The following is a 57671-nucleotide window of genomic DNA, read 5'->3' as shown; positions in this document are numbered from 1 at the left end:
GGACCCCCATGGGTGCCCGGTGTCTGCGCTCCTGGCTGGAGCGGCCGCTGCTGAGCGTCACCGCCATCTGCAAGCGGAATTCCGCCGTGGCAGCACTGGTGGAGGACACCATTGCCAGAGAAGAACTGACTGCCGCCATGACGGGCCTGGGGGACATGGAGCGGCTTATCGGCCGCATCGTCTACGGCACCGCCGGTGGCCGGGACATGGCCTCTCTGCGGGCGGCCATCGAAAAGCTGCCTGCGGTCAGGGAACAGGTGTCCCGGCTCTCAGACCGCCGCCTGTCGGAGCTGACTGCGGAACTGGATACCCTGGACGATATCGGCGCCCGCATCGCCGCCACCATCTGCGACGAGCCACCGTTTTCCGTCCGGGAGGGCGGCTTCATCAGGGACGGCTTTAACGAGGAAGTGGACCGCCTGCGGCACATCCTGAAAGGCGGCAAGGGCATCATCGCCGAGATGGAAGCCAAGGAAAAGGAGCGCACCGGCATCCGCACCCTGAAGATCGGCTACAACAAGGTCTTCGGCTATTACATCGAGGTCAGCAACTCCTTCAAGGAGCTGGTCCCTGATACATACATCCGCAAGCAGACACTGGTCAACGGTGAGCGGTTCATCACCCAGGAGCTGAAGGACCTGGAGCACCAGATCCTGACGGCTTCCGAGCGGGTGGTGGCACTGGAGTACGAGCTGTTCACGGCCCTGCGGGAGGAGGTCTCCGCCGCCGCCCAGCGCATCCAGAAGACCGCTGCTGCCGTGGCAGAGATCGACGCTCTGACCTCCTTCGCCGCCGTGGCGGTGCGGAACAACTACTGCCGCCCCGACGTGGACGAGTCCGGCGTCATTGAGATCAGGGAGGGCCGTCATCCCGTGGTGGAGAAGGTCCTGAAGGATACGCTGTTCGTCCCCAACGACACCTTCATGGGCGAAAAGGAGGAGCGGGTGGCCATTATCACCGGCCCCAACATGGCGGGCAAGTCCACCTATATGCGCCAGGTGGCGCTGATCGTCCTCATGGCCCAGATGGGCAGCTTCGTCCCGGCAAAATTTGCCCACATCGGTGTGGTGGATCGCATCTTCACCCGCATCGGCGCCAGCGACGACCTGTCTGCCGGCCAGTCCACCTTCATGGTAGAGATGACGGAGGTCTCCGACATTTTGCATCACGCCACGAAGAACTCTCTGCTGATCCTGGACGAGATCGGCCGGGGTACCAGCACCTTTGACGGCATGTCCATCGCCCGGGCGGTGCTGGAATACTGCGCCGACAGGAAGACTCTGGGGGCCAAGACCCTGTTTGCCACCCACTACCATGAGCTGACGGAGCTGGAGAATACCCTGCCCGGCACCGTGAACTACTCCATTGCCGTGAAAGCCAGGGGGGAGGACATCATCTTCCTGCGGAAGATCGTTCCCGGCGGGGCGGACCGCAGCTACGGCATCGAGGTGGCCAAGCTGGCGGGGCTGCCGGACAAGGTGGTCCAGCGGGCCAAGGCCGTCCTGAAAGAACTGGAGGCGGAGAACGGCGTGCAGTACGTGGCTGCCCGGAAGGAGACGGACCAGGTGTCTCTGGACGCCATTGGGGAGGGCGAGGTGCTGGACGCCCTGCGGCGGTGTCAGCCGGATACGCTGACGCCCATCGAGGCGATGTCGCTTCTTTATGAGTTGAAGCAAAAGCTCAAGTGAGAATTGCGCCGTCTGCGGACGGCGGGGAGACATGCGGCTCCGCCGCGGGGCCAGCCCCCCATTTTCTCTTCTTGCGAAGAAGAGAAAACGGGCCGCTGGGCGGTCCAAAAGAGAAGAACCGGAGTCGCCGTGATCATTGCGGTGTACATTTGCGGGCCTGTACCGGGTGCGCTTGTGTCTTGGGGAACAGAGATGGTGCTTCCCCGCATTTGGCAATGTGAATCATCTTTCGAAATCATAACGAGAGCGGCAGCGGAAAGAGAAGCAGTTCCATGCGTTGACCACCCCGAAAGCAAGACGGAAGCCTCGACATGCGGCGGTATGCTACCCCGGTTTTACCCATGTCGGACGCACCCGGAAGAAGACTACCAATCTCAGTTGGCACCGACTACAACAACTCTCGCGTTTGCGGTCAAATCGACACGAATGTGCCGATTTGAGCCGCCCCAAGCGCCTTTCTTTTGGACCGTGAACGGCCCGTTTTCTTTGGGCGCAACCCAAAGAAAATGGGGGGTTCATCCCCTATGCCGGGGTCCCGGCATATCTGAGGAGGTTTCTATGGCAAAACGCAAATCCACATCCTATATGTCCCCCGGAGAGCAGATCGCCGGTGTGATCTTTTTCGTCATCTACCTGGTGGTCCTGCCCTTTGCCACGGACCCGCTGTTCCGGGTGCTGGAGAAGCTGCTGGCGGTGAACATTTCAGGCACTGTGCAGAACATGATCTATTACTACGTCCTGTTTGCCGTGACGGTCATTATTTTCCACAAGTTCCTGATGCGCACCTCCCGCCAGTTCGCGGATAACCTGGGCATCGCCTGCAAGTCGGTGCTGGTGGGCCTGGTGGGGCTGTACGGCCTCAATGAGCTGGTGTACCGCCTCAGCAACCTGGTCATCACCAACCGCACCAACCTGAACGACACCACCATCTCCGCCCAGATCCAGGACGCCCCCCGGGTGACACTGCTGATCGTCATTTTCCTGGCCCCCTTTGTGGAGGAGGTGCTCTTCCGGGGCCTGGTGTTCGGCAATCTGAAAAGCAAGAGCCGGGCGGTGGCGTACCTGCTGAGCTGCCTGCTGTTTGCCCTGCTGCATGTGTGGCAGTTCGCGGTGGTGAAGCAGGACATCACCTATTTCCTGCTGATGGTCCAGTATCTGGTGCCCGGACTGGTGCTGGCCTGGGCCTATGAGCACAGCGGGACCCTTTGGACATCCATTGCCATCCACGCGGCGGCCAACGCCCTCAGCGCGTGGGCTATGCTGTAAGAGGAGGAATCGTTATGTCCGGTGAACTGACTGTCAAACGCAGCGGCGGCTGGCGGAAGGCGGCGGCCCTGACCATTACAGCGGCGGTGATCCTGCTGATCATGCTGCCCATGGCGCGGATGCTGTCCACCCAGCTGCAGAGCGGCCTGATGACCCAGTTCGGCATCGCCATCCTGGTACCGGTGCTGATCTGGCTGCTGTATCCCCAGATGATGAAGCTGCTGCCCGGCGACAAGGGCAACAGCGAGACGCTGCGCTGGACCATCCGGGACGGCGTGCTGATCCTGGGAGAGACCGCCATTCCACAGAAGTCCATCAAGATGGTCTACTGCTGGGAAAAGGACGGCGACTGGACCGTCAACATTGAGACCACCGGCAAAAACCAGCTGCTGCGCTCCGTGGAAGGGGACGCCCGCTCTGTGCGGCAGCTGTATGCTCTGGTGGACGCCCTGGGCTTCCGGAGCCAGTGGCGGGAGATTTGATTTGAGAGAGAAAGAAGACCCGAGCCCATGAGCTTTCTGGATACGTTTTTTGAGATGCTGGTGATCCTTTTCGGTATCGGCGCGGGCTACCTGGCCCGCCGCCTGGGCTACCTGGGGGGAGAGACCGACCAGAAGATCTCCAAGATCCTTCTGAATATTACCGTTCCCTGCCTCATCATTGCCACGGTGTCCACAGGCGACAATCTGCCCGGCGTGGCGGAGATCCTGTCCGTGCTGAAAGTGGCTGTTGTATTTTATGGCATGGGGGCGCTGGCGGCTGCTGTGGTACCCCGGCTATTGGGCGGCACGGAGAAACAAAAGGGCGTGTGGCGCTATGTCCTGGTGTTTCCCAACGTGGCGTTTATCGGCTATCCGGTGATCGTGGCCATCTTTGGGCCGGAGGCGCTGTTTTATGCCGTCATTTTGGTGCTGCCCTTCAACCTGCTGTCCTATTCCCTTGGCCCCTTCATGCTGTCCGGCCGGGCCAAGTTCCGCTGGCAGCAACTGACCACCCCCTGCATCATTGCCTCTGTCGCCGCCCTGGTCATCGCCCTGGGCCACATTTCCCTTCCGGCCCTGGTGGGCGAGTGCACATCCTTTGTGGGCGATCTGACCACGCCCCTGTCCTTGCTGATCGTGGGGTCTTTGCTGGCGGGCCTGCCGGTGAAGCAGGTGTTCACCTCTCCCCGGATGTGGATGCTGACGGCGGTGCGGCTGCTGGTACTGCCCGCCCTGCTGCGGGTGGTCCTGGGCTGGATGCACGTGGAGCCGCCTGTTGTGGCGGGGATCGCCGTTATCCTCATGGCCATGCCCGCGGCGGTCAATGGGACACTGCTGAGCATGGAGTACAACGGCGATACGGAGTGCATGGCCCAGGCCACCTTTCTGACCACCCTGGTCTCCATCCTCACCATTCCGGTGGTGGCGGTGCTGTTCCTGTGAGTTTCGTTTTCTGGAGGGATATGAGATGCCCCATATTCAACAATTACCCGCTCATGTGGCGGATTTGATCGCTGCCGGTGAAGTTGTGGAACGGCCGGCCAGCGTGGTCAAGGAGCTGGTGGAGAACGCCATCGACGCCGGGGCCTCTGCCGTGGTGGTGGAGATCCGCCGGGGCGGCATGGGCCTGATCCGGGTCACGGACAACGGCTGCGGCATCGCCCCCGGTGAGCTGCCCACCGCCTTTCTGCGCCACGCCACCAGCAAGCTGCGCTCTGCCGGGGACCTGGGCAAGATCGGCACCCTGGGCTTCCGGGGCGAGGCCCTGGCGGCCATTTCCGCCGTCAGCCAGGTGGAGATTCTGACCCGGCAAAAGGGCAGCGGCAGCGGCGCCTCCCTGCGCCTGGAGGGCGGCGTGCCCGGCCAGGTGGAGGAGGCAGGCGCCCCGGAGGGCACCACTATCGCCGTCCGGGACCTGTTTTACAACACCCCGGCCCGGCTGAAATTCATGAAAAAGGACAGCGCCGAGACCGCCGCCGTGGCGGGCCTCATGCAGCATCTGGCCCTGTCCCATCCTGATATCTCCTTCAAATTCATCAAGGACGGCGCGGAAAGCCTCCACACCCCCGGCGACGGAAAGCCGGAGTCTGCCGTCTACGCGGCCCTGGGCCGGGATTTTGCAAAATCCCTGGTGCCGGTGGAGGGCCGGGGCGGTGAGGTGGCCGTCAGCGGCTTCGTGACCCAGCCCCTCATGGGCCGGGGCTCCCGGTCCATGCAGGTGTTCTTCGTCAACGGCCGCTTTATCAAGTCCCAGCTGCTGACGGCGGCCCTGGAGGAGGGCTACCGCAACCAGATCATGAAGGGGAAGTTCCCCGGCTGCGTCCTGTCCGTGACGCTTCCGGTGACGGAGGTGGATGTCAACGTCCACCCCGCCAAGACCCAGGTGAAGTTTGCCCGGGAGCGGGAGGTTTTTGACGCGGTGTACCACACCGTGCTGGACTGCCTGGACGCCCGGACCGTCCCGGCGGTGTCCAAGAGCGTCCAGCAGGCGGTGAATCCCCGGCAGGATTTCTTCCAGACTATGGACGCCAGGACTTACCGGGAGCAAGGGGCGAAAAGCACGGAAAAGCCTGTCCCCGCGGCAGCGTCCAAGCCTGCGGTGTCCATTCGGCCTGCGGTCCAGACACCTGCCCGTCCGGTGGCGGAGAAGTCTTACACCACCTCCTGGGACGGAGAGTGGAGCTCCACCGTTCAGGTGGCGGACAGCGTCCCGCCCCCGGTGCGGCCCGCGGCTTTCCGGCCCCTGGAAAAACCGGCGGGAGCTTTCGGAAAGCCTCCTGCCTCCGTGATGGAGGGACTTGCGGAAAAGACCGCCCCGGCGCCGGAGAAGAAGCCGGAACCCTTGGCGGAAGCACCTGTGAGACCGGAGCCGCCCAAACCGGAGCGGCCCTTTGTACCCGCCATCCCGGCGGAGCGGCAGACCGCCCTGGACCTGCCGGAGCAGCAGACCATGGAGGAGCCGAAGGAGGTCCCCTGGCGCATCGCTGGGGAGGTGCTGCACACCTATATCATCTGCGAGAGCGAGGACGGCTGCGTCTGGCTCATCGACAAGCACGCCGCCCACGAGCGCGTCAACTTTGACCGGCTGAAGGCCGGGCTGGAGCCACCCATGCGGCAGACCCTGCTGCGGCCCATCGCGGCGGAGCTGACGAAAGAGGACGGCGCCCTGCTGCTGGAAAATCTGCCTTTGCTGGAGCAGTTCGGCTTTGCCTGCGAGGACTTCGGCGACGGTGCCATCCTGGTGCGGGAGGTCCCGGCGGATCTCAACGCCGAGGACACGGTGCCCACGTTGGAGGAATTTGCGGAAAATCTCCGTGCCGGACGCAGCCTGGAGGAGAAGCGGGAGAACCTGCTGCACACCATGGCCTGCAAGGCCGCCATCAAGGGCGGCTGGACCAGCGATCCGGCGGAGCTGCGGGTGCTGGTGGAGAAGGTCCAGAGCGGGGAAGTGAAATACTGTCCCCATGGACGGCCCGTGGCAGTGAAGCTGACGAAATACGAGTTGGAAAAGATGTTTAAGCGGGCATAATATTTTTCAAGGGGGAGAGTCCCCCTCATCCGGCCCCTGCGGGGCCACCTTCCCCCCGGAGGGGGGAAAGGCAGAAAGGAGCGGTCAATTGAAAATTTTATTTGTAGACTGCTGCATCAGCCGACGGGGAGGAGATTCCCGCACCCGGGTCCTGGCAGACGCCTTTTTGGCCGCATTCCGGGAAAAGCACCAGGACGCGGAAGTGGAGACCGTCTCTCAGGAAACCCTGCTGGCCTTAAAGCCCTTTGACGCGGCCATGCTGGATGACCGGGACGCTCTGGCCTCCGTGGGAGCCTGGGATGCGCCGGTGTTTGATCTGGCCCGCCAGTTCCGGGCGGCGGATGGTATCGTGGTGGCGGCTCCCTTCTGGGACCTGAGCTACCCGGCGGCTCTGCGGACGTATATTGAGTATATCTCCGCCAATGGGCTTGCTTATCACTATGACGAACAGGGCTGTCACGGAGACTGCCGGGCGTCCCGCCTGGTGTATCTCACCAGCGGCGGCGATTTTGAGCATGAGGACAGCGTGGGCGTGGTCCACTGGCGGCAACTGGCCACCATGTTCGGTATCCCCCGGTTTGACTACGTGTTCGCGGGGGGCCTGGACATTGACCCCGCCGTGGCGCCGGAGCTGCTGGCGGGGGCCTGTGAGCTGGCCCGAAAGCTGGCGGCGGAATTCTGAGAGAACAGATTGGGAGAGGAGGGAGACCATGGCACCGAAGATCGTTTGCGTGGTAGGCCCCACGGCCTGCGGAAAAACCACATTGGGCGTTTTGCTGGCCCAGAAATTCAACGGGGAAGTGGTCTCCGCCGATTCCATGCAGATCTACCGGGGCATGACCATCGGCACCGCCGCCCCCACAGCGGCGGAGATGGACGGCGTTCCTCACCACATGATCGCCGTGGCGGACCCGTCAGAGCAGTGGTCCGTGGCCCGGTACGCCGAAGCGGCCATCCCCGTCATCGACGATATCCTGGCCCGGGGAAAGTTACCCATCCTGGTGGGCGGCACGGGACTGTGGCTGGAGGCCGTGGTCAGCGGCCGCACCTTTGCCGGGGGCCACGCCGGGGGAGCGGTCCGGGAGACCCTCCAGCGGCGGCTGGCGGCGGAGGGGATCGAACCCCTGCTGGCGGAGCTGCGGCAGGTGGACCCGGTGTCGGCGGAGCGTCTCCACCCGGCGGATGAAAAGCGCATCCTCCGGGCGTTGGAGGTGTATCTGGAGACCGGAAAGACCATCACCGCCCACAACCAGGAGACGCAGCGCATCCCGCCCCGGTACGACGCCGTGTGGATCGGCCTGCGGTTCGCGGACCGGGAGGACATGAAGGCCCTCATCGACCGGCGGGTGGACAAGATGGTGGAGGAGGGACTTCTGGCGGAGGTGGAGCGCCTGCTGCAAAGCGGCATCCCCCGAGAGGCCACCGCCCTTCAGGCCATCGGCTACAAGGAGTTTTTAGGGGTGGCGGACGGCACCGCCACCGTGGAGGAGGCCGTGGCGGAGGTAAAGCTCCGCTCCCGGCAGTACGCCAAGCGCCAGCTGACCTGGCTGCGGCGGAACGGGGACATCCATTGGATCGAGTGGGAAAAAGAACGGGATTTTGCGAAGGCCTTACAGGTTTCGACGGAAATTCTGACTGCCGCTGGGGTATCCTAGTCCCGGCGGACGAAAAAAGGAAAAATCGTCCGACCCACACAGAAAAAGGAGCGGACGATATGCAGACCAAAGCGAATTTACAGGATCTATTTCTTCTCAGAGCCAGACGGGACAGGGTGCCTGTCACCGTGTTCCTGATGAACGGCTTCCAGATGCGGGGCACCATCACCGGCTTCGACGCCTTCGTGGTCATTCTGGACAGCGAGGGCCGGCAGCAAGTGATCTACAAACATGCCATTTCCACCATTGCCCCCTTACGGAACGTGGACCTGACAGAAAACGATCCATAACCCCTGCGCTTTCCCTGACCGGGGGAGCGCGGCTACATAAGAGGCCAACATGAAAAACAACTCTCTCGGTACAAAATTATTGATGGCGGCGGTGACATTGGGCCTGGCCGCCTATTTCGGCTTCCAGGCGGTCCGCTATTTCAGCGATCCCCTGTCCACCATCCCGGCATACAACTACCGGGTGGAGGAGGCCGTCAGTGTCTCCGGCTACGTGGTGCGGCAGGAGCAGGTGTTACCGGATCAGACCGGCGGTGTGCTTCAGGTCCGCAGAGCGGAAGGAGAACGGGTCGCCGTGGGCGGCACCGTGGCGGCGGTCTACGCCGACCAGACCTCAGTGGACCGGCAGACGGAGATCGAGGCCCTGAACGCCCGCATCGGGCAGTTACAATACGCCCGGGAGGCGGAGGTCGGCGTGGAGGTAGCCCAGAAGCTGGACACCCAGATCCGCCGGAACATCCTGGATTACCGGGCCGCCCTGACGGCGGGCCACCTGGGCGACGCCCAGAAGCAGGGCGCCCAGCTGCGGGCCCAGGTACTGAAGCGGGATTACACCAACACGGACACCACGGACCTGACCCTCCAGATCCAGGAGCTGCAGGCCCAGGTGAAGGACCTGAAGGCCCAGATCGCGGGCGCCGTCCAGCGGGTCACCGCTCCGGTCTCCGGCCTGTATTCGGCGGTGGTGGACGGCTATGAGACCGTTTTGACGCCGGAGAGCATCCGGGAGCTGACGCCCTCGCAGCTGAACGGCATCAAAGTTGACAGCGCGGTTGCCTCCGGCGTGGGCAAGCTGGTGCTGGGGGACTCCTGGTACTACGTGGCTGCCATGCGGACGGAGGAGGCTCAGGCCCTGAAAGAGGCTGGGGAGCTGACGCTCCGCTTCGCCAAAGGCGTGGAGCGGGACCTGACGGTGACGGTGGCCCATGTGGGCGCTGAGGAGAACGGCCGGTGCGTGGTAGTATTCGAGGGAAAGACCTACTTGGCTGAGCTGACGCTGCTGCGGCAGCAGAGCGCCCAGATCATCTCCGACAGCGTGGAGGGCATCCGGGTGCCGGAGGAGGCGCTGCGGGTCGTGACCACCACCCAAACGGACGCGGACGGGAACACCACGGAGAGCAAGGACATCGGCGTCTACTGCGTGGTGGGCGTGGAGGCCCGGTTCAAGCCGGTGGAGATTTTGTACAGCGGGGAGAACTTCGTGCTGGTGCGGGCTGACCAGCCCTCCGACAAGGAGACTCTCCGCCTGCGGCCCGGTGATGAAGTGATCCTCTCTGCCAGAGATCTCTCCGACGGCAAGGTCGTGGCCGCGGATTGAGGGCGGAAATCAGAACGAGTTTGTAAATTTATCATAGAAAGAAGTTGGAAAGTATGTCCATTGCCGAAAACATTGCCCAGGTGCGGGCCAACATCGCGGCCGCCGCCAGAGAGGCGGGCCGGGACCCCGGAGAGATCACCCTGGTGGGCGCCAGCAAAATGAACGACGCCGCCGCCTGCCGGGAGGCCATCGCCGCCGGCATCGACGTGTTGGGAGAGAACCGGGTCCAGGAGATGACCCAGAAGCTGAGTGAGCAGGCTTATGACGGCGCGCCCCTGCACTTCATCGGCCACCTGCAGCGCAACAAGGTCAAGCAGGTAGTGGGCCACGTGGCCATGATCCAGTCTGTGGGCTCCCTGGCCCTGCTGGAGGAGATCGAAAAAGTAGCCGCCGCAAAGGACCTGGTCCAGGATATCCTGCTGGAGGTCAACATCGGCGAGGAGGAGGCCAAGAGCGGTTTTGCTCCGGCGGAGCTCTTCGCAGCGGCGGAGGAAGCCCGGAAGCGGGAGCATGTCCGGGTGCGGGGACTGATGACCATTCCCCCCGCGGATGCCGATCGGGATACCAATATGCAGTATTTCCACAAAGTTCGGGCACTTTATGTTGACATCAATGCGAAATTGTTCCATAATGAATTAGAATATCTCTCTATGGGCATGAGCGGCGATTATGAAGATGCCATCCGCGCCGGTGCCAACATGGTCCGCGTGGGGACCGCCATCTTCGGCGCCCGCCATTATACTTGAGGAAAAACTCCAACAAGGAGGCTGCTGCCATGGGCTTTATTGATGAGCTGAAAAAGCTGACCCATCCCTATGAGGATGAGGACGAGGAATTTGAGGAGTTCGAGGAGACCCCCCGCCGGGACACCTTTGAGGACCGGCGCAACAAGCCGGAGGACCGCCGCAACAAGGTAGTCAACATCCACGCCACCACCCAGCTGAAGGTGGTGCTGGTGAAGCCGGAGCGGTTTGAGAACGCCTCCGAGATCGCCGACCATCTGAAGGACAAGCGGACCGTGGTCCTGAACCTGGAATCCACCAACAAGGACATCGCCCGCCGGCTGATCGACTTCCTGTCCGGCGTGGCCTATGCCGGTGAGGGCAAGATCAAGAAGGTCTCCGCCAACACCTACATCATCACGCCCTACCATGTGGATATCGAGGGCGACCTGATCGACGAGCTGGAAAATAACGGCTTGTACTTCTAACAGGGGGAGAGACAGATATGCTGACACCGCAGGAAGTTTCCACACACGCCTTTGCCAAGGCGGTCATGGGCGGATACAACATGGCCATGGTCGACGAGTTTCTGGACGAGCTGACCGATGACTATACCGCTCTTTATAAGGAAAACGCGGCCCTGAAGGCCAAGATGAAGGTCCTGGTGGAGAAGGTGGAGGAATACCGCGCCACGGAGGATTCCATGCGGGCCACTCTGCTGACGGCCCAGCGCATGGCGGACTCCATCGTCCGGGATGCCGAGGCCAAGCGGGATGAGATCCTGGCCAAGGCCGACACCGACGCCAAGGAGAAGACCGTGCAGTACCAGCAGGAGCTGACCGTGGCCCAGGAGCGCCTGGCCCAGGGCCAGCAGGAACTGGCGAAGTTTATCTCCGCCAGCCGGGACCTGTGCGCACGGGAACTGCAGTTCCTGGACCAGCTGCCCCAGCTGGAGGTGGAGCAGCCCGCCCCTGCCCGGGAGGAAGCCCGGGTGGAAGAGATCGGCGAGAACGTGCTGGCCGCTTTTGCCGCCCAGCAGGCGGAAGAGATTACGGAAGAGATCAAGGAGGAGCCTGTGGAAGAGGAGGCCCCGGTGGACGACTATCCCACGGGCGATCCCTTTGCCCGGGAGGATCTGGACGCCACCCGCCGCATCAACCTGGATGATCTGAAGTTCGGCCGCAACTACACCGGCGAATAAATCACGCAGAAGCGGCTCCGGGAAGGAGCCGCTTTTTTGATGAGGAGGACCTATGGAGAAGCAGATGCCCATCGTGGCTTTTTTGTATGACTTTGATAAGACCCTCTGCACCACCGACATGCAGGACTACGCCTTCATCCCCTCCCTGGGCATGACGCCCTCGGAGTTCTGGGCATTGGCCAACGGCTTTGGCCGCCGCAACCGCATCGACGGCATCCTGGCCTATATGTATACCATGATCCGGGAATCAGAGCGGAAAAACCTCCCCTTCACCCGCCAGGATCTGGTGGAGAAGGGCCGCGGCATCGTGCTGTTTCCCGGTGTACAGGACTGGTTCCGCCGCATCAATGAGTTCGGCAGGTCCCAGGGCGTCCAGGTGGAGCACTACATCATCTCCTCCGGCCTGCGGGAGATCATTGAGGGCTCCTCCATCAGCGGGGAGTTCAAGGAGATCTACGCCAGCGAATTTTACTACGATGAGAGCGGCCGCCCCGTCTGGCCCAAGCTGGCGGTCAACTTCACCGCCAAGACCCAGTTCGTCTACCGCATCAACAAGGGTGTGCTGGACGTGTCCGACGACAAGACGCTGAACGATTCCATGCCCGATGACAGCAAACGGGTGCCCTTCACCAACATGATCTACATGGGGGACGGCCTTTCGGATGTACCCTGCATGAAGATGATGCGGGCCTACGGCGGCCAGGCCATCGCCGTGTATCAGGACAGCAACCGCATGGGCGTGGAGGACCTGCTGGCCAAGGGGCGAGTGGATTTCATCTTCAAGGCGGATTACAGCGAGGGCACCGCCCTGGACCTGACGGTGAAGAACATCATCCGCAAAATGGCCATTTCCGATCAGCTCTGGGAGGAGAATACCCAGCAGCTTCGCAGCATCGGCGGCGATGTGCTGCCCAACCAGGTGGGGCTGTTTTGAGGATGGTCCCCCTTGACAGGGGGACGGGGGAAGAGGGGGAGAGGTCTTTTGAAATGACACCTCCCCCTTACACCCCCTCCAGGCCGGGCATCTGCCGCCCGGTCATCCGAGGCCCGTTCCTCTGGGCCGAGGTGAAACCCGGGGGGATTCCGAATTTCAACACCGTCGCGGCATTGCGATTCCCGGCCTCTTTGGGGCCGGGAATCGCGCCGCTTCCTCGAAACAGGCTCGCTTCATCCGCCACTGGCGGCGCTTCGCCTGTTTCCCCCACACCCCCTTGAAACGGCCAGACCAGGGGGCCTGCGGGCCCTCTATTCTGGACTACACCCCCGGAGGGGGAGCGGAAAGAGAAACAATTCCATTCGTTGACCACCCCGAAAGCAAGGCGGCAGTTCGGCATGCGGCGGCGGGCTATCTCTGTTTCGCCTGCGTGGGGCGCACCCGGTACGGGCTTGCAAGTCTGCACCGCACTGGCCACGGCGACCAAACGTTTTGCGCAAAAAGGCGCCATCGGCGCCGGCTTTGCGCGAAAGCGCCTTTCTTTTCCACCGCTGCGGCGGCGACTTTTCTTTGGGCGCAACCCAAAGAAAAGTGGGGGCCGCATTCCCGTCCGGCGAAGCCGGGCACATTCCCCACGGCGCCCCGGCAGGGGCGCTGTTTTACCCCCAAATCCTCTTTACAATTCGTATCCAATTTGGTAAACTATACGCTGCGTATTTAAAAAGAAACTCTTTATAAAGGAGAACCGATATGGCTTCCGAATTTTCCAGAACATTGTCCCTGCTGCGCAAAGAGCGGGGCGTTTCCCAGCGGACCGCCGCCGGCGACCTGGGTATCTCCCAGGCCTTGCTGAGCCACTATGAAAACGGCATCCGGGAACCGGGCCTTTCCTTCGTGGTGAAGGCCTGCGACTACTACCATGTGTCGGCGGACTTTATCCTGGGTCGTACCCTGTCCCGGGAGGGCAGCATGCTGACCAGCGAGGAAATTTTGAACGCCGCTGAGCCGGGAAATGTGCTCCAGGGCAGCGTGATGGCTACCCTGCAGAGCAAGCTGCTGGGCGGCGCCATCGGCGTGCTGTTCGGCCTGCTGGGCAGGCTGGGGGACAAGGCCGCCATCAACGCGGCAGCCGCGTATCTGGGCAGCGGCGTCTATCAGCTGTACCGCCACCTGTACCGGGAAGCTGGCGCCAACGAGGACTACTTTGCCCTGGATGCCGGTGACTGCACCATGGGCATGGCCGAGGTGGAGATGAAGCTGGAGGAGACCCGGTTCGTCCACGCCCTGAAGCAGCAGGCGGCCCAGAAGACGGAGTTCCCTGACTTGGCGCCCGAGGCCCTGGCAGCAGGCTATCCGGGCCGGAACCAGAGCCTGACCCAGGTGCTCAGCTCCGCCGACAGCCGCCTCAACGGCCTTTCCCAGCAGTGAGATGAGTTTTCAGTCGTTGGCCTTTCTGGCCTTTTTGACGGTGACGGTTCTGGTCTGCCTTAAAGTGGGACACCGGAGCCGCCGGGTGGGATCGTGGCTGCTGCTGGCGGCCTGCGGGGTGTTCTGCCTGTGGGGGTTCCCCGACCGAAAGGTCCTGGGCGGGTTTTTGGTGCTGCTGGGCGGCTGTATCGTGACCTGGGCGGCTGCCGGAGACTTTTCCGCCCATCCGGAGCGGAAAAAGCCGGTGTTCCTGGTGGCCCTGGCCTGGTTGACCGGCACGCTGCTGTGGTATAAGTACGCCGGTGGGTTCACCGGCGGCTGGATGCCCCTGGGCCTGAGCTTCTTTACCTTCCAGCAGATCTGGTATCTCAAGGAGGTCTATACCGGGGCGGCGGAGCCTGCGGGCAGAAGGGACTACCTGCTGTATACCTTCTTTTTCCCCACTCTGACCTCCGGCCCCATTCTGCGGCCCTCCGCTTTTTTTCCACAGCTGAACGGGGAGACCTTCCTGCACCCCGACTGGCGGGATATCTCCGCCGCCCTGTATGCCATCTCCCTGGGCATGGCGAAAAAGGTGCTGCTGGCGGATTCCCTGGGGACGGTGGTCTCCAACGGCTGGGCCATGCTGGCGGACCTGACGGCCCCTGGGGCGTGGCTAGTGATGCTGGCCTACACGCTCCAACTCTACCTGGATTTTTCCGGCTACTGCGACATTGCGGCGGACTGCGCCCGCCTGCTGGGGATCCGCCTGCCGGTGAACTTCGATTCTCCCTACCGGGCCCTGAGCGTGGGAGAGTTCTGGAAGCGGTGGCATATCACCCTGACAACCTTCCTGCGGGAGTGCCTGTACTTTCCCCTGGGCGGCAGCCGGAAGGGAAATGCACGGACATACCTGAATATCCTGATCGTCTATCTGGTCAGCGGCGTCTGGCACGGCGCCGGGTGGACCTTCCTGGTGTGGGGCGGCCTCCACGGTCTGGCCCAGATCATGGAGCGGGCCTGGGGCCCCCGGCGGGAGCGGCTCCCCAAGGCCCTCCGCTGGGTGCTGACCTTCCTGTTCGTCAACCTGGCCTGGGTGTTCTTCCGGGCGCCCAGCCTGGGGGCGGCGGGAGGCCTCCTGTCCGCGGCAGTGTCCGGCGGCGCGGGCCTGCCCCTGTCTGCCCTGGCGGCTGGGGTGCTGGACAGCGAGACCACCGCCCTGACCACCCTGCTGCCCATGCTGGCGGGGCGGGTGCCGGGGCTGGTTCTGGCGGCGCTGCTGGCGGTGAGTCTGACGGTTTCTCTGTGGCCCCAGAATACCATCCGGAGAATGGAAAGTTTCCGGCCTAACCTGGGCACCGCCCTGGTGTGCGGTGTGCTGCTGGTGTGGGCGGTGCTGTCCTTTTCCAGCGGAGCCACCTTTATTTACTCCAATTTCTGAGGAGGCGCGGCCTTGAAAACACCATATCAACGCTGGGCGGCCGCGCTGCTGGCGACCGCCGCGGTGCTGCTGGCTCTGTGCGCGGAGACGGTGCGGTTGGTGGACCCCTTTTTCCACTACCATGACCCGGACCCCGAGGGGGAGGTCTGGTTTGACCAGCGGGCCCAGGGAGCGGGGCTCCTGCGGAGCCAGGCGTACGAGACGCTGCTGATGGGCTCCTCCCTGGCGGCCAATTACCGCCCCTTCTGGTTCGATGTGTTTTACGACACCTCCACCGTGAAGGTCACCTTTCCCAACGGCGGCTTCGGGGAATTCACCACGGCGCTGGACTATGCCTGCACCCAACAGGATGTGCAGCGGGTGATCTTCGGCCTGGACCCCAATCTGCTGGCCCGCAGTCCGGCGGAGGCACCGGAGGAATTGCCGGACTATCTCTATGACGACGACCCCTGGAATGACGGGCAGTATCTGCTGAACAAGGATGTGCTGCTGCGGTCGGGCTATACCCTGCTGAAAAAGGCACAGGGAGAGACCCAGACCATTCAGGACGCCTTCGTGTGGGACGGCAATGTGTTCTTCTCCAAAGAGCTGGCCCTGGCGGGCTATGAGCGGCCGGAGGAGACGGGCATCGCACTGCCGGAGGATGCCTTTCTGGAAAACTGCCGGGAGAACCTGACGACGGTCACCGGCTGGCTGGAGCAATACCCGGACACGGAGTTCATCTTTTTCTTCTCTCCGTACAGCATCCTGTTCTGGGATAAAATGGACCGGCTGGGGCAGACGGAGGCCATGCTGGCCCTGTTGGAGGAGACCACGGAGACGCTGCTGCGGTACGACAACGCGGAGCTGCAGTTCTTCATGGCGGACACGGATGTCATCACCAACCTGGACAACTACGCTGACCACATCCACGTGGCGGGCCGGGTGACCTACCGCATGGCCCAGGCCATGCCCACGGGGCAGTACCGGCTGACCGCGGAAAACCGGGCGGAAGTGCTGGACGGCCTGCGGGACTTTGTGGTACACTACGATTACGACGAGATCTGGAAATGACCTCATGGAGGTACTTGACATATGAGTAAACAGGCAAATATTCGAAATTTCAGCATTATCGCTCACATCGACCTCGTCGCCGCAAGCTCCGTATCCCTCGCTTCTGCCTGACGGCAAAAGCTCACTCATTGCGCTGCGGCTCCTCTCCCCAAAAAGCCTGACGGCTTTTCGGGGGCCCCGATTTTGATCGAAAGTAACGGCGCTTCGCGCCGCCCCGCCGTGCGGGGCCCCGCGTGGACTTGCCGATGGAGGTTATACGTTTATGTCCAAACAGGCAAATATCCGAAATTTTTCCATCATTGCGCATATCGATCATGGCAAGTCCACGCTGGCGGATCGGCTGCTGGAGAAGTGCGAGGCAGTGGCCCAGCGGCAGATGGCCGACCAGCTGCTGGACAACATGGACCTGGAGCGGGAGCGGGGCATCACCATCAAGGCCCGGGCCGTCCGGCTGAACTACAAGGCCCAGGACGGGGAGGTCTACGAGCTGAACCTCATCGACACCCCGGGCCATGTGGACTTCAACTACGAGGTTTCCCGGTCTCTGGCGGCCTGCGAGGGCGCCGTGCTGGTGGTGGATTCCACCCAGGGCGTGGAGGCCCAGACCCTGGCCAACACCTATCTTGCCATGGAGCACGACCTGGAGATCCTCCCCGTGTTCAACAAGATCGACCTGCCCGCCGCCGACCCTCTGAAATCCAAGCAGGAGGTGGAGGACATCATCGGCCTGCCCGCCATGGACGCGCCGGAGATCTCCGCCAAAATGGGCATCAATATCGAGGCGGTGCTGGAGGACGTGGTGAAAAACGTGCCGCCTCCCACAGGCGACGAGAAGGCTCCTCTGAAGGCCCTGATCTTCGACAGCCAGTACGACAGCTACCGGGGTGTCATCGTCTACATGCGGCTCATGGAGGGCACCCTCCGGGTGGGCCAGACGGTGAAGATGATGGCCTCCGGCGCCAGCTACCAGGTCATCGAGTGCGGCCATCTGCTGCCTCTGGGCCTGGAGCCCTGCCAGGAACTGCTGGCAGGCGAGGTGGGCTACTTCACCGCCTCCATCAAGAACGTGCAGGACACCCGGGTGGGCGACACCGTCACCGATGCCGCCGAGCCCACGGCGGAGCCCCTCCCCGGCTACCGTCCGGTGCAGCCCATGGTCTACTGCGGCATCTACACCGAGGACGGCAGCAAGTATCCGGACCTGCGGGACGCCCTGGAAAAGCTGCAGCTCAACGACGCCTCCCTCAGCTTTGAGCCGGAATCCTCCGTGGCCCTGGGCTTTGGCTTCCGCTGTGGTTTCCTGGGTATGCTCCACATGGAGGTCATCCAGGAGCGGCTGGAGCGGGAGTTTGACCTGGACCTGGTGACCACTCTGCCCTCCGTCATTTACAACGTCTATAAGACCGACGGCACCATGGTGCGGGTGGACAACCCCCACAACTACCCGGATCCCGGCACCATTGAGCACGCCGAGGAGCCCTATGTGAAGGTGAACATCATCAGCCCTAACGAGTACGTGGGCAACATCATGCCCATGTGTCAGGCCCGCCGGGGCGAATTCAAGGACATGCAGTATCTGGACACCCACCTGGTGGAGCTGCACTACCAGATGCCCCTGAACGAGATCATTTACGACTTCTTCGATACCCTGAAGGCCAATACCAAGGGCTATGCCTCTCTGGACTATGAACTGTCCGACTACCGGCCCAGCGAGCTGGTGAAGGTGGACCTGCTGCTCAACGGCGACAAGGTGGATGCCCTGAGTTTTATCGCCCACAAGGACAAGGCCTATCCCCGGGCCCGACGGCTGTGCGAGAAGCTGAAGGAGAACGTGCCCCGCCAGCTGTTCGAGATCCCCATCCAGGCCGCTATCGGCGGACGGATCATCGCCAGGGAAACCATCAAGGCCATGCGGAAGGACGTGCTGGCCAAGTGCTACGGCGGCGACGTGACCCGAAAGAAAAAGCTGCTGGAAAAGCAGAAAGAGGGTAAGAAAAAGATGCGGAGTTTGGGTACGGTGCAGGTGCCGACAGAGGCATTCCTGGCAGTGCTCAAGCTGGACGAGTGACGCTTGCCCTCTGCGAGCGTCAGCGAGCCGCCGCGGAAGCGGCGTACAAGCGTTTTGCGGAGCAAAACCTTGGATCGGGCGGGCTTTGCCCGCCCGGTCAGGTCAAATGCGGGGTCCCCGCAAAATCAAAGATTTTGTGGGGTGCGGCAAGAAAAAGATGCGGAGTTTGGGTACGGTGCAGGTGCCGACAGAGGCATTTCTGGCAGTTCTCAAGCTGGACGAGTGACGCTGCACATTCCTGCGGAAAACGGAACACATCATATGAAAAAAGCGCAGGTCCCCGTTTGCTTCGGGGACCTGCGTTTTTTGAAAGAGACGATCAGACCAGAGCTCAGCCCAGCTTTTCCAGCTCCGTCAGGGTATGGGCACAATAGCCGGAGGCGCCCACAAAGGACAGCAGCGCCAGCACACCGCTGAGATAGTACGGTGCACTGCCCTTGACAGCGCCCGCTTCCTCCAGGATGGCGCCTGCCATCACCACGATCAGCACAGCCACAACGATCCAGGCGCGGTGAATGATCTTCTTTTCCTTCTTTGTATCCATGTTGAATACCTCCTTGTTTTTTTCATGAACAACGTGTAGTATACTGACAATATAGACAAAATTACATATCTAAAATAAGAAGTTTTACCCAAAGAACTTGACGCTTTCAAGGAAATTCGCTAGAATACATTCCGAATTTTAAGAACACCGCAAGGAGGCATCCCGATGGATACAACAGACCGCCGCATTCTGCGCGTTTTGCAGCAGGACGCGCGAATTACCATGACGGCCCTGGCCGAGCAGATCTCCATGAGCGTACCGGCCACGGCGGAACGGGTACACCGGCTGGAGGAGCAGCAGGTCATACGGGGCTACCACGCGGATATCAGCGCTGTGGCCGCGGGGTATGAGATCGAGGTCATGATGCTGGTGACGGCCCATGCCGGCGCGGAGCAGAGCCTGTATCAGCTGGTCGAGGACAGACCGGAGGTAGTGGCCGCCTGGGACCTGGCAGGCCGCACCGGATTGATGCTGCGGGTCATCTGCAAGGACATGGTTTCCTTCCAGACTCTGGTGGAGGCCTTTCAGCAGGTCGCCACCACGGAGTCCTATTTCTGCCTGCATCAGCGCAAGGGCGTCCAGTTCCCGCTGGAAGATGTGTAAACGAACAGGACGGCGCGGGATCGCGCTGTCCTGTTCGTGCGTTTCCGGCTCTGCTGCAGACCGTGAACGGACCCAAAAGGCTTTGCAGCGGCATAATAGGTCGACCTTCTCGAAAATGCACAAAAAGTAGTACCTTTCCCCAATGGAAAGTCTACTTCTGGAAATGCGCGGAGTCGTTGACTGTTGGGGGAAAAACCATCATAATAACATGGAAATCATAAAAAATGGGAAAATACGGGCAAAAGGCAGGAGGAAGCTATGAAAAAGGGCTATTTGGTGCTCCAGGACGGCCGGGTGTTCGAGGGCATCCGCTTCGGTGCCGGGGCTGACGCCGTGGGCGAGCTGGTGTTCACCACCGGCATGTGCGGCTACATCGAGACCCTGACGGACCCCAGCTACGCGGGGCAGATCGTCATGCAGACCTATCCCCTCATCGGCAACTACGGCATCATCCGGGAGGACTTTGAGGGCGAATGCTGCGTCAAGGGATATGTGGTCCGGGAGTGGTGTGATGCGCCCTCCAATTTCCGCACGGACTGCGACCTGGACACCTATCTGAAGGAGCAGGGGGTGCCGGGCCTGTACGGCGTGGACACCCGGGAGCTGACCCGCATCATCCGGGAGCACGGCGTCATGAATGCCACCATCTGCGACGAGGTGCCCGCCGACCTGACGCCGGTTGCCACCTACGCCGTCACCGGCGTGGTGGAGGCTGTCACCTGCAGGGAGCCTGCTGTCTGTCCGGCAGAGGGGGAGGAGGCCTTCAAGGTCTCCCTCATCGACTACGGCGCCAAGCGGAACATCGTCCGGGAACTGCAGAAGCGGGGCTGCACCGTCACCGTCCTGCCTGCCACCACCTCTGCTGAGGATATCCTGGCGGCGCATCCCGACGGCGTGATGCTGTCCAACGGCCCCGGCGACCCGGAGGAGAATGTCTACCAGATTGAGCAGATCAAAAAGCTGCTGGGCAAGGTCCCCATGTTCGGCATCTGCCTGGGCCACCAGCTGACGGCCCTGGCCGCCGGGGGAAAGACCTACAAGCTGAAATACGGACACCGCGGCGTCAACCAGCCCGTCCGGGACGTGAACGGCGTCCGCACATTCATCACCAGCCAGAACCACGGCTACGCCGTGGACTCCGACAGCATCAAGGCCGGAAAGCTCTCCTTCGCCAACGCCAACGACGGCACCTGCGAGGGCATCGACTACCCCGACCTGAAAGCTTTTACCGTGCAGTTCCACCCGGAAGCCTGCACCGGACCGAAAGATACGTCCTTCCTGTTTGACCGCTTTGTGGACCTGATGAAAGGAGGCGAGCTGTAATGCCTTTGGATACTTCCATTAAGAAAGTCCTGGTCATCGGCTCCGGCCCCATTGTCATTGGTCAGGCCGCTGAGTTCGACTACGCCGGCGCCCAGGCCTGCCGCATTCTGAAAGAGGCCGGGGTCAATGTGGTGCTGTGCAACTCCAACCCCGCCACCATCATGACCGACCAGGCCATGGCGGATGAGATTTACCTGGAGCCCCTGACCACCGAGACCATCAAGCGCATCATTATCAAGGAAAAACCCGACTCCATCCTGGCGGGACTGGGCGGCCAGACCGGCCTGACCCTGGCCATGCAGCTGGACAAGGAGGGCTTCCTCCAGGAGCAGGGCGTCCGCCTGCTGGGTACCGACGCCAAGGTCATCTCCCGTGCCGAGGACCGGGAGCTCTTTAAGGAAGCCATGGCGGAGATCGGCCAGCCGGTCATCGCCTCCGACATTGCCGAGACCGTGGAGGACGCCCTGGCGGTGGCCGACCGCATCGGCTATCCCGTCATCGTCCGCCCCGCCTTCACCCTGGGCGGCGCCGGCGGCGGCGCGGCGCAAAACGCTGCGGAACTGCGCATCATCGCCCAGACCGGCCTGGACGCCTCCCCCATCACCCAGGTGCTGGTGGAGAAGGCCATCTTCGGCTGGAAGGAAATCGAGTTCGAGACCATGCGGGACGGCGTGGGCAACGTCATCGCCGTCTGCTCCATGGAGAACCTGGACCCCGTGGGCGTCCACACCGGCGACTCCATCGTGGTGGCCCCCACCCAGACCCTGGCGGACAAGGAATTCCAGATGCTCCGCAAGGCCTCTCTGGACATCATTGCCCACCTCGGCATCGTGGGCGGCTGCAATGTGCAGTTGGCCCTGAATCCTGACAGCTTTGAGTATGCCGTCATTGAGGTCAACCCCCGTGTGTCCCGCTCCTCCGCCCTGGCCTCCAAGGCCACCGGCTATCCCATCGCCAAGATCACCACCAAGATCGCCCTGGGCTATACCCTGGACGAGATCAAGAACGACATCACCGGCAAGACCTGCGCCTGCTTCGAACCCACCCTGGACTACATCGTGGTGAAGATGCCCAAGTGGCCCTTCGACAAGTTTGCCGACGCCAGCCGCACCCTGGGCACCAAGATGAAGGCCACCGGCGAGGTCATGTCCATCGCCCCCAACTTTGAAATGGCCCTGATGAAGGCCGTCCGGGGCGCGGAGATCGGCCAGGACAGCCTGAACCGCAAGCGGGACCCGGAGGATACTGCCCCCATCTGGGAGCGGCTGCGCCGGGTGGATGACCGCCGCCTGTTCACCGTGTTCGAGGCCCTGAAATCCGGCATCTCCATCGGGGAGATCCACAGCATTACCAAAATCGACCGCTGGTTCCTGGCCAAGCTGAAGAAGATGGCCGACTTCGAGCTGGCTCTGGAGAAGGACGGCCTGACCGCCGACCACTACGAGACCGGCAAGAAGATGGGCTATCCCGATGCCACGCTGCTTCGTCTCTCCGGGGCGGACAGCCTGCCCTGTGACAGCAAGACCGCCGTCTACAAGATGGTGGATACCTGCGGCGCTGAGTTCGACGCCGAGACTCCCTATTTCTACTCTTCCTTTGACAAATTCTGCGAATCCCGCACCTTCCCCCGCAGCGGCAAGCCTGTCATCATGGTCCTGGGCTCCGGCCCCATCCGCATCGGCCAGGGCATTGAGTTCGACTACTCCTCTGTCCATTGTGTGTGGACACTGAAGGAACTGGGCTATGAGGTGGTCATCGTCAACAACAACCCGGAGACGGTCTCCACCGACTACGACACCGCCGACCGCCTGTACTTCGAGCCCCTGTTCCCCGAGGATGTCATGCACATCATCCAGGTGGAAAAGCCCGTGGGTGTGGTGGTAGCCTTTGGCGGCCAGACGGCCATCAAGCTGACCCAGTTCCTGGACAGCCACGGCATCCCCATCCTGGGAACCTCCGCCGAGTCCATCGACATGGCCGAGGACCGGGAGCGGTTCGACGAACTGCTGGAGCGCTTCCACATCAAGCGCCCCCGGGGCATGGGCATCACCGGTATGCAGGGCGCCCTGGACGCCGCCCATGAGCTGGGCTATCCTGTGCTGCTGCGTCCCTCCTACGTCATCGGCGGCCAGAACATGGTCATCGCCCATAACGACGAGGATGTCCGGACCTACATGGAGGTCATCCTCTCCGGCAAGATCGAGAACCCTGTCCTGGTGGACCAGTACCTCATGGGCAAGGAGCTGGAAGTGGATGTCATCTCCGACGGCAAGGACGTGTTGATCCCCGGCGTCATGCAGCACATCGAGCGCACCGGCGTCCACTCCGGCGACTCCATTGCCGTGTACCCGCCCTTCTCCATCAGCGACAAGATGCTGGAGGTCATCATCGAGTGCTCTGAAAAGCTGGCTCTGAGCCTGGGCACCAAGGGCCTCATCAACATCCAGTATTTGATTTACCAGGGTGAGCTGTACGTCATTGAGGTGAACCCCCGTGCCTCCCGTACCGTGCCCTATATCTCCAAGGTCACCGGCGTGCCCATGGTGGACCTGGCTTCCCGGGTCATGGTGGGCCAGCCCCTGGCCTCCCTGGGCTACGGCACCGGCCTGTACCAGCAGCCGCCCTATGTGGCGGTGAAGGTCCCCGTCTTCTCCTTCGAGAAGATCACCGACGCCAACGCCGCCCTGTCCCCCGAGATGAAGTCCACCGGCGAGGTGCTGGGCCTGGGCAAGAACATGCAGGAGGCCCTGTTCAAGGGCCTGGTCTCCGCCGGCTACAAGGTGGAGAAGTCCGAGCACGCCGGCGTGCTGATCTCCGTCAACCGCCGGGACCAGCCGGAGATCGTCAACATCGCCCGAAAGCTGGATGAGATGGGCTTCAAGCTCTATGCCACCGACGGCACTGCCCATGAGATCTCCCAGCTGGGCACCGATGTGGAGATCGTGGGCAAGCTGGGCCAGGACAACCGGGTCTTCCAGTTGCTGGAGGAAGGCAAGATCGACTACGTCATCCTCACCGGCTCCACGGAGCCCAGCTATATCAAGGATTTCATCCACCTGAACCACCGCTGCGTCCAGCTGGGTATCCCCTGCCTGACCTCCCTGGACACCGCCAATGCCCTGACGGACATTTTGGCCTCCCGGTATAACCAGCACAACACGGAACTGGTGGATATCTGCCACCTGCGGACTGAGCGCCAGAAGCTGAAATTTGCCAAGATGCAGACCTGCGGCAACGACTATATCTTCCTGGAGAACTGGAACGGGGAGATCACCTGCCCTGAGTCCCTGTGCGTCACCTTCTGCGACCGCCATTACGGCGTGGGCGCAGACGGCATCGTGCTCATGGAGCACTCCTGGAAGGCCGACGCGAAGATGCGCATGTTCAACGCCGACGGCAGCGAGGGTATGATGGCGGGCAACGCCCTGCGGTGCATGGGCAAGTACCTGTATGACAACGGCATCGTCAACAAGGACGAAGTGACCATTGAGACCGGCAAGGGCGTCAAGACCGTGAAGCTCTACACCACCGGCGGCAAGGTGACCTCCGCCTGCGTGGACATGGGCTATGCCACCCTGGACACGGCGGCTTTGAAGTTCGCCATCCCCGAACAGACGGTGGTGGACTATCCCGTCCGCATCGGCGGCCGGCCCTACAACATCACCTGCGTGGACATGGGCAACCCCCACTGCGTGGTGTTCTGCCCCCGGGTGGATGCGGTGGATATCGATTTCATCGGCCCCCGGTTCGAGCACGCCCCCTACTTCCCCGAGCGGGTCAACACGGAGTTTATCCGGGTGGTGAACCCCAGCACCATCAAGATGCGTGTCTGGGAGCGGGGCAGCGGCGAGACCATGGCCTGCGGCACCGGCGCCTGCGCGGCAGTGGTAGCGGCTGTGGCCAACGGCCTGTGCGAAAAGGGCCGGGACGTCACCGTCCGGGCCAAGGGCGGCGATCTGATCGTCAACTACACCGACGAGCGGGTGACTCTCACCGGCGACGCCAAGCTGGTCTATGCCGGAGAAATGGAATACTGATTTTTCGGAAAGACCGGCGCTTGCAGGCGCCGGCCTTTTCATGGAGTGAACAGCTATGAAAACAGAAACCACGATACAGAGGTCGGAATCCCTGGCGGTGGCCGCGCTGCTGGCCCTGGCTGGGGGCCTGTTGGACGCCTATACTTATCTCTGCCGGGGCGGCGTGTTTGCCAATGCCCAGACCGGCAACATGGTGCTGCTGGCCATCCGGGCGGCGGAGGGCAATTGGAGGGGTGCCGGGCACTATCTGGTGCCTGTGGCCGCCTTTGCGGCAGGCGTCCTGGTGACGGAGGCTCTGAAGGAGCGGACCCCCGTCACCCGGCTTCTCCACTGGCGGCAGGCAGTGCTGGCGGTGGAGATGGCGGCGCTGGCGGCTGTCGCCTGCATCCCCCTTGGTGCGGGAGATGGGGCCGCCAATGTGCTGGTGTCCTTCGTCTGCGCCATGCAGGTGCAGGCCTTCCGCAAGGTCCGGGGCCACGCCTTCGCCTCCACCATGTGCACCGGCAACCTCCGCAGCGGCACGGAGGCCTTTTACCGGGGGACCCGGAAAAAAGACCCGGCCGCCATGGAGACCGCCCGCTGCTATTTCGCGGTGATCGGCTGCTTTATCGCCGGAGCGGCCCTGGGCGGCCTGCTGCTGCCTTGCATGGACCGGTGGACGGTCCTGTCGGCGGTTCTCCTCCAGGCGGGGGCCTTTCTCTGGATGTGCCTTTGAAACAGAGTGGCGGTATTTCGCAAATTTCTGCAAAAAACCGGTTCTTTTTGCAAAAAAATGGCGCAGCCCTCTTTTCATGTCCGCCAGAAACTGGTATACTTTTTAACGGAATTTTAACAGAGAACGGAGATGTCTGTCATGGACTCCAGCACCCAGCCCAAGCACCATCTGCCTACCATCGGTATGCGGAATATCAAGACCGCCATTGCCGCCACCCTATGCGCGCTGGTCTACTATTTCCTGGACCGCAGCCCCGCCTTTGCCTGTATCGGCGCCATCTTCGGCATGGGCAGCGACTATGAGATGAGCAAGCTCCACGGCGGCAACCGTTTTTTCGGCACACTGGTGGGGGGCTTTATCGGTATGGGGCTGTTCGCCATTTACGCGATGCTGTTTCCGGACGGCAGCAATCGCTGGTTCCTGATCCCCCTGACATTTATCGGTGTGGTGCTGCTGATCCTGGCCTGCCAGTGCATCTGGGTGGGTGGCATCCAGCCCGGCGGTGTGGTGCTGTGTATCATCCTGTTCAACACGCCGGTGGAGACCTACATCTCCTACGCTCTGAACCGCATCCTGGACACCGGTATCGGCGTTCTGGCAGCCCTGTTCGTCAATGCCATGCTGCCCGGTGGCTTTACCTTCCGGTTCATGCGCCGCTTCTATGAGTGGCTGGGTATCCGGAACGATATCCACCATACGGGACCGGAGGTGTCCATCATCAGCAGAAAGAATAAAAAAGATCGCGAATAAAAATACACCTTTGTTGTTTTTTGAAAAGATGAATTTGCCGCTTGACAAAACGGTGAAAAGTCGGCTATCATAAGCCCAACACAAATCACCGGAAATACAATGACGGGGAAAAAGTCTTGCCACAGACGCTTCAGAGAGTTGCCGGCCGCTGCGAGGCAATGCAGAGTGGAGAGATGTCACTGGCCCCTGAGTAGTTTCGCTGAGACGGAGACGTTTAGGCGAAAACGGGTTTCCTCACCGTTACCAAAGAGGCGGGATTCGCGCAGCAGGCGTTGCGCTGATGCCGGAAGCGGGCATTTTTTATGCCAATGAGAGTGGTACCGCGGAAGTTTTACAGCTTTCGTCTCTTCAACCGAAGAGACGAAAGCTGTTTTTGTTTTTCCGGACAGATCTGAAAAGCAGGAGGAACCAAGCTATGAAGCGCATCAAGATTTTTGACACCACCCTGAGAGACGGCGAGCAGTCCCCGGGCTGCAGCATGAATATCTCTGAGAAGATCGAAATGGCAAGGCAGCTGGAAAAGCTGGGCGTGGACATTATCGAGGCCGGCTTCGCCATCGCCTCTCCCATGGACCACAAGAGTGTTCAGGCCATCGCCGGTGCCGTGACCAACTGCACCGTGGCATCCCTGGCCCGCTGTACCAAGGGCGACATCGACGCCGCCTGGGACGCGGTGAAGACGGCAAAGCACCCCCGCATCCATGTGTTCCTGGCTACCAGCGACATCCACATGGAGTACAAGCTGCAGATGAGCCGGGAGCAGGTCCTCCAGCGCATCAGCGAGATGGTGGCCTACGCCAAGAGCTTCTGCCAGGACATCGAGTTCTCCGCTGAGGATGCCTCCCGCTCCGAGTGGGCGTTCCTGGCGCAGTGCTACTCCAACGCCGTGGCTGCCGGCGCCACCACCCTGAACGTGCCCGACACCGTGGGCTACTCCACGCCCCAGGAGATGGCGGAGCTCATCACCTACCTGCGGCAGAACGTCACCGGCGTCGAGAACGTGGACATCTCCGTCCACTGCCACAACGACCTGGGTATGGCCGTCGCCAACTCCCTGGCCTGCGTGAAGGCCGGTGCCACCCAGATCGAGTGCACCGTCAACGGCATCGGCGAGCGGGCGGGCAACGCCAGCCTGGAAGAGCTGGTCATGGCTATCCACACCCGCCGGGATTTCTACGACGCGGAGACCGGCATCAATACCAGGCAGATCTACCGCTCCAGCAAGCTCCTCAGCAACATCACCGGCGTGCCCATCCCGCCCAGCAAGGCCATCGTGGGTGCCAACGCCTTCGCCCATGAGTCCGGCATCCATCAGCACGGCGTTATCGCCAATGCCCAAACTTACGAGATCATGAACTCCGTGGATGTGGGCATCCCCCAGAACACCATGGTCCTGGGCAAGCACTCCGGCAAGCACGCTCTGCGGGAGAAGCTTATCTCCATGGGCTACGAGCTTACCGACGAAGAACTGGAGAGTGTGTTTACCCGGTTCAAGGTCCTGGCGGACAAGAAAAAGAACATCACTGGCTCCGACATCGAGGCCCTGGTGCTCCACCGCCGCAATACCGCCATCGGCTCCTGCCGCCTGCTGAGCCATGTGGTCAATGCCGGCGACGGCGTGCCCAACACCTCCTGCATCAAGCTCCAGCGGGATAATGACGTGCTGGAGGAGGTCGCCATCGGCTCCGGTCCTCTGGACGCCTCCTTCAAGGCCATCAACCGGATGCTGGATATGGACATCAAGCTGGAGAGCTTCAGCCTCAACGCCGTCACCGACGGTGAGGACGCCATCGGCGAGGCCGTGGTGAAGGTGGCCGCCCCCGACGGCCAGGTCTATACCGGTACCGGCCTCTCCACCGATATCATCGAATCCTCCATCCGGGCCTATGTCAACGGCATCAACAAGATGATGGAAGCCACCGCTTAAAGGAGACAACGATTATGGGAATGACAATGACACAAAAGATCCTGGCCAAGCACGCGGGTCTCGACAGCGTGCGGGCCGGACAGCTGATCCAGGCCAAGCTGGACCTGGTGCTGGGCAACGACATCACCACCCCGGTGGCCATCAACGAATTTGAGGCGGCGGGCTTTGACAAGGTCTTTGACAAGAGCCGCATCGCCATGGTGATGGACCACTTCGCCCCCAACAAGGACATCAAGTCCGCCACCCAGTGCAAGCAGTGCCGCACCTTCGCCCGCCGCTTCGACATCGACAATTTCTACGATGTGGGCGCCATGGGCATTGAACACGCCCTGCTGCCGGAGCTGGGCCTGGTGGCCCCCGGCGAGACCGTCATCGGCGCCGATTCCCACACCTGCACCTACGGCGCCCTGGGCGCCTTCTCCACAGGCGTAGGCTCCACGGACCTGGGTGCCGCCATGGGCGCCGGTGAGACCTGGTTCAAAGTCCCCTCCGCCATCAAGGTTTACCTCACCGGAAAGATGAAGCCCTACGTCTCCGGCAAGGACGTGATCCTGACCCTGATCGGCATGATCGGCGTGGACGGCGCCCGGTACCAGTCCCTGGAATTCACCGGCCCCGGCGTCGCCAACCTGACCATCTACGACCGGCTGACCATCTCCAACATGGCCATTGAGGCCGGCGGCAAGAACGGCATCTTCCCGGTGGACGACGTGACCCGGGCCTACGTGGAGGGCCGCGTGAACCGCCCCTGGACTGCCTTCGAGGCAGACGAGGACGCCGAATATGAGCGCACCATCGAGATCGACCTGAGCCAGGTGGAGTGCACCGTGGCCTGGCCCCACCTGCCGGAGAACGCCCACAGTGCCCGGGAGGGCAAGGACATCGCCATCGACCAGATCGTCATCGGCTCCTGCACCAACGGTCAGCTGCCCGACATGGCCGCCGCCGCTGAGATCCTGAAGGGCCGTCACCTGGCTCCCGGTGTCCGTGGCATCATCATCCCCGCCACCCAGAGCGTCTATCGGGAGTGCATCCACCGGGGCTACACCGACATCTTCCTGGATGCGGGCTGCATCGTCTCCACCCCCACCTGCGGCCCCTGCCTGGGCGGCTACATGGGCATCCTGGCCGCTGGAGAGCGCTGCGTCTCCAGCACCAACCGCAACTTCGTGGGCCGCATGGGCCATGTAGACAGTGAGGTCTATCTGGCTTCCCCTGCCGTGGCCGCAGCTTCCGGCATCGCCGGACACATTGCACACCCCGATGAAATTTAAAGGGGGAGCAGGCTCCCCCTTTGCCCGCAAGGGGCACGCCGCATCCGTAAAGCAGCAAAGCTGCTAACGGCTGCGCAGTAGATTCCCCCCACCAGTGACATCGGCCACTGGTGAACGCCGCCCAAGGCGGCTGGCCCGGCATCATACCGCCGGGTCTGCCGAGGCCCATTCCTTTGGGCCGAGGCTGAGTCAAAGTATTTTTGTCAGGCACACGCCCCAGGGCGGCTTCTCTTGCCGCTTTGCGGCAATTCACCTTCTGTCCTGACAAAAATAATTTCAATATTCGCCGCGAAATGCGGCGAAATGGAGGAATATGCTAATGAACGCACACGGATCTGTACATAAATACGGCGATCACGTGGACACCGACGTGATCATCCCCGCCCGGTATCTGGCCACCCAGGACGCCAAGGAGCTGGCCTCCCACTGCATGGTGGATATCGACGCGGACTTCGTCAACAAGGTGAAGGAGGGCGACATCATGGTGGCCGGAGCCAACTTCGGCTGCGGCTCCTCCCGGGAGCACGCCCCCATTGCCATCAAGGCCAGCGGAATCTCCTGTGTCATTGCCAAGAGCTTTGCCCGCATCTTCTACCGCAACGCCATCAACATCGGCCTGGCCATCCTGGAGTGCCCCGCCGCCAGCGAGGGCATCGACAACGGGGACGAGGTGGCGGTGGACTTCGACACCGGTACCATCACCAACGTCACCAAGAACGAGACCTATCAGGCGGAGCCCTTCCCGCCCTTCATCAAGGATATGATCGCCAAGGGCGGCCTGATGGCTTCCCTGAAGGCCAGGGAGGCGGCGAAATGAACAAGACCATCGCCATCATCAAGGGGGACGGCATCGGCCCTGAGATCGTGAACGAGGCCATGGGCGTGCTGGATGCCGTGGCCGCCAGATTTGGCCACACCTTCACCTACGTGGACGCCCCCATGGGCGGCAACGCCATTGACGCCTTCGGCGTACCCCTGCCGGATTCCAGCCTGGAGACCTGCCTGAACGCTGACAGCGTGCTGCTGGGCGCCGTGGGCGGCCCTAAATGGGATGACCAGCCCTCCGCAAACCGCCTGGAGCGGGGGCTGCTGAAGCTCCGGGGCGCCATGGGGCTCTACACCAACGTCCGCCCTGCCCGCATGTTTTCCGAGTTGTCCGACGCCTGCCCCCTGCGGGCGGATATCGCCGCCAGGGGCATCGACTTCGTGGTGGTCCGGGAGCTCATCGGCGGCGTGTACTTCGGCGAGCACCGCACGGGGGAGTCTGGCGGCGAGCAGAAGGCCACCGACATCATGTCCTACACTGAGCATGAAATTCGCCGGGTGGCCCACGTGGCCTTCCAGATGGCTCAGAAGCGCCGCAAGCGGGTGACCTCCATCGATAAGGCCAACGTGCTGGACACTTCCCGGCTATGGCGCAAGACCGTCACGGAGGTGGCGAAGGAGTACCCGGATGTGGAGCTGCTGCACATGTATGTGGACAACGCCGCCATGCAGATCGTCCGGGACCCCAGCCAGTTCGATGTCATCGTCACGGAGAACCTGTTCGGTGACATCCTCTCCGACGAGGCCAGCCAAATTACCGGCTCCATCGGCATGATCCCCTCCTCCAGCATGGGCGAGGGCACCCGGGGCCTGTACGAGCCCATCCATGGCTCCGCCCCGGACATCGCGGGCCAGGACAAGGCCAACCCCATCGGCACCATCCTGGCGGCGGCCATGATGCTGCGGTACAGCTTCGACATGGCGGCGGAAGCCGACGCCATCGAGGCCGCCGTGGACGAGACCCTGAAGGCCGGGATCCGCTGCGGCGACATCATGCGCCAGGGCTGCACCCTGGTGGGCTGCCGGGAAATGGGCGCCCAGATCCGCTGTCGTATCTGACCACTGATGTCAGACATCAGAAAAACTATACTTGACATTTGCAAACTTCTATGGCAAAATCACCCTCAAGAAATATGATGAAGGGAACAAGTAATCCGCTTCGCTCCGTTTTCAGAGAATTGCCGGTCGGTGCAAGGCAACAAACGTCGGAGAGGATGAAATCATCCCGGAGTAGCCTGCTGAAGGAGGATTCCTTAGGTAGAGCCGGACGCACCCGTTACCGTGCAGGGCTTGTTGGAGCCTGCTGAGATGACGATGCGGTGACGCATCGTTAACAAGAGTGGTACCGCGAAGGATTTTTCGACGCCTTTGCCTCTTGGTTTGCAAGAGGCAAAGGCGTTTTTGATTTCCTGCCGTGACCAGTCCGGCCGGAACCATCAGCACAGACCCCAAAACAAATACACAAATAAAAAACATCAACAAGAAAAAGGGGAAAATGATCATGGCTGTGAAAAAATATTACGATTCTGACTGCAATATGGGTATGCTGGACGGCAAGACCGTCGCCGTCATCGGCTTCGGCTCCCAGGGCCACGCCCATTCCGAAAACCTGGCCGAGTCCGGCGTCAACGTGGTGGTGGGCCTGCGGAAGGGCTCCGCTCACTGGGAGAAGGCTGCCAAGTTCGCCGAGACCTGCCCCAACTTCCGCGTGATGGAGGTTGAAGAGGCCGCCAAGGCCGGTGACGTGGTCATGATGCTGGTGCCCGACGAGCTGTGCGCCGACATCTACAACAAGCAAGTGGCTCCCTACATGACCGAGGGTAAGACCCTGGCCTTTGCCCACGGCTTCAACATCCACTTCAAGACCATCGTGCCTCCCGCCAACGTGGACGTCATCATGATCGCCCCCAAGGGCCCCGGCCACACCGTCCGCAGCCAGTACCTGGAGGGCAAGGGTGTGCCCAGCCTGATCTGCGTGGAGCAGAACTACACCGGCAAGGCCAAGGACGTGGCTCTGGCCTATGCCTCCGCCATCGGCGCCGGCCGTGCCGGTATCCTGGAGACCACCTTCAAGGAGGAGACCGAGACCGATCTGTTCGGTGAGCAGGCCGTCCTGTGCGGCGGCGTCTGCGAGCTGATCGTCGCCGGCTTCGAGACCCTGGTGGAGGCCGGTTACGAGCCCGAGATGGCTTACTTCGAGACCTGCCATGAGATGAAGCTGATCGTTGACCTGATCAACCAGGGCGGCCTGGCCAAGATGCGCTACTCCATCTCCAACACCGCTGAGTACGGCGACTACCGCACCGGCAAGCGCATCATCACCGAGGAGACCCGCAAGGAGATGAAGAACATCCTGCGGGAGATTCAGGACGGCACCTTCGCCTCCGAGTTCCTCACTGAAATGAACCCCAACGGCGGCCGCAAGACCCATTTCCTGGCCCAGCGCCGCATGGCCGCCGAGCATCCCATCGAGAAGGTGGGCGCTCAGCTCCGCGCCATGATGAGCTGGCTGAAGAAATAATACAAAATCCGCGGTGCAGGCCGGGGCCGGAAGGCCTCCGGCCTGCCAGTGAATCCGAAAGAGGAGAACGCCATGCGCAGTGACAATGTGACAAAGGGTGCCGAGCGGGCGCCCAACCGCAGCCTGTTTTACGCCCTGGGCTACACGCCCGAGGACCTGGAAAAGCCTCTGATCGCTGTGGTCAGCGCCCACAGCGACATCGTTCCCGGCCACATGAACCTGGACAAGCTGACCGCCGCCGTGAAGAGCGGCATCGAGGCTGCCGGCGGCACCCCCTTCATGGTGCCCGCCATCGGCGTGTGCGACGGCATCGCTATGGGCCATGTGGGTATGAAGTACTCCCTGGCCAGCCGGGAGCTGATCTGCGACAGCGTGGAGACCATGTTCCTGGCCCACCAGTTCGACGGCATGGTGCTGGTGCCCAACTGTGACAAGATCGTCCCCGGCATGGTCATGGCCGCCGTCCGTATGAACGTGCCCGCCGTGGTCTGCTCCGGCGGCCCCATGCTGGCAGGCGCCTATGACGGCCAGGAGGTGAGCCTCTCCAAGATGTTCGAGGCCGTGGGCTCCTACAAGGCAGGCATGATCAGCGAGGAAAAGCTGGAGGAGTGCACCCAGAACTGCTGCCCCTCCTGCGGCAGCTGCTCCGGCATGTACACCGCCAACAGCATGAACTGTCTGTGCGAGGCTATCGGCATCGGCCTGCCCGGCAACGGCACCATCCCCGCCCCTTACAGCAAGCGTCTTCAGCTGGGCCGTCAGGCCGGCGCCGCCATCATGGAGATGGTCCGCCGCAACATCTGCGCCCGGGATATCATCAACGAGCGCAGCATCCGCAACGCCCTGACCTGCGACATGGCCCTGGGCTGTTCCACCAACACGGTGCTGCACCTGCTGGCCATCGCCCATGAGGCGGGCGTGCCTGTGGACCTGGCCCTGTTCAATGAAATTTCCGCAAAGACCCCCAACCTGTGCCATCTGGCTCCTGCCGGTCCCACCCATATGCCGGACCTGTACGCCGCAGGCGGCATCCCCGCCGTCCAGGCGGAGCTGGCCAAGCAGAACCTGCTGGACCTGGACTGCATGACCGTCACCGGAAAGACCGTGGGCGAGAACATCAAGGGTGCCAAAAACCTCAACCACAATGCCATCCGGCCCATTGAGGATCCGTACAGCACCACCGGCGGCCTCCAGATCCTGTGGGGCAACCTGGCCCCCAACGGCTGCGTGGTCAAGCGCAGCGCCGTGGCCCCGGAGATGCAGGCCCACACCGGCCCTGCCCGGGTGTTCAACAGCGAGGAGGAGGCCATTGCCGCCATCTATGCGGGCAAAATCGTTCCCGGCGACGTGGTGGTCATCCGCTACGAGGGTCCCAAGGGCGGCCCCGGCATGCGGGAGATGCTGAATCCCACCTCTGCCCTGGCAGGCATGGGCCTGGACAAGACCGTGGCCCTCATCACCGACGGCCGCTTCTCCGGCGCCAGCCGCGGCGCTTCCATCGGTCACGTCAGCCCCGAGGCTGCCTCCGGCGGCCCCATCGGCCTGGTGTGCGAGGGCGACCAGATCGCTATCGACATCCCCAATGCCTCCATTACCCTGCTGGTTTCCGATGAGGAGCTGGCTGCCCGGAAGGCCGCTTATGTCCAGCCGGAGCCCAACATCACCACCGGATGGCTCAGCCGCTACGCCCGCATGGTCACCAGCGCCGATGAAGGAGCTGTTCTGAAGTAATGAAAAGCCTGAATACCATTCGCCGCAGGCTGATCAGTCTGGTCATCTTCCGGGGCCTGCTGGACGATCCCGCCGTGCAGGCGCTGCGCCGCATGCTGGAAGTCCGCTGCAGCGGCACCGAGGATGACTTTGTGGAGGCCTGCGCCGAGTTCGAGTCCGTGCTGTTCGGCAGGGGCTGCGACAACTGGACGGACTACCTGTATGAGATCGTCATGGAGAACGAGAACGTCTGCGTCCGCCAGCACGATCCGGAGACCTTCAGCCCTATTTTGCGGGCGCATATGGAGCATGAGCTCCAGTTTCTCAACAAGCTGGCGCAGCTGACGCTGGAGGATTTCATCCATGGCGCCGAGTATCAGGACCCCGACGTGTATCACGAGAGCTGGAATGTCTCTGACCGGGATATTGCGGGAGACTATGCTGCCCGGCTCCGGGAGGTGGGCTCCAAGGGCTACGGCGTCTTTGCCCGTTACCATATGTTCACCGTGGAGAACGGAGCGCTGGTGCCGGTAAAGCACCCGGACCCCCAGCAGCTGGAGGAGCTGCCCGGCTACGAGCAGGAGCGGCAGAAGGTGATCGCCAACACCCAGGCGCTGCTGGACGGCAAGCCTGCCAACAACGTGCTGCTGTATGGCGACGCCGGCACCGGCAAGTCCAGCGCCATCAAGGCCATCGCCAACAGGTTCGCGGACCAGGGCCTGCGGCTGGTGGAGGTCAAGAAGAACCAGCTGTACCAGATCCCCGACCTGATGGACACTTTGGCGGCCAATCCGCTGAAGTTCATCCTGTTCATCGATGATCTGAGCTTTACGTCCAACGACGATAACTTCGCTGCCCTGAAGGCCATTCTGGAGGGCAGCGTGGGCGGCCGGGCCCAGAACATCGCCGTGTACGCCACCAGCAACCGCCGTCATTTGATCAAGGAGACCCTGACGGACCGGGCCGGGGACGACATCCATGAGAGCGACACCCGTCAGGAGCTCATGAGCCTGTCGGCCCGCTTTGGCCTGACCATCACCTTTGCCAGCCCCGACCGGGACCGCTACCTGTACATCGTGGGCCAGCTTGCCAAGCAGTACGGCCTGGATATGGACGAGCGGGAGCTGAACGTCCGCAGCGAGGCCTTCGCCATCCGCATGGGCGGCCGCAGCGCCCGGGTCGCCAAGCAGTTCGTGGAGCTGTGCAAGGCCGGGGTACAGGATTAAATGTAGAGAAAGAGGAGATGCCCCATGACCGCAGCTGTTTTTTGGGAGTTGGCGCTGTCCGCCTGCGCCACCACCTTTACGCCGGGACCCAATAATATCCTGCTGCTCAGCAGCACCAGCACCTTTGGTTTCCGCAAGTGCCGTCCCCTGATCTTCGGCATCTGGACGGGCCTGCTGACCGTCATGCTGATCTGCGGCTTCGGCTGCGCCGTGCTGGGTGAACTGGTCCCCCAGATCGTCCCCGTGGCCAAATATGTGGGCGCCGCCTATGTGCTGTATCTGGCGTGGAAGACTTTCACCCGCAAGACGGGAGACGGCACCGCCGATGCCTCCAAGCCCCTGACCTATGTCAACGGCTTCCTGCTGCAGTTTCTGAACATCAAGATCATGATGCTGGGCATCGCCTTCTACTCCGGCTATATCCTGCCCTACGGCTTCCATGTGGGTCACATCCTGGCCTTCGCCGTCATCATGGCGGCCTGCGCCGGAACGGGCAATCTGATCTGGGCCACCTTGGGAACCCTGCTGTTCCCCCTGTACAAGAAGTATGCCAGGGTCATCAACACCATCATGGCGCTGCTGCTGGTGTGGTGTGCCTGGAAGATCGTAGCCGTGTGACAACATTACAAATAAAACGTCCTCTTGCCGCTTTGGCAGGAGGACGTTTTATATATAAATGTATACGGCAAGTGCCTGCGCTCCTATCCTTTTGCTCCGCCCTGGCGGTATTCCCGGGGCGTGACGCCGTACCGGGCCTTGAACTGGCGGTTGAAGTTGGAGAGGTTTTCAAAGCCCACTTCTCCGGCGATGTACAGGATGCTGTCACCGCTCTGGCGCAGATGCTCCGCCGCCGCTGCCAGCCGCCGTCCGTTCAGGTAGGCCGTGAAGCTGCTGCCGGTCATCTGCCGGAACCAGCGCATAAAATGGCTGGTGCTGCAGCCGCAGCCCTCCGCCATCCGGGCCACCGTTAACGGCTGGGCGTATTCCGTCTCGATGCGGTGCAGCACCCGTTTCAGCCGCTGGGTGCCGGGGGAGTCGGGAGGGATAGGTTCGGGATTCATGCGCAATAATAGGAAGAGCAGCCGCAGAGTAGCTGCCTTGACTCCCAGCTCATAGCCGGGGCCCTTGTCCCCGCAGAGGGACTCCGCGTCGGCGAGGCAGGCGGCCACGGCGTCGTACTCCGACTGCCCCGGATGCAGGGATAGCGGCAGGGCCAGCCGTCCTGCCGCCAGGGGCACCAGGTACTGCCGGGCGCAGATATCCGCCGCCCCGGAGCCCAGAAAGTCCACGTCGAAAATGATATTTTCGTATTCCATGCGCTCTCCGGGAAGGCCGCTGAGAGCATGGAGGGTCCCCGGTGGCAGGATGAACAGGTCCCCCGCGGCGGCCTCCATGGTTGTCATACCTGCCTGCACCTGCCCCCGCCCCTTCTTCACGTAGATCAGCTCCATGCTCTTCTGCCAGTGCAGGGCCACGGAGGGGAAATCCTGGGGGATGGTGCAGGGATAGATATTGAAGGGGAACAGCACGCTGCCGTGCTGCTTGGTTTCCAGAAAGCTGTCGGTTGGGGTCGGGGCCATGGCAAAATCCCTCGCATTTCCACGAAAATGATCGGATCGTATCAGAATATACCGTAATTTCATAAGAAATGATACCACGGAAGAAATAATATAGCAAGTGAAACGAACCCGAAGGTTCCCATGAAAGGAGATGCGGGCAATGTATGAATCCATCGGCGCGGAGCTGCGGGCTCTGTGCGGAAAAGAACTGCGGGAGGCCACGGACCGAGAGGTGTACCGCGCCCTGCTGCAGATGGTGCAGCGGCGGGCCGCGGAGCAGTCCCGGCCGGTGTCTGGCAGGAAGCTGTACTATATTTCGGCCGAGTTTCTGATCGGCAAGCTGCTTTCCAACAATCTCATCAATCTGGGCATTTACGAGGAGACCCGGGCCTGTCTGGCGGAGGCCGGCAAGTCCCTGGCGGCCATGGAGGAACTGGAGCCGGAGCCCAGCCTGGGCAACGGCGGTCTGGGCCGTCTGGCGGCCTGTTTCCTGGATTCTCTGGCCACACTGGACCTGCCCGGTGACGGCATCGGCCTGCGGTATCACTGCGGCCTGTTCCACCAGAACCTCAAGGACGGCGTGCAGAGCGAGAGCCCGGACTTCTGGCTGACGGATGACTGCTGGGCCCAGCGGACGGAGACCGTGTATCCCGTTCAGCTGGCGGGGACCACGGTCCAGGCCCGGCTGTACCGCATCGCCGTCACCGGCTACCAGGGCCGCACCAACCAGCTGAACCTCTTCGACCTGGATACGGTGAACGAGGGCATCCTGGGGGAGGGCATCTCCTTCGACAAAGCCGATATCCCGGAGAACCTGACCCTGTTCCTGTACCCGGACGACTCCGATGACGCGGGCCGTCTGCTGCGGATCTATCAGCAGTATCTCATGGTCAGCGCCGGCGCCCAGCTGATTCTGGAGGAGTGCGCCGCCCGGGGCTGCGATTACCACAACTTGGCGGACTACGCCGCCATCCAGATCAACGACACCCACCCCAGCATGGTGATCCCCGAGCTGATCCGCCTGCTGGGCGAGCATGGCATCGCCTTTGAGGAGGCGGTGGAGATCGTCACCAAAACCTGCGCCTACACCAACCACACCATTCTGGCGGAGGCGCTGGAGAAGTGGCCCCTGGGCTACCTGGAAAAGGTGGTGCCCCAGCTGGTGCCCATCATCCGCCAGCTGGACGCCCTGGCCCGCACCCGGACGGAGGACACCAGCACCGCCATTCTGGACGGGGAGAACCGGGTCCACATGGCCCACATGGACATCCACTTCACCCACTCCACCAACGGCGTGGCGGCGCTGCACACGGAGATCCTGAAAAACAGTGAGCTGGCCAATTTCTACCGGCTGTATCCGGAGAAGTTCAACAACAAGACCAACGGCATCACCTTCCGCCGCTGGCTGCTGCAGTGCAACCCCAAGCTGAGCCGGGAGATCGAGCAGCGCATTGGCCCGGGCTTCAAGAAGGACGCCGGAGAGCTGGAGAAGCTGATGGCCCTGACGGAGGACCGGGAGGCTCTGGAGAGCTTCGCCGCCATCAAGGCCTTCAACAAAAAGCAGCTGGCCCAGTGGCTGTATGAGAAGCAGGGGGTCTGGGTGAATCCCGACGCCATGTTCACCATCCAGTCCAAGCGGCTCCACGAGTATAAGCGCCAGCAGCTGAATCTGCTGTTCCTGATCCACCAGTATTTCCAGATCAAGGCCGGCCACAAGCCCGCCGTGCCTCTGGTCTGCATCTTCGGCGCCAAGGCCGCCCCGGCCTACACCATTGCCAAGGACATCATCCATGCCCTGCTGACCCTCTCCAAGGTCATCGCGGCGGACCCCAAGGTGTCCCGCTATCTGCAGGTGGTCTTTGTGGAGAACTACAACGTGGCCGCCGCGGAGAAGATGATCCCCGCCTGCGACCTGTCCGAGCAGATCAGCCTGGCCAGCAAGGAGGCCAGTGGCACCGGCAACATGAAGTTCATGCTCAACGGCGCCGTGACCCTGGGCACCATGGACGGTGCCAACGTGGAGATCGCCCAGCGGGTGGGCCAGGAGAACATCTATGTCTTCGGCCGGACCTCCAACCAGGTCATCCACCGCTATCAGGTGGGAGACTACAACGCCCATGAGTGGTATGAGGGAGATCCCAATATCCGCCGGGCTGTGGACTTCCTGGTCAGCGACGAGATGCTGGCCGCCGGCCGGGAGGAGCAGCTGCGGCGTCTGCACCGGGAGCTCAGCGGCAAGGACTGGTTCCAGACCCTGCCGGACTTCAACGCCTATCTGGTCCGCAAGACCCAGGCCATGATGGACTACGCCCACGACCCCGAGGGCTGGAGCCGGAAGTGCCTCATCAACATCGCCCAGGCGGGCTTCTTCTCCTCCGACCGTACCATTGCGGAGTATAACCGGGATATCTGGCATCTGGGCTGAGAGACGGAAGTTGAGATTTTGAAAACCACCGGCACACAGCCGGTGGTTTTTATACAAAAAAGAGGTTGGGATATGTCCCAACCTCTTTTTGCTGAAAGTGTTTATCAACTGCTCAGGTCTTCGGAAGCAGATCAGGCTTACTCGGCCATCTTCTTGTACTTGTTGTAGCGGGCCTTGACGTCGGCAATCTCCTTCTGATAGAGAGCGTCGGCCTTCTCGGGGAAGTTGTTCTTCAGGGAGGCAAAGCGGTTCTCGCCCATCAGGAAGTCCATCAGCTTACTGGTGTCAGGCTCGGGAGAATCCAGCTGGAAGGGATTCTTGCCCTGCTCCGCCAGACGGGGATCATAGCGGTAGCAGTGCCAGTAGCCGCACTCCACAGCCTTCTTCATCTCGTTCTGAGAGTTGCTCATGCCAGCCTTGATGTGCTGCTCCAGGCAGGGACAGTAGCAGATGACGATGGCGGGACCGTCGTACTCCTCGGCCTCCCGCAGCGCCTTCAGCGTCTGGGCCTGATCCCAGCCCATGGCCACCTGGGCAACATACACATAGCCGTAGCTCATCAGGATGGCGCCCAGGTCCTTCTTGGCCACCTGTTTGCCGCCGGCGGCGAACTTGGCCGTAGCGGCGGTGGGAGTGGACTTGGAGGACTGACCGCCGGTGTTGGAGTACACCTCGGTGTCCAGGACCAGCAGGTTCACGTTCCGGTTCTGGGCCATCACGTGGTCGATGCCGCCGAAACCGATGTCGTAGGCCCAGCCGTCGCCGCCGATGGCCCACACGGACTTCTTGGCCAGGTATTCCTTGTTTTCCAGAACGTAGGCCACATCCTCGGTCTGCTCAGCGGCCTCCAGGGCGGCGATCAGCGCGTCGGACACGGCGCGGGACTTCCCGCCGTCGTTCCAGTTGGCCTGGTAATCGTCAATGGCCAGGACGGCGATGCCGGATGCCTTGATGCTCTCCAGACGGATCAGCAGCTCCTTGCGGATGGCGTCCTGGGCGTGGAAGAAGCCGTAGGCGAACTCGGCGTTGTCCTCGAACAGGGAGTGCTCCCAGGCGGGGCCGCGGCCGCAGCTGTCCTTGCAGTAGGGCAGGATGGGCGCACCGCCGGAGATGGCGGAGGAGCAGCCGGCAGCGTTGCCCGCGTACATCCGGTCGCCCACCATCTGGCTCAGCAGCTTGATGTAGGTGGTCTCGGCGCAGCCGGCGCAGGCGGCGGAGAACTGGAAGTAGGGCTTGGCGAACTGCATGTTCTTCACGGTCTTGCTGTTGATGACGTCCTTCTTCAGGTACTTGTCGTCCATGGCGACCAGGTCGAAGTTCTCCTGCTCGGGCTTCATCTCCTCGAAGGGGGTCATGACCAGCGCGTCGGCCATCTTCTCGCTGCTGTTGGCGGGGCAGGCGGTCAGGCACACGCCGCAGCCCAGGCAGTCGTAGGGAGAAATCTGCATCCGGAAGGAATAAGCGGGGGCGTCCTTGCCCAGGCCCTTGGCGGGCACAGTGGTGAAGGAAGCGGGTACATTCGCCTTTTCCTCCTCGGTCAGCAGCACGGGACGGATGGCGGCATGGGGGCAGCACATGGCGCAGCGGTTGCACTGGATGCAGCTCTCGGCGTTCCACTGAGGAACCTTGGCGGCGACACCGCGCTTGGAGAAGGCGGAGGTGCCGTTCTCCCAGGTACCGTCCAGCACGCCGTGCTTTTTGAACACGGAGATGGGCAGCTTGTCGCCCTGCTGACGGTCCATGGGAATGACGATGTCCTTCACGAACTGGGAAGCGCCCACGGGCTCGGCCACGGGGGTATCGGCAGCGTCCGCCCAGCTGGCGGGGATGTCCACCTTGACGGCGGCGCTGATACCGGCGTCCACGGCGGCGTTGTTCTTGTCAACGATGGGCTGACCATACTTCTTGAAGTAAGAATTGTAGTTATTCTTCTTCATATCCTCCACGGCCATATCCAGAGGAATGACCTTGGTCAGAGCGAAGAAGGCGGCCTGCAGGATGCTGTTGGTGCGGTTGGCACCCAGGCCCACGGCCACCGCGTGCTTGGCGGCGTCGATGATGTAGAAGTTGGCGTGCTTGCGGGCCAGATCACGCTTCATCTTGCCGGGCAGACGCTCCTCCAGCTCCTCCACAGACCAGGGGCAGTTCAGCAGGAAGGTGCCGCCCTCCTTCAGGTCCTCGGTGGTGTCGTACTTCTTGACATAGGTGGGGGCGTGGACCGCCACGAAGTCCGCGGAGGACACCAGATAGGTGGAACGGATGGGCTGGTCGCCGAAGCGCAGGTGGCTCTGAGTCAGGCCGCCGGACTTCATGGAGTCATAGGAGAAGTACGCCTGGGCATACTTGTCGGCCACCAGGCCGATGGTGGAGATGGCGTTCTTGTTGGCGCCCACGGTGCCGTCGCCGCCCAGGCCCCAGATCTTGCAGGAGACCTCGCCGGGACGGTTGAACTCCACGTCCTTGTACTCCAGGGAGGTGTGGGTCACGTCGTCGATGATGCCGATGGTGAAGTTGTTCTTGGGCTCGGCCTGCTTCAGGTTGTCATAGACAGCGATGATCTGGCCGGGGGTGGTGTCCTTGGAGCTGAGGCCGTAACGGCCGCCCACCACCCGGATGTCGCCGCGGCCCGCCTGATTCAGGGCGGTGACCACATCCAGGTACACAGGCTCGCCCACGGAGCCGGTCTCCTTGTTCCGGTCCAGCACGGCGATGCGCTTGCAGGTGGCGGGGATGGCGGCAGCAAAGTGCTTCACGGAGAAAGGACGGTACAGGTGGATCTGCACCATGCCCACCTTGCGGCCCTGGGCATTCAGGTAATCCACGGTCTCCTTCACGGTCTCAGAGGCGGAGCACATCACCACGATGACCTCCTCCGCGTCGGGAGCACCGTAGTAGTTGAACAGCTTGTAGTCCCGGCCGGTGAGCTTGTTGATCTCGTCCATGTAGTGCTGGACGGTGTCGGGCAGGCTGTTGGCCTTCTCGTTGGCGCCCTCCTTGCACTGGAAGTACACGTCGGGGTTGACGTTGTTGCCCCGGTTGGTGGGATGCTCGGGGTTCAGGGACTGGCGGCGGAACTCGCTGAGGGCCTTCTGGTCGATCAGGGGACGCAGGTCCTCATAGTCCAGGGCCTCGATGCGCTGCATCTCGTGAGAGGTGCGGAAGCCGTCGAAGCAGTGCATGAAGGCGTACTTGCCGCTGATGGCGGACAGGTGGGCGACGGCGCCCAGGTCCATGGCCTCCTGGGGGCAGGAGGACATCAGCATGGCGTAGCCGGTCATGCGGCAGGTCATGAAGTCGGTGTGGTCACCGAAGATGGAGTGATGGTTGCTGGTCACCACACGGGAGGCGATGTGCATGACGCTGGGCAGGAACTGGCCGCCCATGGCGTACATGGCGGGGATCATCAGCATCAGGCCCTGGGAGGAGGTAAAGGTGGTGGTCAGGGCGCCGGCCTGCAGGGAACCGTGGCAGGTACCGGCGGCGCCGGCCTCGGACTGCATCTGGATGACGTCCACGGTGGAGCCGAATAGGTTCTTCCGGCCCTTGGCGGACCACTCGTCCACCTTCTCCGCCATGGGGGAGGAGGGGGTGATGGGATAGATGGCCGCGACTTCAGTGAAGGCATAGGCCACATGGGCGGCGGCGGTATTGCCGTCCATGACAACGTATTTCTTTTTCATATTCAGAGCACCTCTTTAGATAGATTCGTACCCGTTAGACGTAGTTGCACACCCGGGCGATGGCCATTTCGGTGAAGCCCAGGGATTCGGCCTTGGTCTGCTTGCCGCAGGCGGTCTCCACCACCATGTTCAGCAGGTCGCCGCCCAGCTCCTCCAGGGTCTTGGTGCCGTAGATGAGGGGGGAGGCATCCAGGTCGATGTTATCCTCCATCTTGGCGAAGGTCAGCTTGTTGCCGGTGATCTTGATGACGGGGGCGATGGGGTTGCCGGTGGGGGTGCCCCGGCCGCTGGAGAAAACCACCACCTGGGCACCGCCGGCCACCATGGCCGCCACGGAGGAGGGGTCGTTGCCCGGGGTGTCCATAATGACCAGGCCCTGCTTGGCCTCCACCTGCTTGGCGTAGTCGTACACGGCGTTGACGGGGCTGTGACCGCCCTTGTGGATGCAGCCCAGGGACTTCTCCTCCAGGGTGGTGATGCCGCCGGCCTTGTTGCCCGGAGAGGGATTGCCCTCCCGGACCTCCTCGCCCACCAGCCGCAGAGCGGCCTCGTAGCGGTGGACGATCTCAAAGATGCGGTCATGGACCTCGGGGGTGGCGGCGCGGCGGGCCAGAATGTGCTCGGCGCCGATGAACTCCGTGGTCTCAGACAGGATGGAGGTGCCGCCGGCGGCCACGATGCGGTCGCTCATCTCGCCGATGACAGGGTTGGCGGCCAGGCCGCTGGTGGGGTCGGAGCCGCCGCACTCGGTGCCCACGATGAGCTCGGAGAGGGGGAACTCCTCCTTCTGGAGCAGGGAGGCCTCCGCCACCATCTCCTTGGCGTAGCGGACGGCCATGTCCACGGCCTTCAGGGTGCCGCCGGCCTCCTGGATGATGACCTGCTTCAGGGGCTTGTTGGTCCGCTCCTGGATGGCCTTCACCACCAGGTCCATCTGGCAGTTCTCGCAGCCCAGGGATACCACCACGGTGCCGTAGACGTTGGGGTTGGCGGCGTAGCCCGCCATCACGTCCATGGTCAGCTGCTGGTCGGAGGCCACCTGGGAGCAGCCCTGCTGGTTGTTGAAGGTGACGGAGCCCATCACCTGCTGGGCGATGATGCGGGTGGTATCGGAGGCGCAGACGCTGGCGGGCAGGATCAGCACATAGTTCCGAACGCCCACGCGGCCGTCGGGACGCTTATAACCGTAAAAAGTCATTGCTCGTTTCCTCCTTACTCTTTCGCTTCCAGGTCTTCCCGGTGACCCTCCACGTTGTGGACGTGGACGTGCTCACCGGCCTTGATGTCGCTGGAGGCGACGCCGATATGCTCGCCGTACTTCACCACAGGCTCGCCCTTGGCGATGTCCCGGGTGGCCAGCTTGTGGTAGATGGTGATGTCCTCCAGGGCGGGCAGGCTGACTTCTCTGCCCTCGCAGACATAGACGGCATTGTCGCCCTTGGCGATGGGCTCAATGGCGACAGCCACATTGTCTTTCGCGTCGATGATCATTGCATTGCGCATGGCTGATTACTCCTTTTCAGGGTCCGCAGACCGATTTATATCAGCAGTTCTCTTACAGGGGGATGACCAGGGCACCGATCAGGGCCAGCACGAAGATGCACACGGAGGAGATGAAGGAGCCCAGGGTGTAGGTCTTCAGGCCGCCGGTGACCGTCAGGCCGGACATGTTGGTGGCGACCCAGAAGCCGGAGTCGTTGACGTGGCCGATGGAGTTGCCGCCGGACAGGCAGGCCAGAGCCAGCCACACGGGATGGCAGCCGATGGCGGGCGCCACGGTGGCCATGATGGTCATGGAGGTCATGCCGGCCACGGTGCCGGAGCCCTGGGCCACGCGGAAGATCATGCCGATCAGATAGCACAGGAACATGGCGGGCACTACGGAGCTGGCGCCGGTGCTCAGCAGGGAGACGATGGAGTTGCCGATGCCGGTGGCGGCGATGACGGAGGAGAAGCTGCCGCCAGCACCAGTGATCAGCAGCACCACGCCGGCGCTCTTCAGGGCCTCGCCGGCGGACTTCTCAAAGTTCTCGCGGCCGATATACTTCAGGCTAACCAGGTAAGCGCCCAGGGTGCCCAGCAGCATGGCGATGACCTTCTCGCCCAGGAACTTGCAGATCACGGGGGACTCGTCGAACAGGGCGTTGCCCACGGTGCCGGCCAGGATGCAGACGATGGGGATGATGATGGGCAGCAGGCTCATGGCGAAGGAGGGACGGGGACGGTTGGAGTCAGCGTCGCGCTTGGCGGACTCCAGCAGCTCGGTGACCACGTTGGAGCTGTGGTTCACGTCCTTCTCCTCGTTCCAGATGCCCTTGTCGTGGATCTTGATGAACACAAAGTCGCTGACCAGCACGGTGATGAGGCCCACCACCAGGCCGACGCCCATCATGATGCCCAGATCGAAGCCGAAGATGTCAGCGGCAGCCAGGGGGTTGGGGGTGGGAGGTACCACGCAGTGAGCGGTGGTGGCACCGATGGTCAGGCAGCCGGTGACGTAGCACATCTTCTTGCTGATCTTGGCGGCGATGGTGATGCCGATGGGGATCAGGATGACGAAGGTGACGTCGAAGAACACGGGGATGGACAGCACGAAGCCGGCCAGGGAGATGGCCCACATGGCCCGCTTCTCGGGGAAGGCGGAGACGATCTTGTCGGCGATGACGCTGGCGGCGCCGCTGTCATTGAGCAGCTGGCCCAGAATGACGCCGAAGCCGATGGGCAGGCCGATGCCGGTCATCATGTTGCCGAAGCCGGAGGAGATGGTGGACACCGTGTCCATCACGCCCAGGCCGCCCATGATACCCATGTACAGGCAGGCGATGACCATGCCGATGGAGGCGTTGAGCTTCAGGACGATGATGCACACCAGGATGATGGCGATCGCGATCACCAAATGCAAAATAAGCAGTGCGGGAGATACCATAATTTCTTTTTCCTTTCTCTTTTACGCAGAACCAGAAATTGCTGGACCGCTGAATTATTCAAACACCGGGGGAAATAGATGACAGGATCCCGGATGTTCTCAGAACAGATTGCCGTTCTCGTCGAAGGGCAGGTCGTAGGGCTCGGTGAGGATCTCGAAGTTGGGGTTGTTCTGCACCAGGGGCAGCATCCCCTCGGAGATCTCAATGACGCCGATGTGGGCGGTGTTGGGAATACGGATCATCTTCATGTTGTCGTGATCCTCGGCCTCGGGGCAGCACATGAGGGCCAGCTGCAGGGCCTCCCGGTCATTGTCCATGATCATGGGGATCTTCATCAGGTGCAGGAAGGTGTTGGTGACGCCGGTGGGATAGGTCATCTCCAGCTTCATGCGGTTCACCAGACGTCGGGTAGTGACCTCCGCCAGGCCGATGCCCTGGGCGTTGCCGTGGGTCTCATCGGTGATGTCCAAGACGACACACTTTTCCGCCTGAATACCGCCGGTGCAGTACTGAGGCAGCACAAAGCGGCCGGACACGTTGGGGTCCATACCGTCGCCGGAGATGTTTTTGCCGATCTTGTCCACCACCAGCACGTCGCACTTGTCAAACAGCAGGTGGGCGATGGTCTTGTAGGAGATCTCCTTCAGCTTGGGCTCATCGGTGATGATCTCCTCGGGGCTCAGGCCCTTGATGAGGTAGGTGTCGTCGTAGGCGTTCTCAATGATGGCGATGCCGCCCAGAACGGGAGCGTTCTCCAGAATGGTCCGGCCATACTCCTCCACCAGCTCGTGCATGATGGCGGGGCTCTGGTGGTGGATGCTCTCGGCGCCCTTCTGCTTACCCAGGCCGATGGCCATCATCTTCATCAGGCCGCTCTCGTAGGGGCCCCGGAAGGAGGTGTGGGGCTTGATGCGGTTGAAGAGGATGATGCCGTCCGCCTCGGAGGCGTTCTTGTCAATGAACACCGGCTGGTGGCGGACGCCGGAGATGCCGATCTGGACGGTCTCCATGGAGCTCTTGACGGGGCAGCCCATGGCCTCCTCGGTGATGCCGTAGTCCTTCAGGATCTGGGTCTGGCCCTCGGCGGTGGCACCGCCGTGGCTGCCCATGGCGGCCACGATGTAGGGCTCGGCGCCCTTGGACTTGACGAAGTCCACGATGGTCCGGGCCATCAGGGCGTTGTGGTTGATGCCGCGGCTGCCGCAGGTGATGGCGATTTTCTGGCCGGGCTGGATCTTGCCGCCGATCTCGGGGCGGTCCAGCTCCCGGATGATGACGCCGGGGATGTCGCTCTCGGGGATGCAGGTTTTGTCAAAGTTCTGGCGGACCTTGACCATGCGGGGAATGGGGGTGTCTTTGATGAGGTTGGTAATGGTCTCCATATCTCTTTCCTCCTGTATGGCCGCTGTCTCTCTGAAACGGCGGCCAAAATTAAACTATTGTTCAACTGAACGGGCAGCTTTTGCCCGGAAAGTATCAGCAGTTATACAAGTTCTTGATCTGGATGCCTGTGTCGTAATACGAGGTCTCTACGGGACGGTCCTGAAACAGGGCATCTGTCAGAAGCTGAATGGAGTGGTAGCCCTGCAAGTACGGCCCCTGGTCGATGAGGAACTGTACGGTGCCCTTTTTCATAAAGGCCATGTTGGAGTCGGTAACGTCGAAGCCCACAACTTTGACTATTCCGGAGAGTCCGGCGTCATCCACCGCCTGGGCGGCGCCGCTCAGGCCTGCACCGCTGACGAAAATTCCCGTCAGTTCCGGATGCTCCGTCAGCTTTTCCCGCGTCAGCCGGTAAACGATATCGTGGTCACCTCTGCCGTAGATCACATGGGACACATCCATCTCCCCGCTGGACGCGTTTTGAAAATGACCGGTGAAGCCCCGGATGCGCTCCTCGCTGGAGTTGTGGAGCGGGTCAACGCCCACGATCAGGGTACAGCCCTGTTTCGGTGAGATCTGTTGCATCAAAAAGGCGGCGCAGGCACCGCTTTTATAGGAATCCTGGCCTACAAAGCAGTCCCGCAAATCACTTTCGATGTCTTGGTTATATGTGATAATGGGGAGATGTTCCTCCGAGAGCGCCCGAAGACGGCCATTGACTGCCTCCGACGCAATGCCGCGCAGCACCAGTCCCTGCACGCCACTGTCCAGCAGCCGGTCCAGAGCTGCCAGATAGGCGTCAGGATCACCCGGCGGGGCAAACTCCGTCACGGTCTCCAACCCGTGCTGCTTGGCATAGGCAATGCCGCTGCTGATGCCCTGCATGACCTGCACCTGAAAATCCGGCTCACGGAAGGAGACCAGAACGCCGATCTTGTTCTTTTTCCGGGCAAAATAGAAGGCCCGGCCCAGGGCGTTGGGCTGGAAGTTCATCTCCTCCATGACGGCCCGGACCTTTTCCGCCGTCTCCGGTTTAACCTGTCCCCGGTTGTGGAGGACCCGGTCCACGGTTCCTCGGGATACACCGGCCTTTTCGGCAATGGTCTCAATAGTTGTCATGACTCGTTTCCTCCCTTCGTTAACTTGGTTTGAAGTCCGGACACTTGTACATGCACAGCACGCGCATCATGCCGTGAACGTGCACGAAACTGATGTAAAAAGAAAAGCGAAACATTTTCGCCCGGAAATATACCTTGTTAAATTCAGTATAATTTCTGTTGGAGCAGTTTTCAACTGTCATATATGACGAAAAATGAGTCGGTTTTTGTGCTATTGTTAAAGATGTATCAAATTCCAGAGCACGCCTGCCCATTTATGACAGCACGCTCCGGGGGAAAGCCCGGAGCGTGCTGTGTATTCAGGAAAACAGGCCACTGATCAGCAGACAGATCTGGGGAAAAATGGCCGTGGCGATGATCAGCCGGTAGATCTGCACCAGGATGAGCCGGGGGCTGCTGACGCCGATATCGGCGGAGATCAGCGCCATGTCCGATGCGCCGGCGGGAGTCAGCATCAGCATCCCTTCCCGCAGGGGGACGCCGAACAGCCGCTCCATCCACTTGCCAAATACAGCCGCGTTGGCCAGCAGCACGACGGTGGTGATGAGAATGGCCCACAGGACGGTCAGGATACTGCCGAAGCGGGAGGGGTCCAGCAGGCAGCCGATATATGCGCCGGAGAGGACCTGGGCCACACGGCGCAGCCAGTGGGGAAAACGAATGGGAAAACCACTGATGTTCAGCAGAAATGTGCTCAGGAGGGAACAGAGCACAGGAGCTGCCGGAATATGCAGCAGACTGCCGCCCCAGGCACACAAAGCGGCGATAGCCAGGGCCGCCAGCAGGCGGAGCGCATTGCGCCGTGGGTCCGGCCTTTCGCCGGCGGGGTCCTGTTCCGTCGAGGCTGTTTCCGGCATGGGAGGTGTAAAGCGCTCTACCACCAGGGGGAAAACCATCAGTCCTACGATCAGACGGCAGAAATGAACCAGCAAGACCTTGGAGGGGTCGGCGCCGAAATCCGAGGCGATCAGCGTGGTCTCCGCAATGCCGCCGGGTATGGCGCAGACCAGGCAGGTCAGCAGATCAGAATATCCGACCAGACACAGCAGGAAACCGATGGCCAGATTCACTACCAGCAGGGAGCAGGTGATCATCAGTACCGGCTTCCAGAAGGTCCGCAGCTGGCGGAAATCCTCCCGCCTGGCGGAGCATCCGATGAAGGTGCCCGCAATTACCTGGGCCATGTTTTTGGCCGCGTTGGGGATGCTGTCTGCGTGGAATACGGCAGTCAGCACTGCCGAGGCGATGACCGCACCGATCAGCATGCCGGCGGGGACGTGTTTCCGGTAAAGGAGATATCCGACAGTGGTGCTCAAAGCCAGTGTCAGCACGGTTTGTATCATAGAGGTCCTCCCTATACGGCTCAAAGAAGCCGACGGATCAATCCTGGTCCTTCTTCTGGGCGACAGCTTCCTGACGCTTGCTCATTCGCCACAGCGTCGTGCGGCTGACACCCAGCTCCCGGGCCAGATCTTTTTTCTTTTTTGCCGGAGGAGGCACAAGGGTTGCTGCAGGCTTGTGCTGCAGTGCGGGAGAGGGCTGGGCGCTGCCGGAAAACACATGCAGCTCGTTCAGTGTTTCCACATCCACATCCGAAGAGTCGTTTAACACCACCAGCCGTTCGCAAATGTTGCGCAGCTCCCGCACATTGCCAGGCCAGGCATAGAGGCGCAGAATATCCTGCGCCTCGGCGGACAGCTTCGGCACCTTTTTGCCCTGCTCAGCGGCCAGAATCCGCAGCTGGCCCTCCATCAGGGGGATCACGTCGTCCGGACGCTCCCGCAGCGGGGGAATATAGATCTCTAGAGCGTTCAGCCGGTACAGCAGGTCGCTGCGGAAGCGGCCCTGGGCGATCTGCTCCTGAATGTTCACGTTGGTGGCGGCGATGACCCGCACGTCAATGGGGATCGTGGCGGCGCTGCCGATCCGGCGGATCTCCTTCTCCTGCAGGACCCGCAGCAGCTTGGCCTGCAGTGCCACAGGGATCTCGCCGATCTCGTCCAGAAAAATGGTGCCGTGATGGGCTAGTTCAAAAAGGCCTGCCTTTCCCTCCCGGGACGCACCGGAGAAGGAGCCGGGTTCATAGCCGAACAGCTCGCTTTCCAGCAGGTTTTCCGGCAGCGTGGCGCAGTTGATGGCCACAAAGGGCTGATTCATGCGGCCGCTGGCAGCGTGGATGCTGTGGGCAAACAGTTCCTTGCCGGTGCCGGTCTCGCCGGTGATCAGCACGTTGGAGTGGGCCTGGCTGAATTTCTTGGCGATCTCCACCTTTTTCTGCATCTCCGGATTCACCGCAATGATATCCCGGAAGGTGTACTTGACGGAGGAGCTCTTTCGCACCAGGCTCTTCCGAAGCTGGCGCTCCTCCTGCAGGATCTTGCTGGCGGAACTGGTGGTGATCAGCGTGCCGATACCGGAGGCCTCACCGGAGATCAGCTTGTATTTGACGTAGTACTTCTGGCCACCCAGATTGATAATGGTTTCCTCACCGTCCCGGCAAGGTGCCTCCCGGCTGCCGATAAAGGACAACTGGGGATTGATATCCCGGACGGGAAGTCCCTGCCAGTTGTGAAGGAAGGCCAGCTGATACAGCTGGTAGGCCTGACCGTTGGCCTCCAGAACGCGGCCAGTCTCGTCCACGGCCAGCACCGCGTCATCACTGTTGTCCAGGATCATGCGGATGATGTTTGTCTTGGTGCGCTCAGTGTTGATGGTACGGGCGGTGTTCAGGACCTCCTGCATTGCCCGTTCCAGGGTGGCCGGGCGGATATTGATGTAGGTGCAGGGCATGCCCCGCTTCTGGCAGATATCGCTGACGGTACCGCCGCTGACCACGGCGTCTACTCTGTCCCGCTGGCAAGCGTCCACGGCATCGTAGGCACTCTGCTCATCCACCACTTCGTAGAGGCGGATGTCCGCATGGGTGAACTCGCACAGAGCCGCCAGAACGGGCTTCAATTCATCCCGCTTGAGACAGAGGCCGATCTTCTTCGGATGGAAGTCCTCCCGGCAGTGCAGGAGCGCTTCCAGAATATCGGTGCCGTCAAAGGCCAGGTGGATGACATGCTTGCCGGGGTACTGGGCGCAGACCATGCGGTAGGTGATGCCCCGGGCCAGGACCACGTCGTAGCTGTCCAGATGATTCAGGATCTCCGGACTGCCGAAACGGTGGACCACGTCGATATGGACCTCATCCGTCTGCATGTCCCGGACCAGGCCTTCCACATAGCTCAGCTGGCTGGGCGACGGTACGAATACGATGACGTTGACCATGGCGCTCTCCCTCCTGCAGCTGTCATAAGTATAATTGAGGCGGGCCTGCAAAAGCGACCCGCCTCAATCATACTACAAATTGTAACTCAGCTCAAGTCTTAGCTCAAACCGTTGGCAGCCATGTAGTCAGCCTCATAGGCGGTGACATACTCGGTGGCGGCGACGGTATCCTTGTACTCGTCCAGCAGCTGGTTCTTCTGCAGGTACTCGGTGTGCCAAGCATCGGAAGCGGACACCTTGCCCAGAGCCTCAGACCAGAAGGCCACAGCGGCATCGCTCATGGCGGCGGGAGCGGCAACGCCACGCCACACGGGAACTTCCACATTGTTGTAGCTGCCGATCTCAGACAGGGTGGGGGCGTCGGCCAGGTTGCCGGCATAGCGCTCGTTGGCCAGAGCCAGGACGGCGTTCAGGTCGCCGGACTCCACATACTGGGAAGCGGCGGCGGGCTTGGAGATGACGAAGTCCACGTTGCCGCCCAGAGCAGCGGTGATGGCGTCGGAGGTGGAGTCGTAGGTGATGTAGCCCATCTGCTGCTCGGTCAGACCGACCTCGGCCAGCAGCTTGCCATAGGTGGTGATATCGTCGCCCTTGGAACCGCCGATGACCACGAAGGTGCCGTTCTTGGCAGCCTCAATGGCAGCAGCGAAGTCGTTCTGGTCGCCGCCGGCCTTGGCATAGTCCGTCTTGGCCTCGGAGCCGGGGCAGGAGAACAGCAGCTGCTTGTCCACAGCCATGATGGCCAGGATGCGGAAGTTGGAGGAACGGTTCTTGGTGTTCTTGACCATGGGCATCAGGTCGCCGGAGTTGAAGGTCAGCAGGGTGTAGTCGGCGTCGCCAGCCTTCATGGTAGCCACCTTGTTGCGGCCAACCTCGCCGGAGCCGTCGGTCTCGTTGGAGACAACGATGGTCTGGCCGTTGACCAGATTGTCGTTCTTCATGATGTCGGCGATCTTACGGGAGAAGATGTCGGAGCCGCCGCCGGCGGAAGAGGTGCAGATCCAGGTGATGTTCTTGCTGGGAACGAAAGCAGCGGTCTCGGTGGAAGCGTTGTTGCCAGAGGTGGCGGGCTGCTCGGTCTTCTTGCCGCCGCAGGCAGCCAGAGACAGGGCCATGAGCAGTGCAAGAGTCAGGGCCATCAGTTTCTTCATGATTTTTTTCTCCTTCTTTTCAAATATATTTCCATTTTTATTGGAAAACTGAGGAATGGGGGTCAGGCCTGTGCCTTCTTGGCCTTCATCTTCCGGCGGATGCTCTTGACCACGGGGGTGAGCACCAGCACCAGGAACACGGCCAGCAGCACCAGCTTCAGGGGGGAGTCGACAAAAATCTTCAGACTGCCCTGGGAAGCAATGAAGGCCTTGCGCATGTTTTTCTCCAGCATGGGAGCCAGCACGAAGGCCAGCAGCATGGGAGCGGTGGGGAAGCCGTTCTTATCCAGCAGGTAACCCACGATGCCGGACACGAACATCACGATCACACCGTACATGGAGTTGCTGGTGGAATAGGCGCCCACGATGCATACGCAGGTGATGATGGGAATCATGTACTTAACGGGCACACTGAGGATCTTGATCAGGAAAGGAATGACCAGAATGGCCACCAGCAGGGTGAACACGTTGGCCATGTACATGGAGGAGATCAGACCCCAGCAGAACTCAGGGTTGCTGTCGAACAGCAGGGGGCCGGGATTCAAGCCCCACATCATCAGACCGCCCAGCAGGACGGCGCCGGTGCCGGAGCCGGGGATGCCCAGAGCCAGCAGGGGAGCGAAGGCGCCTGCGGCCGCGGCGTTGTTGGCGGCCTCAGAGGCGGCGATGCCCTCGATAGCGCCGGTGCCCATGGGCTCCTCGCTCTTGAACTTCTTCTGCATGGCGTAGCCCACCATGGAGCCGGTGGTGGCACCGGAACCGGGCAGCACGCCCACGAAGGTGCCCATCACGCCGGAACGGAGGATGGGAGGCAGGATGCGCTTGAAATCGTGACCGGTCAGCATGGACTGGCGGATGGACAGCTTGGTCTTGCTGTCCTCGTTGGCCCGCTTCTTCTCGTCGGCCTCGCGCTCATTGATGAGCTTGATGACCTGGGCAAAGCCCACACAGCCGATAATGAAGGGAGTGAAGGGCACACCGCCCAGCAGATACATGTTGCCGAACTCAAAGCGGGGAGCGCCGGACAGGGTATCCATACCGATGGAGGCCACCAGAATGCCCAGCATGGTGATGACGATGCCCTTGATGGGGTTCTCGCCGATCAGCCAGCTGATGGAGGTCATGGCGATCAGCAGGATCAGGGTCATCTCGGCGTAGCCGAACTTCAGACCCAGGGTGGCCAGACCGGAAGCGGTCAGGGTCAGGATCAGGATGCCGATGGTGCCGCCCAGGAAGCTGGCGATGTTAGCCGCCATCAGAGCCTGGCCGGGACGGCCCTTTTTGGCCATGGGGTAGCCATCTAGGGCGGTGGTAATGGCCGGGGAGTCGCCGGGGATGTTCAGCAGGATGGCGCTGAAGGAGCCGCCGTACATATTGGAATAGTACAGGGCGCCCAGCATGATGATGGCAGTGGTGGGATTGAATTTGTAGGTCAGGGGCAGCAGCAGGGCGCAGCCAGCCAGGGAGCCGATGCCGGGCATGGCGCCCACCACCAGACCCAGAACAGCGCCCAGCAGGCAGGCACCGATGTTCTCAGGAGCGAGGGCTACCTGGAAACCGGCCAGCAGGGACAGAAAGTTTTCCATGTCAGACCCTCCTTAGAAAATCAGATCGCCCAGCAGACCCATGGGGAAGCGGATCTGCAGCCAGGCGGTGAACACACCCAAGATGATGGCGGCCATGATGATCTCAATGACGATGATGACCTTCCAGGGGGCGTGCTCCACGAACTTGAGCCAGAGGAAGATGTAAATGAGGCAGCTGGGCACCAGGCCGATGAGGAAGGTGCACAGGATGATGCCGGCGGCGCCCAGCATCACCATCAGCTCGTTGCGGTTGTACTTGACCTCGTCGCTGTTCTTGTCACGGGCGATCTGGACGAAGCAGGCGATGCTGGAGGCCAGCAGCACCACGGCGATGATGATGGGGAAGAAGCCGGGGGTGGGCTGGGCGTTCCAGAACCCGTAGTTCTTCAGACCCACGACGATGAACACCAGGGACACGATGATCGTGGCCAGGGGGATGACCGTCCGCAGGTTGAAGCCTTTCTTCTTGTTCTCCAAAGTTTTTCCCTCTCTCTTGTTAAAATATATCAGCCATTGGCTTTTTCACGCTTAGCCATCGCCATCTTGGCGGTGGTCCGCACGGCGCGTTCAAAGGAATCGGTGGTCACGCTGGCCTTGCCCACCTTGTCAAAGGCGGTGCCGTGGGCGCAGGTGGCGATGGGATAGGGCTGGCCGCCGGCCACGGTGATGCAGCGCTGGAAGCCCACCAGCTTCAGGGCAATCTGGCCCTGGTCGTGATACATGGTGACCACCACGTCGAAGTCGCCCTTCAGAGCGCTGATGAACAGAGTGTCGGCAGAGTAGGGGCCGGTGACGTTCCAACCGGTCTCCTTGACCACCTTTTCAATAGTGGGCTGGATGATGTCCACTTCCTCGCGGCCGCACAGGCCGAACTCGCCGCAGTGGGGGTTCAGGGCAGCCACGGCGATGCGGGGCTTGTGGCCCAGGCTCTCGCCGGTGATCTCGCCCAGCTCGATGGCCTCCCGCAGGGTGGTCTCATTGATGATGCTGCTGACTTCGCTGATGGGCACATGGCTGGTGGTGCGGACGGTCATCAGATCATCCATCATATTGACCTCGCAGAAAGGCGTGGTCAACTGGAAAGCGTTGGCCAGGTAGGTGTGCTCGCTCTCGTCATGCATACCCGCCATCTTCATGGCGCCCTTGTGGAAGGGGCCGAAGACGAAACCCTCGATCTTACCGGCCTTGCACAGGTCGATAGCGGTGTCCAGCTGGTGCAGGTCACCGGCGCCGCAGTACTGATTGGCCTCACCATAGACCACCTGGGCGGGATCCTGGTCCTTCAGGTCCAGCACGGGATAGCCCTTGGACCAGTCGCACTGGCTCAGATCGTCAATCACATAGTGGGGCACGTCGCCGCCCACGACCTTCAGGCCGTGCTCGAACATCCGCAGGTCGCCGATGATAACGGGACGGCAGTAGTCAGCGTAGTAGTCTTTGACGGCCAGCATGGCCACCAGCTCCGGACCGACGCCGGCGGAGTTGCCCAGGAGAACGCCGAGAATGGGTTTCTCACTCATAAGTAGATACCTCCATATCTGATTTTCAGTGTTTTGCGGAAGTCATTTTCTGCATTTTATTTGCCTAAATATACAAGCAATTATCGTGCCAAAACAACAGTATAAGGCGGGCAGAGCAGGGAAAGGAATTGCTTTTTGTCAGTTCTGCTTAAAAGATAGTGAAAAATTAAGCAAAGTAACAAGAGGAAAACTGACGGTTTAAACGTTTTCTTTTTTCGTTACATGGTTAATTTTGCTGATATGAAACACAAAGTGAAACATAATAAGACCCATGCAACGTTATTGAAACCAATAAATGTTTCGATAACGTTGCATGGGCTTACAATATTTGTAATTCGCAGAACCAAAATAAGGAAAAGCGTGGGGGAAGAGAAGAAACCGGTTGACAGACCGGGAAAAGTACCCTATAATAGCCAACGGAATCGGGAATTCCCGGTTCCAGTCCAATACTGTTTTGAGAATGCACCCAACAAGGGCGCAGGAAGGGGCACACCACCTCGGGTGTGTTGCTTTCTGCGCCCTTTTTGCTGTGCAAAAGGAAACTGGAGGAACGAGACATGAAAAAAATGTACAAAAAACTGAGCCTGCTGCTGGCACTGACCATGCTGGCGGGCGTACTGTCCGCCTGCGGTGCCAAGCAGGAGCCTGCCGCCGACCCGGCTCCGGAGACCGATGGACCCGTGGCGGTGGAGAAGCTGAACATCGCCTTTGCCCCCTATGATGCCTCTGAGGTCATCATGGCCGCCACCGAACCCCTGTGCGGTATGCTGCAGGAGAAACTGCTGGAAAAGGGCTATGATGTGAAGGATATCGAACTCTCCGTGGGCGCCTCCTATGAGGCCGTGGGCGAGGCCCTCTCCGCCGGCAGCGCCGACGTGGGCTTCATCTCCGGCGGCACCTACACCCTGTACAGCGACGACTGCGACGTGCTGCTGAGCGCCCTGCGGTCCGCATACAGCAAGGATTCCGAGAATCCCGCCGACTGGAACGACGGCACCCCCGGCGCATACACCGGCGACAAGGCCACCTATTACCGTTCCATCA

Annotated in this window: 46 protein-coding genes and 2 other annotated features (2 of these 48 only partly in view); of the genes, 32 read left to right on the top strand and 14 right to left on the bottom strand. The window is 61.6% G+C overall.

The features are described from left to right. From mutS to lepA, 17 genes are all read left to right on the top strand, one after another. Positions 1 to 1688, top strand: partial view of a DNA mismatch repair protein MutS gene (mutS, locus tag JQM66_RS03675; protein WP_235228458.1) — the 3' portion only. The gene continues 916 nt to the left of window position 1, outside the view; 1688 of the gene's 2604 nt are visible here — the last part of the coding sequence; its start codon lies beyond the left edge, outside the window; the stop codon is at positions 1686 to 1688. A 558-nt stretch (positions 1689 to 2246) separates the two neighbouring features. Continuing rightward, a complete protein-coding gene (locus tag JQM66_RS03670; RefSeq protein WP_235228457.1) occupies positions 2247 to 2954 on the top strand; it encodes a CPBP family intramembrane glutamic endopeptidase in 708 nt (235 codons plus the stop codon). A gap of 14 nt (positions 2955 to 2968) precedes the next feature. Further along, positions 2969 to 3436: a hypothetical protein gene (locus JQM66_RS03665; protein ID WP_235228456.1), complete on the top strand. Its 468-nt coding sequence runs from the start codon at positions 2969 to 2971 to the stop codon at positions 3434 to 3436. Between the two features lie 27 nt (positions 3437 to 3463). After that, positions 3464 to 4378, top strand: a complete 915-nt coding sequence (locus tag JQM66_RS03660) for an AEC family transporter (protein ID WP_235228455.1) — start codon at positions 3464 to 3466, stop codon at positions 4376 to 4378. 25 nt (positions 4379 to 4403) lie between these two features. After that, positions 4404 to 6464: a DNA mismatch repair endonuclease MutL gene (mutL, locus tag JQM66_RS03655; RefSeq protein WP_235228454.1), complete on the top strand. Its 2061-nt coding sequence runs from the start codon at positions 4404 to 4406 to the stop codon at positions 6462 to 6464. Positions 6465 to 6552: 88 nt separating this feature from the next. Then, the gene (locus JQM66_RS03650) at positions 6553 to 7146 is read left to right on the top strand and encodes an NAD(P)H-dependent oxidoreductase (protein ID WP_235228453.1); all 594 of its coding nucleotides are present in this window, start codon (positions 6553 to 6555) and stop codon (positions 7144 to 7146) included. 28 nt (positions 7147 to 7174) lie between these two features. Continuing rightward, on the top strand, positions 7175 to 8119 hold the full coding sequence (miaA, locus tag JQM66_RS03645; RefSeq protein WP_235228452.1) for a tRNA (adenosine(37)-N6)-dimethylallyltransferase MiaA: 945 nt from the start codon (positions 7175 to 7177) through the stop codon (positions 8117 to 8119). 59 nt (positions 8120 to 8178) lie between these two features. Beyond that, a complete protein-coding gene (gene hfq / locus JQM66_RS03640) occupies positions 8179 to 8409 on the top strand; it encodes an RNA chaperone Hfq (RefSeq protein ID WP_235228451.1) in 231 nt (76 codons plus the stop codon). Between the two features lie 49 nt (positions 8410 to 8458). Then, a complete protein-coding gene (locus JQM66_RS03635) occupies positions 8459 to 9724 on the top strand; it encodes an HlyD family efflux transporter periplasmic adaptor subunit (protein WP_235228450.1) in 1266 nt (421 codons plus the stop codon). Positions 9725 to 9777: 53 nt separating this feature from the next. After that, positions 9778 to 10470, top strand: coding sequence for a YggS family pyridoxal phosphate-dependent enzyme (locus tag JQM66_RS03630; RefSeq protein WP_235228449.1), 693 nt, complete (start codon positions 9778 to 9780; stop codon positions 10468 to 10470). A 29-nt stretch (positions 10471 to 10499) separates the two neighbouring features. Continuing rightward, positions 10500 to 10934: a cell division protein SepF gene (locus JQM66_RS03625; protein ID WP_235228448.1), complete on the top strand. Its 435-nt coding sequence runs from the start codon at positions 10500 to 10502 to the stop codon at positions 10932 to 10934. Between the two features lie 17 nt (positions 10935 to 10951). Continuing rightward, entirely contained in the window at positions 10952 to 11647 is a 696-nt protein-coding gene (locus tag JQM66_RS03620) for a DivIVA domain-containing protein (RefSeq protein WP_235228447.1), read from the top strand. Between the two features lie 52 nt (positions 11648 to 11699). Continuing rightward, a complete protein-coding gene (locus JQM66_RS03615) occupies positions 11700 to 12581 on the top strand; it encodes an HAD family hydrolase (protein ID WP_235228446.1) in 882 nt (293 codons plus the stop codon). A gap of 750 nt (positions 12582 to 13331) precedes the next feature. After that, the gene (locus JQM66_RS03610) at positions 13332 to 14009 is read left to right on the top strand and encodes a helix-turn-helix domain-containing protein (RefSeq protein ID WP_235228445.1); all 678 of its coding nucleotides are present in this window, start codon (positions 13332 to 13334) and stop codon (positions 14007 to 14009) included. A gap of 16 nt (positions 14010 to 14025) precedes the next feature. Continuing rightward, the gene (locus JQM66_RS03605; protein ID WP_235228444.1) at positions 14026 to 15429 is read left to right on the top strand and encodes an MBOAT family O-acyltransferase; all 1404 of its coding nucleotides are present in this window, start codon (positions 14026 to 14028) and stop codon (positions 15427 to 15429) included. A gap of 12 nt (positions 15430 to 15441) precedes the next feature. Beyond that, positions 15442 to 16482, top strand: coding sequence for a hypothetical protein (locus tag JQM66_RS03600; RefSeq protein ID WP_235228443.1), 1041 nt, complete (start codon positions 15442 to 15444; stop codon positions 16480 to 16482). 262 nt (positions 16483 to 16744) lie between these two features. Beyond that, complete coding sequence (gene lepA, locus JQM66_RS03595) at positions 16745 to 18550, top strand: translation elongation factor 4 (RefSeq protein ID WP_235228442.1); 1806 nt, start codon at positions 16745 to 16747, stop codon at positions 18548 to 18550. A gap of 331 nt (positions 18551 to 18881) precedes the next feature. On the opposite strand, the gene JQM66_RS03590 is transcribed toward lepA, so the two are convergent. Then, positions 18882 to 19094 (bottom strand): hypothetical protein, encoded by a 213-nt coding sequence (locus JQM66_RS03590; protein WP_235228441.1) that lies wholly within the window; start codon positions 19092 to 19094, stop codon positions 18882 to 18884. Positions 19095 to 19259: 165 nt separating this feature from the next. Here JQM66_RS03590 and JQM66_RS03585 point away from each other — a divergent pair, with 165 nt between their 5' ends. From JQM66_RS03585 to JQM66_RS03525, 13 genes are all read left to right on the top strand, one after another. After that, entirely contained in the window at positions 19260 to 19697 is a 438-nt protein-coding gene (locus JQM66_RS03585; RefSeq protein ID WP_235228440.1) for an Lrp/AsnC family transcriptional regulator, read from the top strand. Between the two features lie 258 nt (positions 19698 to 19955). Further along, positions 19956 to 21020: a carbamoyl phosphate synthase small subunit gene (locus tag JQM66_RS03580; protein ID WP_235228439.1), complete on the top strand. Its 1065-nt coding sequence runs from the start codon at positions 19956 to 19958 to the stop codon at positions 21018 to 21020. After that, positions 21020 to 25057, top strand: a complete 4038-nt coding sequence (gene carB / locus JQM66_RS03575; RefSeq protein WP_235228438.1) for a carbamoyl-phosphate synthase large subunit — start codon at positions 21020 to 21022, stop codon at positions 25055 to 25057. The genes JQM66_RS03580 and carB overlap by 1 nt, the downstream gene beginning before the upstream one ends. 55 nt (positions 25058 to 25112) lie before the next feature. After that, entirely contained in the window at positions 25113 to 25772 is a 660-nt protein-coding gene (locus JQM66_RS03570) for a YoaK family protein (protein ID WP_235228437.1), read from the top strand. Between the two features lie 138 nt (positions 25773 to 25910). Next, positions 25911 to 26522 carry an FUSC family protein gene (locus JQM66_RS03565; protein ID WP_235228436.1) on the top strand — a complete coding sequence of 204 codons (612 nt, stop codon included), beginning with the start codon at positions 25911 to 25913 and terminating at the stop codon, positions 26520 to 26522. A 90-nt stretch (positions 26523 to 26612) separates the two neighbouring features. Continuing rightward, positions 26613 to 26873, top strand: a binding site (T-box leader). Between the two features lie 40 nt (positions 26874 to 26913). Beyond that, positions 26914 to 28449 (top strand): 2-isopropylmalate synthase, encoded by a 1536-nt coding sequence (locus tag JQM66_RS03560; RefSeq protein WP_268824314.1) that lies wholly within the window; start codon positions 26914 to 26916, stop codon positions 28447 to 28449. 14 nt (positions 28450 to 28463) lie between these two features. After that, a complete protein-coding gene (gene leuC, locus JQM66_RS03555) occupies positions 28464 to 29723 on the top strand; it encodes a 3-isopropylmalate dehydratase large subunit (protein ID WP_235228434.1) in 1260 nt (419 codons plus the stop codon). A 319-nt stretch (positions 29724 to 30042) separates the two neighbouring features. Beyond that, positions 30043 to 30540: a 3-isopropylmalate dehydratase small subunit gene (gene leuD / locus JQM66_RS03550; RefSeq protein ID WP_328284111.1), complete on the top strand. Its 498-nt coding sequence runs from the start codon at positions 30043 to 30045 to the stop codon at positions 30538 to 30540. After that, positions 30537 to 31607, top strand: a complete 1071-nt coding sequence (gene leuB, locus JQM66_RS03545; RefSeq protein ID WP_235228432.1) for a 3-isopropylmalate dehydrogenase — start codon at positions 30537 to 30539, stop codon at positions 31605 to 31607. The genes leuD and leuB overlap by 4 nt, the downstream gene beginning before the upstream one ends. 68 nt (positions 31608 to 31675) lie before the next feature. After that, positions 31676 to 31921: a binding site (T-box leader), on the top strand. Between the two features lie 128 nt (positions 31922 to 32049). After that, on the top strand, positions 32050 to 33069 hold the full coding sequence (ilvC, locus tag JQM66_RS03540; protein ID WP_235228431.1) for a ketol-acid reductoisomerase: 1020 nt from the start codon (positions 32050 to 32052) through the stop codon (positions 33067 to 33069). A gap of 72 nt (positions 33070 to 33141) precedes the next feature. Further along, entirely contained in the window at positions 33142 to 34800 is a 1659-nt protein-coding gene (ilvD, locus tag JQM66_RS03535) for a dihydroxy-acid dehydratase (protein WP_235228430.1), read from the top strand. Continuing rightward, positions 34800 to 36005 carry an ATP-binding protein gene (locus JQM66_RS03530; RefSeq protein ID WP_235228429.1) on the top strand — a complete coding sequence of 402 codons (1206 nt, stop codon included), beginning with the start codon at positions 34800 to 34802 and terminating at the stop codon, positions 36003 to 36005. The genes ilvD and JQM66_RS03530 overlap by 1 nt, the downstream gene beginning before the upstream one ends. Positions 36006 to 36029: 24 nt before the next feature. Further along, positions 36030 to 36623 carry a LysE family transporter gene (locus JQM66_RS03525; RefSeq protein WP_235228428.1) on the top strand — a complete coding sequence of 198 codons (594 nt, stop codon included), beginning with the start codon at positions 36030 to 36032 and terminating at the stop codon, positions 36621 to 36623. Positions 36624 to 36706: 83 nt separating this feature from the next. Here JQM66_RS03525 and JQM66_RS03520 read toward each other — a convergent pair whose 3' ends face one another. Next, complete coding sequence (locus tag JQM66_RS03520) at positions 36707 to 37585, bottom strand: AraC family transcriptional regulator (RefSeq protein WP_235228427.1); 879 nt, start codon at positions 37583 to 37585, stop codon at positions 36707 to 36709. Between the two features lie 139 nt (positions 37586 to 37724). On the opposite strand from JQM66_RS03520, the gene JQM66_RS03515 reads away from it, so the two are divergent. Next, positions 37725 to 39989 carry a glycogen/starch/alpha-glucan phosphorylase gene (locus JQM66_RS03515; RefSeq protein WP_235228426.1) on the top strand — a complete coding sequence of 755 codons (2265 nt, stop codon included), beginning with the start codon at positions 37725 to 37727 and terminating at the stop codon, positions 39987 to 39989. A gap of 137 nt (positions 39990 to 40126) precedes the next feature. On the opposite strand, the gene nifJ is transcribed toward JQM66_RS03515, so the two are convergent. The 12 genes from nifJ to JQM66_RS03455 form a co-directional block, all read right to left on the bottom strand. Then, the gene (nifJ, locus tag JQM66_RS03510) at positions 40127 to 43669 is read right to left on the bottom strand and encodes a pyruvate:ferredoxin (flavodoxin) oxidoreductase (protein WP_235228425.1); all 3543 of its coding nucleotides are present in this window, start codon (positions 43667 to 43669) and stop codon (positions 40127 to 40129) included. A gap of 34 nt (positions 43670 to 43703) precedes the next feature. Further along, complete coding sequence (locus tag JQM66_RS03505; protein WP_235228424.1) at positions 43704 to 44867, bottom strand: UxaA family hydrolase; 1164 nt, start codon at positions 44865 to 44867, stop codon at positions 43704 to 43706. A gap of 14 nt (positions 44868 to 44881) precedes the next feature. After that, positions 44882 to 45172, bottom strand: a complete 291-nt coding sequence (locus JQM66_RS03500; RefSeq protein ID WP_235228423.1) for a UxaA family hydrolase — start codon at positions 45170 to 45172, stop codon at positions 44882 to 44884. A 52-nt stretch (positions 45173 to 45224) separates the two neighbouring features. After that, positions 45225 to 46595, bottom strand: a complete 1371-nt coding sequence (locus tag JQM66_RS03495; protein ID WP_235228422.1) for a GntP family permease — start codon at positions 46593 to 46595, stop codon at positions 45225 to 45227. A gap of 99 nt (positions 46596 to 46694) precedes the next feature. Further along, entirely contained in the window at positions 46695 to 47978 is a 1284-nt protein-coding gene (locus tag JQM66_RS03490) for a nickel pincer cofactor-dependent isomerase, group 22 (RefSeq protein ID WP_235228421.1), read from the bottom strand. Between the two features lie 94 nt (positions 47979 to 48072). Then, positions 48073 to 49098, bottom strand: coding sequence for a LacI family DNA-binding transcriptional regulator (locus JQM66_RS03485; protein WP_235228420.1), 1026 nt, complete (start codon positions 49096 to 49098; stop codon positions 48073 to 48075). Positions 49099 to 49396: 298 nt separating this feature from the next. Then, positions 49397 to 50440: an AbrB family transcriptional regulator gene (locus tag JQM66_RS03480; protein ID WP_235228419.1), complete on the bottom strand. Its 1044-nt coding sequence runs from the start codon at positions 50438 to 50440 to the stop codon at positions 49397 to 49399. Positions 50441 to 50477: 37 nt separating this feature from the next. Next, positions 50478 to 52370 (bottom strand): sigma 54-interacting transcriptional regulator, encoded by a 1893-nt coding sequence (locus JQM66_RS03475; RefSeq protein ID WP_235228418.1) that lies wholly within the window; start codon positions 52368 to 52370, stop codon positions 50478 to 50480. Between the two features lie 98 nt (positions 52371 to 52468). Beyond that, positions 52469 to 53521, bottom strand: coding sequence for a tripartite tricarboxylate transporter substrate-binding protein (locus JQM66_RS03470; protein WP_235228417.1), 1053 nt, complete (start codon positions 53519 to 53521; stop codon positions 52469 to 52471). Positions 53522 to 53583: 62 nt separating this feature from the next. Continuing rightward, complete coding sequence (locus tag JQM66_RS03465; RefSeq protein WP_235228416.1) at positions 53584 to 55107, bottom strand: tripartite tricarboxylate transporter permease; 1524 nt, start codon at positions 55105 to 55107, stop codon at positions 53584 to 53586. A gap of 12 nt (positions 55108 to 55119) precedes the next feature. Continuing rightward, the gene (locus JQM66_RS03460; protein WP_235228415.1) at positions 55120 to 55584 is read right to left on the bottom strand and encodes a tripartite tricarboxylate transporter TctB family protein; all 465 of its coding nucleotides are present in this window, start codon (positions 55582 to 55584) and stop codon (positions 55120 to 55122) included. A 29-nt stretch (positions 55585 to 55613) separates the two neighbouring features. After that, positions 55614 to 56627 carry a 4-hydroxythreonine-4-phosphate dehydrogenase PdxA gene (locus JQM66_RS03455; protein ID WP_235228414.1) on the bottom strand — a complete coding sequence of 338 codons (1014 nt, stop codon included), beginning with the start codon at positions 56625 to 56627 and terminating at the stop codon, positions 55614 to 55616. A gap of 557 nt (positions 56628 to 57184) precedes the next feature. Here JQM66_RS03455 and JQM66_RS03450 point away from each other — a divergent pair. Beyond that, positions 57185 to 57671, top strand: partial view of a phosphate/phosphite/phosphonate ABC transporter substrate-binding protein gene (locus JQM66_RS03450; RefSeq protein WP_235228413.1) — the 5' end (the start) only. 575 nt of this gene lie beyond the right edge of the window; 487 of the gene's 1062 nt are visible here — the first part of the coding sequence; it begins with the start codon at positions 57185 to 57187; its stop codon lies beyond the right edge, outside the window.

It is taken from the genome of Oscillibacter valericigenes, from assembly GCF_021531915.1.
In the GTDB taxonomy this organism is placed as follows: Bacteria; Bacillota; Clostridia; order Oscillospirales; family Oscillospiraceae; genus Oscillibacter; species Oscillibacter valericigenes_A.
This window is presented reverse-complemented; position numbering and strand designations above follow the sequence as displayed.

Coding starts and splice junctions, on each gene's coding strand:
- JQM66_RS03480 (WP_235228419.1), bottom strand. CDS start 50,440: ATGATACAAACCGTGCTGACACTGGCTTTGAGCACCACTGTCGGATAT.
- leuC (WP_235228434.1), top strand. CDS start 28,464: ATGGGAATGACAATGACACAAAAGATCCTGGCCAAGCACGCGGGTCTC.
- JQM66_RS03660 (WP_235228455.1), top strand. CDS start 3,464: ATGAGCTTTCTGGATACGTTTTTTGAGATGCTGGTGATCCTTTTCGGT.
- ilvC (WP_235228431.1), top strand. CDS start 32,050: ATGGCTGTGAAAAAATATTACGATTCTGACTGCAATATGGGTATGCTG.
- JQM66_RS03525 (WP_235228428.1), top strand. CDS start 36,030: ATGACCGCAGCTGTTTTTTGGGAGTTGGCGCTGTCCGCCTGCGCCACC.
- JQM66_RS03505 (WP_235228424.1), bottom strand. CDS start 44,867: ATGACTTTTTACGGTTATAAGCGTCCCGACGGCCGCGTGGGCGTTCGG.
- JQM66_RS03610 (WP_235228445.1), top strand. CDS start 13,332: ATGGCTTCCGAATTTTCCAGAACATTGTCCCTGCTGCGCAAAGAGCGG.
- JQM66_RS03590 (WP_235228441.1), bottom strand. CDS start 19,094: ATGGATACAAAGAAGGAAAAGAAGATCATTCACCGCGCCTGGATCGTT.
- JQM66_RS03585 (WP_235228440.1), top strand. CDS start 19,260: ATGGATACAACAGACCGCCGCATTCTGCGCGTTTTGCAGCAGGACGCG.
- JQM66_RS03470 (WP_235228417.1), bottom strand. CDS start 53,521: ATGAAGAAACTGATGGCCCTGACTCTTGCACTGCTCATGGCCCTGTCT.
- JQM66_RS03530 (WP_235228429.1), top strand. CDS start 34,800: ATGAAAAGCCTGAATACCATTCGCCGCAGGCTGATCAGTCTGGTCATC.
- JQM66_RS03620 (WP_235228447.1), top strand. CDS start 10,952: ATGCTGACACCGCAGGAAGTTTCCACACACGCCTTTGCCAAGGCGGTC.
- nifJ (WP_235228425.1), bottom strand. CDS start 43,669: ATGAAAAAGAAATACGTTGTCATGGACGGCAATACCGCCGCCGCCCAT.
- JQM66_RS03495 (WP_235228422.1), bottom strand. CDS start 46,595: ATGGTATCTCCCGCACTGCTTATTTTGCATTTGGTGATCGCGATCGCC.
- JQM66_RS03520 (WP_235228427.1), bottom strand. CDS start 37,585: ATGGCCCCGACCCCAACCGACAGCTTTCTGGAAACCAAGCAGCACGGC.
- JQM66_RS03580 (WP_235228439.1), top strand. CDS start 19,956: ATGAAAAAGGGCTATTTGGTGCTCCAGGACGGCCGGGTGTTCGAGGGC.
- JQM66_RS03490 (WP_235228421.1), bottom strand. CDS start 47,978: ATGGAGACCATTACCAACCTCATCAAAGACACCCCCATTCCCCGCATG.
- JQM66_RS03665 (WP_235228456.1), top strand. CDS start 2,969: ATGTCCGGTGAACTGACTGTCAAACGCAGCGGCGGCTGGCGGAAGGCG.
- JQM66_RS03475 (WP_235228418.1), bottom strand. CDS start 52,370: ATGGTCAACGTCATCGTATTCGTACCGTCGCCCAGCCAGCTGAGCTAT.
- miaA (WP_235228452.1), top strand. CDS start 7,175: ATGGCACCGAAGATCGTTTGCGTGGTAGGCCCCACGGCCTGCGGAAAA.
- leuD (WP_328284111.1), top strand. CDS start 30,043: ATGAACGCACACGGATCTGTACATAAATACGGCGATCACGTGGACACC.
- mutL (WP_235228454.1), top strand. CDS start 4,404: ATGCCCCATATTCAACAATTACCCGCTCATGTGGCGGATTTGATCGCT.
- JQM66_RS03565 (WP_235228436.1), top strand. CDS start 25,911: ATGGACTCCAGCACCCAGCCCAAGCACCATCTGCCTACCATCGGTATG.
- JQM66_RS03615 (WP_235228446.1), top strand. CDS start 11,700: ATGGAGAAGCAGATGCCCATCGTGGCTTTTTTGTATGACTTTGATAAG.
- JQM66_RS03630 (WP_235228449.1), top strand. CDS start 9,778: ATGTCCATTGCCGAAAACATTGCCCAGGTGCGGGCCAACATCGCGGCC.
- leuB (WP_235228432.1), top strand. CDS start 30,537: ATGAACAAGACCATCGCCATCATCAAGGGGGACGGCATCGGCCCTGAG.
- JQM66_RS03500 (WP_235228423.1), bottom strand. CDS start 45,172: ATGCGCAATGCAATGATCATCGACGCGAAAGACAATGTGGCTGTCGCC.
- hfq (WP_235228451.1), top strand. CDS start 8,179: ATGCAGACCAAAGCGAATTTACAGGATCTATTTCTTCTCAGAGCCAGA.
- JQM66_RS03485 (WP_235228420.1), bottom strand. CDS start 49,098: ATGACAACTATTGAGACCATTGCCGAAAAGGCCGGTGTATCCCGAGGA.
- JQM66_RS03625 (WP_235228448.1), top strand. CDS start 10,500: ATGGGCTTTATTGATGAGCTGAAAAAGCTGACCCATCCCTATGAGGAT.
- ilvD (WP_235228430.1), top strand. CDS start 33,142: ATGCGCAGTGACAATGTGACAAAGGGTGCCGAGCGGGCGCCCAACCGC.
- JQM66_RS03635 (WP_235228450.1), top strand. CDS start 8,459: ATGAAAAACAACTCTCTCGGTACAAAATTATTGATGGCGGCGGTGACA.
- JQM66_RS03570 (WP_235228437.1), top strand. CDS start 25,113: ATGAAAACAGAAACCACGATACAGAGGTCGGAATCCCTGGCGGTGGCC.
- JQM66_RS03670 (WP_235228457.1), top strand. CDS start 2,247: ATGGCAAAACGCAAATCCACATCCTATATGTCCCCCGGAGAGCAGATC.
- JQM66_RS03465 (WP_235228416.1), bottom strand. CDS start 55,107: ATGGAAAACTTTCTGTCCCTGCTGGCCGGTTTCCAGGTAGCCCTCGCT.
- JQM66_RS03515 (WP_235228426.1), top strand. CDS start 37,725: ATGTATGAATCCATCGGCGCGGAGCTGCGGGCTCTGTGCGGAAAAGAA.
- carB (WP_235228438.1), top strand. CDS start 21,020: ATGCCTTTGGATACTTCCATTAAGAAAGTCCTGGTCATCGGCTCCGGC.
- JQM66_RS03455 (WP_235228414.1), bottom strand. CDS start 56,627: ATGAGTGAGAAACCCATTCTCGGCGTTCTCCTGGGCAACTCCGCCGGC.
- lepA (WP_235228442.1), top strand. CDS start 16,745: ATGTCCAAACAGGCAAATATCCGAAATTTTTCCATCATTGCGCATATC.